The 57,671-nt window shown below is 46.3% G+C and carries 52 protein-coding genes and 3 riboswitches (3 of these 55 running past the window's edge); of the genes, 14 read left to right on the top strand and 38 right to left on the bottom strand.

Annotated features, from left to right (window positions below; all coding sequences use genetic code 11):
* From purL to F6X55_RS14195, 9 genes are all read right to left on the bottom strand, one after another.
* A protein-coding gene (gene purL, locus F6X55_RS14235) for a phosphoribosylformylglycinamidine synthase subunit PurL (RefSeq protein WP_153464326.1) crosses the window boundary here: on the bottom strand, nucleotides 1-885 show its 5' end (the start). Its footprint begins 1,341 nt before the window's first position; 885 of the gene's 2,226 nt are visible here — the first part of the coding sequence; the start codon lies at nucleotides 883-885; its stop codon lies beyond the left edge, outside the window.
* Entirely contained in the window at nucleotides 869-1,552 is a 684-nt protein-coding gene (gene purQ, locus F6X55_RS14230) for a phosphoribosylformylglycinamidine synthase subunit PurQ (RefSeq protein WP_026569218.1), read from the bottom strand. Before purQ ends, purL begins: the two co-directional genes overlap by 17 nt.
* On the bottom strand, nucleotides 1,549-1,800 hold the full coding sequence (gene purS / locus F6X55_RS14225) for a phosphoribosylformylglycinamidine synthase subunit PurS (RefSeq protein WP_026770828.1): 252 nt from the start codon (nucleotides 1,798-1,800) through the stop codon (nucleotides 1,549-1,551). Before purS ends, purQ begins: the two co-directional genes overlap by 4 nt.
* Nucleotides 1,797-2,510, bottom strand: coding sequence for a phosphoribosylaminoimidazolesuccinocarboxamide synthase (gene purC / locus F6X55_RS14220; RefSeq protein ID WP_026569216.1), 714 nt, complete (start codon nucleotides 2,508-2,510; stop codon nucleotides 1,797-1,799). The genes purS and purC overlap by 4 nt, the downstream gene beginning before the upstream one ends.
* Before the next feature lie 61 nt (nucleotides 2,511-2,571).
* Entirely contained in the window at nucleotides 2,572-3,864 is a 1,293-nt protein-coding gene (purB, locus tag F6X55_RS14215) for an adenylosuccinate lyase (protein ID WP_153464324.1), read from the bottom strand.
* Between the two features lie 62 nt (nucleotides 3,865-3,926).
* On the bottom strand, nucleotides 3,927-5,054 hold the full coding sequence (gene purK / locus F6X55_RS14210; RefSeq protein WP_153464322.1) for a 5-(carboxyamino)imidazole ribonucleotide synthase: 1,128 nt from the start codon (nucleotides 5,052-5,054) through the stop codon (nucleotides 3,927-3,929).
* Nucleotides 5,041-5,532, bottom strand: coding sequence for a 5-(carboxyamino)imidazole ribonucleotide mutase (gene purE / locus F6X55_RS14205; protein ID WP_026569213.1), 492 nt, complete (start codon nucleotides 5,530-5,532; stop codon nucleotides 5,041-5,043). The genes purK and purE overlap by 14 nt, the downstream gene beginning before the upstream one ends.
* A 163-nt stretch (nucleotides 5,533-5,695) precedes the next feature.
* Nucleotides 5,696-5,795, bottom strand: a riboswitch (purine riboswitch).
* A gap of 110 nt (nucleotides 5,796-5,905) precedes the next feature.
* A complete protein-coding gene (locus tag F6X55_RS14200; RefSeq protein WP_153464320.1) occupies nucleotides 5,906-6,154 on the bottom strand; it encodes an NETI motif-containing protein in 249 nt (82 codons plus the stop codon).
* Entirely contained in the window at nucleotides 6,099-6,692 is a 594-nt protein-coding gene (locus tag F6X55_RS14195) for a DUF2179 domain-containing protein (protein ID WP_026770831.1), read from the bottom strand. Before F6X55_RS14195 ends, F6X55_RS14200 begins: the two co-directional genes overlap by 56 nt.
* A 114-nt stretch (nucleotides 6,693-6,806) precedes the next feature.
* Between F6X55_RS14195 and F6X55_RS14190 the strand changes: the two genes are divergently transcribed.
* The gene (locus tag F6X55_RS14190; RefSeq protein ID WP_026569210.1) at nucleotides 6,807-7,238 is read left to right on the top strand and encodes an Hsp20/alpha crystallin family protein; all 432 of its coding nucleotides are present in this window, start codon (nucleotides 6,807-6,809) and stop codon (nucleotides 7,236-7,238) included.
* Between the two features lie 716 nt (nucleotides 7,239-7,954).
* On the opposite strand, the gene F6X55_RS14185 is transcribed toward F6X55_RS14190, so the two are convergent.
* The 5 genes from F6X55_RS14185 to F6X55_RS14165 all read right to left on the bottom strand — a co-directional run bounded on the left by F6X55_RS14185 (nucleotide 7,955) and on the right by F6X55_RS14165 (nucleotide 15,937).
* Nucleotides 7,955-9,289: an NCS2 family permease gene (locus F6X55_RS14185; RefSeq protein ID WP_026569209.1), complete on the bottom strand. Its 1,335-nt coding sequence runs from the start codon at nucleotides 9,287-9,289 to the stop codon at nucleotides 7,955-7,957.
* 139 nt (nucleotides 9,290-9,428) lie between these two features.
* Nucleotides 9,429-9,530, bottom strand: a riboswitch (purine riboswitch).
* 105 nt (nucleotides 9,531-9,635) lie between these two features.
* A complete protein-coding gene (guaA, locus tag F6X55_RS14180; protein WP_153464318.1) occupies nucleotides 9,636-11,180 on the bottom strand; it encodes a glutamine-hydrolyzing GMP synthase in 1,545 nt (514 codons plus the stop codon).
* A 157-nt stretch (nucleotides 11,181-11,337) separates the two neighbouring features.
* Nucleotides 11,338-11,439: riboswitch (purine riboswitch) on the bottom strand.
* A gap of 63 nt (nucleotides 11,440-11,502) precedes the next feature.
* On the bottom strand, nucleotides 11,503-13,710 hold the full coding sequence (locus F6X55_RS14175; protein ID WP_153464316.1) for a transglutaminase TgpA family protein: 2,208 nt from the start codon (nucleotides 13,708-13,710) through the stop codon (nucleotides 11,503-11,505).
* A complete protein-coding gene (locus F6X55_RS14170) occupies nucleotides 13,710-14,975 on the bottom strand; it encodes a DUF58 domain-containing protein (RefSeq protein WP_026569205.1) in 1,266 nt (421 codons plus the stop codon). Before F6X55_RS14170 ends, F6X55_RS14175 begins: the two co-directional genes overlap by 1 nt.
* Entirely contained in the window at nucleotides 14,975-15,937 is a 963-nt protein-coding gene (locus F6X55_RS14165; RefSeq protein WP_153464314.1) for an AAA family ATPase, read from the bottom strand. The genes F6X55_RS14170 and F6X55_RS14165 overlap by 1 nt, the downstream gene beginning before the upstream one ends.
* Before the next feature lie 263 nt (nucleotides 15,938-16,200).
* On the opposite strand from F6X55_RS14165, the gene F6X55_RS14160 reads away from it, so the two are divergent.
* Nucleotides 16,201-16,563, top strand: a complete 363-nt coding sequence (locus F6X55_RS14160) for a spore coat protein (protein WP_237648680.1) — start codon at nucleotides 16,201-16,203, stop codon at nucleotides 16,561-16,563.
* 129 nt (nucleotides 16,564-16,692) lie between these two features.
* On the opposite strand, the gene F6X55_RS14155 is transcribed toward F6X55_RS14160, so the two are convergent.
* The 9 genes from F6X55_RS14155 to F6X55_RS14115 form a co-directional block, all read right to left on the bottom strand.
* Complete coding sequence (locus F6X55_RS14155) at nucleotides 16,693-16,878, bottom strand: hypothetical protein (RefSeq protein WP_026569204.1); 186 nt, start codon at nucleotides 16,876-16,878, stop codon at nucleotides 16,693-16,695.
* A gap of 168 nt (nucleotides 16,879-17,046) precedes the next feature.
* Nucleotides 17,047-18,099: a galactitol-1-phosphate 5-dehydrogenase gene (locus F6X55_RS14150; RefSeq protein WP_153464312.1), complete on the bottom strand. Its 1,053-nt coding sequence runs from the start codon at nucleotides 18,097-18,099 to the stop codon at nucleotides 17,047-17,049.
* Nucleotides 18,056-18,280 carry a hypothetical protein gene (locus F6X55_RS20095; RefSeq protein WP_035426504.1) on the bottom strand — a complete coding sequence of 75 codons (225 nt, stop codon included), beginning with the start codon at nucleotides 18,278-18,280 and terminating at the stop codon, nucleotides 18,056-18,058. The genes F6X55_RS14150 and F6X55_RS20095 overlap by 44 nt, the downstream gene beginning before the upstream one ends.
* 44 nt (nucleotides 18,281-18,324) lie before the next feature.
* Nucleotides 18,325-19,356: a zinc-binding dehydrogenase gene (locus F6X55_RS14140; RefSeq protein ID WP_153464310.1), complete on the bottom strand. Its 1,032-nt coding sequence runs from the start codon at nucleotides 19,354-19,356 to the stop codon at nucleotides 18,325-18,327.
* A 24-nt stretch (nucleotides 19,357-19,380) separates the two neighbouring features.
* A complete protein-coding gene (locus F6X55_RS14135) occupies nucleotides 19,381-20,646 on the bottom strand; it encodes a galactitol-specific PTS transporter subunit IIC (protein WP_026569201.1) in 1,266 nt (421 codons plus the stop codon).
* Between the two features lie 90 nt (nucleotides 20,647-20,736).
* The gene (locus tag F6X55_RS14130; protein WP_026569200.1) at nucleotides 20,737-21,021 is read right to left on the bottom strand and encodes a PTS sugar transporter subunit IIB; all 285 of its coding nucleotides are present in this window, start codon (nucleotides 21,019-21,021) and stop codon (nucleotides 20,737-20,739) included.
* Entirely contained in the window at nucleotides 21,000-21,506 is a 507-nt protein-coding gene (locus F6X55_RS14125) for a PTS sugar transporter subunit IIA (RefSeq protein ID WP_026569199.1), read from the bottom strand. The genes F6X55_RS14130 and F6X55_RS14125 overlap by 22 nt, the downstream gene beginning before the upstream one ends.
* A complete protein-coding gene (locus F6X55_RS14120; protein WP_153464308.1) occupies nucleotides 21,503-23,581 on the bottom strand; it encodes a BglG family transcription antiterminator in 2,079 nt (692 codons plus the stop codon). Before F6X55_RS14120 ends, F6X55_RS14125 begins: the two co-directional genes overlap by 4 nt.
* Before the next feature lie 253 nt (nucleotides 23,582-23,834).
* Nucleotides 23,835-25,493: a peptide ABC transporter substrate-binding protein gene (locus tag F6X55_RS14115; RefSeq protein ID WP_202616145.1), complete on the bottom strand. Its 1,659-nt coding sequence runs from the start codon at nucleotides 25,491-25,493 to the stop codon at nucleotides 23,835-23,837.
* Nucleotides 25,494-25,662: 169 nt separating this feature from the next.
* Between F6X55_RS14115 and F6X55_RS14110 the strand changes: the two genes are divergently transcribed.
* On the top strand, nucleotides 25,663-25,806 hold the full coding sequence (locus tag F6X55_RS14110) for a hypothetical protein (protein ID WP_153464306.1): 144 nt from the start codon (nucleotides 25,663-25,665) through the stop codon (nucleotides 25,804-25,806).
* Between the two features lie 161 nt (nucleotides 25,807-25,967).
* Here F6X55_RS14110 and F6X55_RS14105 read toward each other — a convergent pair whose 3' ends face one another.
* From F6X55_RS14105 to F6X55_RS14095, 3 genes are all read right to left on the bottom strand, one after another.
* Nucleotides 25,968-26,825, bottom strand: a complete 858-nt coding sequence (locus F6X55_RS14105; protein WP_153464304.1) for a M15 family metallopeptidase — start codon at nucleotides 26,823-26,825, stop codon at nucleotides 25,968-25,970.
* Nucleotides 26,826-26,918: 93 nt separating this feature from the next.
* Nucleotides 26,919-28,031, bottom strand: a complete 1,113-nt coding sequence (locus tag F6X55_RS14100) for a sensor histidine kinase (protein ID WP_153464302.1) — start codon at nucleotides 28,029-28,031, stop codon at nucleotides 26,919-26,921.
* Nucleotides 28,024-28,719 (bottom strand): response regulator transcription factor, encoded by a 696-nt coding sequence (locus tag F6X55_RS14095; protein WP_026770842.1) that lies wholly within the window; start codon nucleotides 28,717-28,719, stop codon nucleotides 28,024-28,026. The genes F6X55_RS14100 and F6X55_RS14095 overlap by 8 nt, the downstream gene beginning before the upstream one ends.
* A 238-nt stretch (nucleotides 28,720-28,957) precedes the next feature.
* Between F6X55_RS14095 and F6X55_RS14090 the strand changes: the two genes are divergently transcribed.
* On the top strand, nucleotides 28,958-29,539 hold the full coding sequence (locus F6X55_RS14090) for a TetR/AcrR family transcriptional regulator (protein WP_026569194.1): 582 nt from the start codon (nucleotides 28,958-28,960) through the stop codon (nucleotides 29,537-29,539).
* Complete coding sequence (gene fabF, locus F6X55_RS14085) at nucleotides 29,536-30,771, top strand: beta-ketoacyl-ACP synthase II (RefSeq protein WP_153464300.1); 1,236 nt, start codon at nucleotides 29,536-29,538, stop codon at nucleotides 30,769-30,771. Before F6X55_RS14090 ends, fabF begins: the two co-directional genes overlap by 4 nt.
* Before the next feature lie 774 nt (nucleotides 30,772-31,545).
* Here fabF and F6X55_RS14080 read toward each other — a convergent pair.
* From F6X55_RS14080 to F6X55_RS14070, 3 genes are all read right to left on the bottom strand, one after another.
* Nucleotides 31,546-32,991, bottom strand: a complete 1,446-nt coding sequence (locus tag F6X55_RS14080; RefSeq protein WP_153464298.1) for a sulfatase family protein — start codon at nucleotides 32,989-32,991, stop codon at nucleotides 31,546-31,548.
* A gap of 91 nt (nucleotides 32,992-33,082) precedes the next feature.
* Complete coding sequence (locus F6X55_RS14075) at nucleotides 33,083-35,443, bottom strand: beta-galactosidase (protein ID WP_161993090.1); 2,361 nt, start codon at nucleotides 35,441-35,443, stop codon at nucleotides 33,083-33,085.
* Between the two features lie 78 nt (nucleotides 35,444-35,521).
* Nucleotides 35,522-36,745 carry a sugar ABC transporter substrate-binding protein gene (locus F6X55_RS14070; RefSeq protein ID WP_237648679.1) on the bottom strand — a complete coding sequence of 408 codons (1,224 nt, stop codon included), beginning with the start codon at nucleotides 36,743-36,745 and terminating at the stop codon, nucleotides 35,522-35,524.
* Nucleotides 36,746-37,307: 562 nt separating this feature from the next.
* Here F6X55_RS14070 and F6X55_RS14065 point away from each other — a divergent pair.
* The 7 genes from F6X55_RS14065 to F6X55_RS14035 all read left to right on the top strand — a co-directional run bounded on the left by F6X55_RS14065 (nucleotide 37,308) and on the right by F6X55_RS14035 (nucleotide 45,495).
* On the top strand, nucleotides 37,308-38,195 hold the full coding sequence (locus F6X55_RS14065) for an SDR family oxidoreductase (protein WP_153464292.1): 888 nt from the start codon (nucleotides 37,308-37,310) through the stop codon (nucleotides 38,193-38,195).
* Between the two features lie 555 nt (nucleotides 38,196-38,750).
* The gene (mmgD, locus tag F6X55_RS14060; RefSeq protein ID WP_026569189.1) at nucleotides 38,751-39,866 is read left to right on the top strand and encodes a citrate synthase; all 1,116 of its coding nucleotides are present in this window, start codon (nucleotides 38,751-38,753) and stop codon (nucleotides 39,864-39,866) included.
* Between the two features lie 70 nt (nucleotides 39,867-39,936).
* Nucleotides 39,937-41,379: a bifunctional 2-methylcitrate dehydratase/aconitate hydratase gene (locus F6X55_RS14055; protein ID WP_202616144.1), complete on the top strand. Its 1,443-nt coding sequence runs from the start codon at nucleotides 39,937-39,939 to the stop codon at nucleotides 41,377-41,379.
* A gap of 17 nt (nucleotides 41,380-41,396) precedes the next feature.
* On the top strand, nucleotides 41,397-42,317 hold the full coding sequence (prpB, locus tag F6X55_RS14050; RefSeq protein ID WP_026569187.1) for a methylisocitrate lyase: 921 nt from the start codon (nucleotides 41,397-41,399) through the stop codon (nucleotides 42,315-42,317).
* Nucleotides 42,318-42,488: 171 nt separating this feature from the next.
* Nucleotides 42,489-42,929 carry a cell wall hydrolase gene (locus tag F6X55_RS14045; RefSeq protein ID WP_153464290.1) on the top strand — a complete coding sequence of 147 codons (441 nt, stop codon included), beginning with the start codon at nucleotides 42,489-42,491 and terminating at the stop codon, nucleotides 42,927-42,929.
* Nucleotides 42,930-43,156: 227 nt separating this feature from the next.
* The gene (locus F6X55_RS14040; RefSeq protein WP_153464288.1) at nucleotides 43,157-44,614 is read left to right on the top strand and encodes an aldehyde dehydrogenase family protein; all 1,458 of its coding nucleotides are present in this window, start codon (nucleotides 43,157-43,159) and stop codon (nucleotides 44,612-44,614) included.
* A gap of 20 nt (nucleotides 44,615-44,634) precedes the next feature.
* The gene (locus F6X55_RS14035) at nucleotides 44,635-45,495 is read left to right on the top strand and encodes a methyl-accepting chemotaxis protein (RefSeq protein WP_026770851.1); all 861 of its coding nucleotides are present in this window, start codon (nucleotides 44,635-44,637) and stop codon (nucleotides 45,493-45,495) included.
* 503 nt (nucleotides 45,496-45,998) lie between these two features.
* On the opposite strand, the gene betA is transcribed toward F6X55_RS14035, so the two are convergent.
* Together betA and betB are read right to left on the bottom strand one after the other, a co-directional pair.
* On the bottom strand, nucleotides 45,999-47,684 hold the full coding sequence (gene betA, locus F6X55_RS14030) for a choline dehydrogenase (RefSeq protein ID WP_153464286.1): 1,686 nt from the start codon (nucleotides 47,682-47,684) through the stop codon (nucleotides 45,999-46,001).
* Between the two features lie 126 nt (nucleotides 47,685-47,810).
* The gene (gene betB / locus F6X55_RS14025) at nucleotides 47,811-49,283 is read right to left on the bottom strand and encodes a betaine-aldehyde dehydrogenase (RefSeq protein ID WP_153464586.1); all 1,473 of its coding nucleotides are present in this window, start codon (nucleotides 49,281-49,283) and stop codon (nucleotides 47,811-47,813) included.
* A gap of 292 nt (nucleotides 49,284-49,575) precedes the next feature.
* On the opposite strand from betB, the gene cudC reads away from it, so the two are divergent.
* Together cudC and F6X55_RS14015 are read left to right on the top strand one after the other, a co-directional pair.
* Nucleotides 49,576-50,127: a choline uptake/conversion transcriptional regulator CudC gene (gene cudC, locus F6X55_RS14020; protein ID WP_026569181.1), complete on the top strand. Its 552-nt coding sequence runs from the start codon at nucleotides 49,576-49,578 to the stop codon at nucleotides 50,125-50,127.
* Nucleotides 50,128-50,315: 188 nt separating this feature from the next.
* Nucleotides 50,316-51,206: a glycine betaine ABC transporter substrate-binding protein gene (locus F6X55_RS14015; RefSeq protein ID WP_026569180.1), complete on the top strand. Its 891-nt coding sequence runs from the start codon at nucleotides 50,316-50,318 to the stop codon at nucleotides 51,204-51,206.
* A gap of 95 nt (nucleotides 51,207-51,301) precedes the next feature.
* On the opposite strand, the gene F6X55_RS20340 is transcribed toward F6X55_RS14015, so the two are convergent.
* The gene (locus F6X55_RS20340) at nucleotides 51,302-51,430 is read right to left on the bottom strand and encodes a hypothetical protein (protein ID WP_272914950.1); all 129 of its coding nucleotides are present in this window, start codon (nucleotides 51,428-51,430) and stop codon (nucleotides 51,302-51,304) included.
* A 99-nt stretch (nucleotides 51,431-51,529) separates the two neighbouring features.
* Nucleotides 51,530-53,143: an ABC transporter permease gene (locus F6X55_RS14010; protein ID WP_153464284.1), complete on the bottom strand. Its 1,614-nt coding sequence runs from the start codon at nucleotides 53,141-53,143 to the stop codon at nucleotides 51,530-51,532.
* A 25-nt stretch (nucleotides 53,144-53,168) separates the two neighbouring features.
* Nucleotides 53,169-54,050, bottom strand: a complete 882-nt coding sequence (locus tag F6X55_RS14005; protein WP_026569178.1) for an ABC transporter ATP-binding protein — start codon at nucleotides 54,048-54,050, stop codon at nucleotides 53,169-53,171.
* A 31-nt stretch (nucleotides 54,051-54,081) separates the two neighbouring features.
* Nucleotides 54,082-54,654, bottom strand: a complete 573-nt coding sequence (locus tag F6X55_RS14000; RefSeq protein WP_272914951.1) for a TetR/AcrR family transcriptional regulator — start codon at nucleotides 54,652-54,654, stop codon at nucleotides 54,082-54,084.
* Nucleotides 54,655-55,272: 618 nt separating this feature from the next.
* Nucleotides 55,273-56,118, bottom strand: a complete 846-nt coding sequence (locus F6X55_RS13995) for an SPL family radical SAM protein (RefSeq protein WP_026569176.1) — start codon at nucleotides 56,116-56,118, stop codon at nucleotides 55,273-55,275.
* 120 nt (nucleotides 56,119-56,238) lie between these two features.
* On the bottom strand, nucleotides 56,239-57,671 hold the 3' portion of the coding sequence (locus F6X55_RS13990) for a HAMP domain-containing sensor histidine kinase (RefSeq protein WP_153464282.1). 7 nt of this gene lie beyond the right edge of the window; only the last 1,433 of its 1,440 coding nucleotides appear in the window; its start codon lies off the right edge, out of view; it ends in the stop codon at nucleotides 56,239-56,241.
* A protein-coding gene (locus F6X55_RS13985) for a response regulator transcription factor (protein WP_026569174.1) crosses the window boundary here: on the bottom strand, nucleotides 57,662-57,671 show its final stretch. The gene runs 671 nt beyond the window's last position; only the last 10 of its 681 coding nucleotides appear in the window; the start codon falls outside the window, past its right edge; it ends in the stop codon at nucleotides 57,662-57,664. Before F6X55_RS13985 ends, F6X55_RS13990 begins: the two co-directional genes overlap by 17 nt.

Below are 57,671 nucleotides of genomic sequence, written 5' to 3'. Positions count from 1 at the left end.
TTCCATCCCCATCCCGGCCTTGCTGGCCATTTCGCTTGCGGATGAAGTCAATCCGGCTGCCCCCATATCCTGCATGCCGACCAATGATTCACAATGAATCGCTTCCAGGCAGGCTTCGATCAACAGCTTTTCCATAAATGGATCACCGACCTGGACTGAAGGACGCTTACTTTCGGATTCTTCCGACAAATCTTCCGATGCAAAAGTGGCCCCGTGAATGCCGTCCCGCCCTGTTGGCGCTCCAGCATACAAAACGGTATTGCCGTTTCCGGCAGCAATTCCTTTTTGAATATCCTTCTGGTCGATCAATCCTACACACATTGCATTGACGAGCGGATTTCCTTCATAACAATTGTCGAACTGTACTTCACCGCCGACTGTCGGCACGCCGACACAGTTGCCATAACCGGCGATTCCATTGACGACCTCTTCAAACAAATACTTGACCCGTTCAGAGGCAAGACTGCCGAAACGCAGCGAGTTGAGCAAGGCGACCGGCCGTGCTCCCATCGAAAAAACGTCGCGGATGATGCCGCCGACACCGGTGGCAGCCCCCTGATAAGGTTCGACAGCTGATGGGTGGTTGTGGCTCTCGATTTTGAACACAGCCGCCTGGCCATCGCCGATATCGATGATTCCCGCTCCTTCCCCCGGTCCCTGCAATACATGAGGGGCCTTCGTCGGGAACTTTTTCAACAGAGGCTTCGAGGTTTTGTAGCTGCAGTGCTCCGACCACATGACCGAAAATATACCTGTCTCAGTGAAGTTGGGCCGCCTGTTCAACACCTTTTTGATGTGCTGGTATTCCGCATCGGTGAGCCCCATCTCTTTATAGATCAAATCTTTTTCAATCACTTTCGGGCTGATTTCAGACACCTGCAACATATGCTTCCCTCCAATGGTTTACGACCGATTCAAACAGCTTCAAGCCATCAGCACTTCCCAACACCGCTTCTGTTGCTCGTTCTGGGTGGGGCATCATGCCGAGTACATTTCCTTGTTTATTGATGATTCCGGCTATGTCCCCGACAGAACCGTTCGGATTGTCAGCGTAGCGGAAAACGATTTGCCGGTTCGCCTCCAAGTCGGCGAGTACTCCCTCGTCACAGTAATAATTGCCTTCCCCGTGGGCAATCGGAAGAATGATTGCTTCCTTTTCCCCATAGGAAGTGGTGAACTGGGTTTGATTGTTTTCGACCACCAATTCTTCCTGACGGCACATGAACTTCAACTTTTTGTTCCTGAGCATGGCGCCGGGTAAAAGGCCTGATTCCAGAAGAACTTGAAATCCGTTACACACCCCTAGAACCGGTGTACCCTCGGAAGCCTTTTGTTTGATTTGGTTGACGATAGTGGAGGTCGCTGCAATCGCGCCGGATCGCAGGTAATCTCCATATGAGAATCCGCCGGGAAGCAAAATGGCATCAAATCCGGACAAATCGGCATTCTCGTACCAAACAAGTTCCGCTTCTTCGCCAAGTGAATCCTTCACTGCATGATACATGTCTCTGTCACAGTTCGAGCCTGGGAAAACAATCACCGCGAATTTCACTGGACAGCTCCCTCCTCGATCGTGTACTGATAATCTTCAATAACTGGATTGGCAAGCAGTTTGGAGCACATCTCCTCGATTTGCCGATCGATGTCCCTCTGGGAATCGAGCTGCAGCTCCATGTATTTTCCAACCCTTGCACCTTTTACCTCCGGAAAGCCCAGCTTGTGCAACGACTCCTGAACTGCTTTCCCTTGAGGGTCCAAGACACCCTGCTTTAAAGTAATGAAGATTTTCACTGTTTTCATACTACCGCCTCCAGTCGTTGAAGAATCGAATCATATACGTGCAAAAGGTCGCCCAAATCTTCCCGGAATACATCCTTATCCATCTTAGCGCCGCTGTCTTTATCCCAAAGCCGGCATGTATCCGGCGATACCTCATCAGAGAGAAGGATGTCGCCGGCCATATTTCTGCCGAACTCCAGCTTGAAATCCGCCAGTGTCAGATTGATAGATTCAAAGAATGCCTGCAGATGTTGATTCACTTCCAAGGCCATTGCTTTGATTGCTTCCAGTTCTTCCGACTGGACATCCGCCAGCAGCAATGCGTGTTCATCATTGATAAGCGGATCGCCGAGTTCATCATTTTTATAAAACAACTCCACCAACGGAGGTGTAAACTTCGTCTTTTCTTCTATGCCTAGCCGGCGGGTGATGCTGCCGGCTGCAAGGTTCCGTACAACCACTTCGATTGGGATGATGTCTGTTTTTACCACGAGCTGTTCTGTATCGTTCAGGCTGCGTACAAAATGACTTGCCACACCTTTGTCACGCAAATAGGCAAAAACCTTTGCCGATATCAAATTATTGTACTTGCCTTTTCCTGAAAAAACCGCCTTTTTTTCGCCGTTAAAGGCGGTTGCATCATTTTTGTAAGATAGTACCAACTGATCGATATTGCCTTCTGCTTGAAATACTTGCTTCGCTTTGCCTTCATACAATAGCTCGCCCTTCAATTGCGTCACCCCATCCATTCCTTTTGGTTGTTTGGATTGCAGTTTCCTGTGCCTCTACAGCTTAAAGTCCGATACGTTCAAAAATACCATCCACATTTTTCAAATGATACGTATAGTCGAAACAATCGGCTATTTCTCCTTCAGTCAACAAGCTGGTGATTTTGGATTCCTGTTCCACCAGGCTGCGGAACGGAGTGCCTTTTTCCCAAGCCTTCATCGCATTTGGCTGGACCAGATCATACGCTTCCTCACGACTCATGCCTTTATCGATCAACGCCAGCAGCACTCTTTGGGAAAAAATAACGCCATAGGTTTTATCGATGTTGGCCTTCATGTTTTCCGGGAATACTGTCAGGTTTTTGACTATGTTCGCAAAACGGTTCAGCATGTAATCCAAGGCTATCGTGGCGTCCGGAAGGATAATCCGCTCAGCTGATGAGTGGGAAATATCCCGTTCATGCCAAAGTGCAACATTCTCGTATGCTGTCACCATATGCCCGCGCAGCACACGGGCCATACCGGTCATGTTTTCCGAACCGATCGGGTTACGTTTATGCGGCATCGCCGAGGAACCTTTTTGCCCTTTCGCGAAAAATTCCTCTACCTCGCGTGTTTCGGTTTTTTGCAGGTTGCGGATTTCCACGGCAAACTTTTCAATCGAAGTGGCCACCAACGATAGTGTCGATACATAATGCGCATGCCGATCACGCTGCAAAGTCTGGGTTGATACAGGTGCAGGAGTGAGTCCTAGTTTTTCACACACGTATTTTTCCACAAACGGATCAATGTTGGCATAAGTACCGACAGCACCGGAAAGCTTTCCGGTCTCGATTGTCTTCGCCGCAGCATCGAATCGCTCCAAGTTCCGTTTCATCTCTTCGTGCCAAAGCGCCATTTTCAATCCGAATGTTGTCGGTTCGGCATGGACACCATGTGTGCGCCCCATCATGACTGTATGTTTATGTTCCTGGGCTTTGACTGCCAAAATATCGATGAACCGCTGAATGTCACTGCGTAAAATGTCATTGGCCTGTTTCAACAAATACGATAAGGCGGTATCGACAACGTCGGTAGAAGTCAGCCCGTAATGGACCCATTTACGTTCTTCCCCCAGCGATTCAGATACGGCTCTTGTAAAGGCAACCACATCATGGCGTGTTTCCTGTTCGATTTCCAAAATCCGTTTGACATCGAAAGAAGCGTCGGCCCTCAGCTTTTCCACATCCTGTTTCGGAATGACACCAAGCTCGCTCCAAGCCTCGCAGGCGAGAATTTCCACTTCCAACCATGCCTTGTATTTATTTTCATCAGTCCAAATTGCTCCCATTTCTTCTCTTGTATATCGATTAATCATAAGCTACCTCCTGAATGTTTACGATGCCGTGACTGGCTAATATGTTTAGTATTCGTCAAATCCTACTGACGAATCACTGTTCCTTCTTCCAGCTTGTTCACTAATTCTTCCAAGTGCCTGCCGACAAACGTGACGTGCCCCATTTTCCGGTTCGGCTTGACACCTTTTTTTCCATAAATATGCAGGTGTCCATCAGCGAAGGAGTCCATGTTGTCAAGACAGGCTGTCATTTCATCGCCAAGCAGGTTCATCATGACCGCTGCTCCGTGAAAAAACACCGGTACAAGCGGTAAACCGCAAACCGCACGGACATGCTGTTCGAACTGCGACACGTTGCACGCTTCGATTGTATAATGACCCGAATTGTGCGGTCTCGGCGCCATTTCATTGATCAGCACCTGCTCTCCTGCAACGAACATTTCGATTGCAAATGTACCCACAACAGAAAGACTTTCAGCAGCAGTACGTGCAGCAACCAGCGCTTTGTCACGAACTGTCTCCGACACCGTCGCCGGGGCTATCGTTTTATGGAGAATATGGTTTTTGTGCTCGTTTTCCGCAACAGGAAAAAAGGTGATTTCCCCTGTTATCGAGCGTGTGAAAACGACCGAGATTTCTTTTTCGAAAGGAATCCATTCTTCCAGGATGCAACGGCCGCTATCCAAGATGAACTGCCCGGCCTCTGCCAGATCCTCTTCCGTCCTTGCTATCATCTGGCCTTTGCCGTCATAACCGCCGCGGCAGGTCTTCAATACGAAGGGCAATCCAACTTTTGCCACAGCTTCAGCCAATTTACGTTCATCCTCAAGGATTGCAAAAACAGGCACCTGCAGGCCGCTGTCCACCAAACGGCGTTTTTCCGTTTCCCGATCCTGAGTTACCTGCAGCAATTCGGCTCCCTGAGGCAGTACCCTTTCCTTTTCCAGATATCGCGCTGCATCTAAATCTACGTTTTCAAATTCGTACGTCACCACGTCACTGATTTCCGCCAATTGTTTGATGGCTTCCATGTCGTCATAGGCTGCGACGATATGATGATCGCTCACCTGAGCGGCCGGACAATCTGGCGTGGGATCCAGAATGGCAATCCTGTATCCCATGTGTTTGGCTGTCGTCGTCATCATCCTTCCCAGCTGACCGCCTCCCAAAATTCCGATCGTGCTGCCAGGTAAAACGTTATTTGTCTGCAAGCTGATCCCTCATTTCCGCAACTTGTTTTCGTTGTTCTGCTTGAAAAGCTTCCAGTCTGCCGGCAGTTTGTTCATCAAAAGTGCCGATAATTTGTGCGGCAAGCAGTCCGGCATTTTTAGCGCCCGCTTTGCCGATTGCCACAGTGGCGACTGGCACACCGCCAGGCATTTGCACGATAGACAACAGAGAGTCCATACCGTCTAACGCCTTCGTCTGTACCGGAACGCCGATGACCGGCAGGGTGGTTTTTGCCGCTACCATGCCAGGAAGATGAGCAGCACCGCCGGCACCGGCAATGATGACTCGCAAGCCTTTTTCCCTCGCGGATTCCGCATAGGCGAACATGTCATCCGGCGTCCGATGGGCCGAAATGACCTGTTTCTCATAGCTGATCTCCAGTTCTTCCAGCATGCTGCAAGTGTGCTCCATCGTCTCCCAGTCCGAAATACTACCCATGATAACCCCTACTTTTGCCATAGCAGACTCTCCCCATTTCTTATTTTTTATGTATCGCCGGCTCTTTAGCGAATGTAAAAATGAAAATGCCCATTCATCTCCTCCTCGCTTTCATGAGAGAAGATGAATGGGCACACGTCTACCGTATATATGCATCCATAGAACCACCACATACTGAGTACGCGGGGGTTACATCCTCCCTCATAGTCCGTCATTTACGGTGACGGGTAGAGACTATCGGGCCCTATTCCCAAAATTATATGAGGTATGGTAAATTCAGCTGATTATGCTTGATGCGGCTCCAAAGTCCGCCCTTGTTTGCGAATGCATATCTATGATAACAAGCTTTATAAAAATGGTCAACAAAAATCGAACAATTCTTAACCAGATAATTTTATTGTTCGTGTTTTACTGGGACAGCTTCAAATATAACCGTCCGATCTACCGGCTGGTAGCTGGTTTCTCCTTTCTCGTTGACCTCTTCGAATATCGGTTCCTCTGTCCTCTTGATCGGAGTAAACCCTTCTTTGGCAATCCGGTCCAGGCACTGATCGATGGTTTCACCCTCCAACAGTTCAAACCTTCGCTTACTGTTCGTTTTGCTGGATGGTTTCCTGCTGCTTTTGCTCTTCTTTTTTGCCACTTTTGATCCGTCCTCTCCTGACTTGTTTCACCCAGAATCCGCCATAGATTTGCTTCGGTTCGTATGCGATGATAAAAGCTTTGGAATCGATCAAACGAATCGTTTCGTAAAGCTGGAGTTCGTATTTACGGGGTGTAAGAATTTGCATGGCGAGCCGGTCGCCGTCCATGCCGTAGGCGTACCAGCTGGTGACACCGTAACCTTTGTCGCGCAGCTGCTTCGTAAATTCGATTTCCGGATCGGATGAGATAACATTGACAGTAATATAACCTAATGCGAGTTTCTCTTCAATCATCGAACCGACGACAACGCCGATTCCGAAACCAAGTGCATAGGCGATGATATTTTCGATTTGATCCAGGTTGTCGAGCACCAAACCCAGCCCTAACACATAAATGGTGATCTCAAACATGCTGACAATCGCCGCTATATATCTTCTGCCCTTCAAGGTCAGAATCATACGAATCGTGGAAAAAGAAACATAAACAATATTGATAATCAAAATGATGGATACCATGATGATTGCATTATCGAGCATTAAATTCCTCCTAAAACATTACTGAAAAACACGGGGCATTCACCCATCTTTGTTTCATGCATACAATATATCGCATTTTAATTGGCTAAAACAACTAAAAAAGGGGGAAATGCTGTGGATCCATTTAAAAACATGGGAGATTGGAAGCGGAATATGGATCACTTTTTCGGCGATAGCTTCTGGAACGAGTTTGAAGGTGTTTTGAAACCAACTCTGCCACAGGTGAATTTGTATCAAAAGGAAAAGGAAATTGTCTGTATCGCCAGCCTTCCGGGAGTAAGTGATTTGAAAAACATTGATATATTCGTCAACCATGCCACTTTGGAAATCCGGGGCAGTATCGATATGAAGGAAGCGGAAGGTCAAGTCGTCCGTGAAGAGATCCTGCACGGCCATTTCGAACGTAAAATCGACTTACCCTTTCCTGTACGCAGGGAAAAAGTGGACGCCTCCTACCAACGTGGCTTACTGGTGATCCGGCTGCATCGTTTGATGAAAAATGACAACAAGAAAACACGTTTAGAGATTGTCGACATGGAGGATTAGCAGGATGGATGAAAGAAAGGAGTGTTTTCGAGTAATACAACACCCTTGTGTTGTAACAGCCATTCCTCTCCCTTGCTTATTGAATATGAGCGCTAATACACCGGTATGAAAATAATGAAAAAAAGAGTTTGGACAAATATCACAGCGGCCAAAGCAAAAACCGAACGATGATTCGAATTTTACATATTCGAACTCGTTCGGTCTTTCTTTGCCGGTTTCATATAAACTGTGAATTAAATGTAAGGGGAAGTTCCATTGCCTATTCAAAAATAGTGTTAAGCCCCGCTTCGGTAGCATACTACGCTTTCCGCGGGCACGGCTTCAGCTAACTTGGTAAAGAAAACCGCTTTACCAAGTGGATCTTCAGCTCGCGCTGTTCCCGCTGGAGTCTGCGTATGCTACCTGCGCTAAGAAGTATGCTGATTATCGCAAAAAACCGCTAGTACACTTGTTCATAAACAGGAAACTGTCGCCAGCGTAGGAAATACCCGGAGACTCCAGCGGGAGGAAAGGCCTCGGTGAGATCCCGCAGAGCGTCAGCTCGAGGAAGCTCACCAGCCGCCCGCGGAAAGCGCAGGGTATTTCCGCAGCGTTGGACTACACTTTTCCAGAGACTGAAGAAAACAGCTTACTGCGCAGTTTCTATCCACTGCGCAATCAGTAAAATGTGGAATTATTTCTGTTAAGAATCTATATTATCCTCCAACCACTTTTCATTAGCTTAAGAAAATAAAGTACAGGATGAAAATTACAAACAACAGATACATAACCGGATTGATTTCTTTCGCTTTCCCTTTTACCAGCATCGTGATGGGGTAAAAGACAAAACCGATGGCGATTCCGGTAGCGATGCTGTAGGTCAGCGGCATCATGATGATCGTCAGGAACGCCGGCACGGCAATTTCAAAGCTGCCCCACTCAATGTCTCTCAATGTAGAACACATCAGGACACCGACGATGATCAAGGCTGGCGCAGTCACTGCAGAAGTCACAATACTCAAAAGCGGCGAGAAGAAAAGTGCAAGCAAGAAGAAAGCGGCTGTTACCACCGAAGTGAAGCCTGTTTTTCCTCCCGCACTGACGCCGGTTGTCGACTCGACATAAGAAGTCGTCGTCGATGTGCCAAGCGTCGCTCCGACGACTGTTGCAGCGGAGTCCGAGAACAATGCTTTTCCTGCACGCGGCAATTTGTTATCCTTCATAAGACCTGCTTTGGTCGCAACAGCCACCAGTGTTCCAGCCGTATCAAAAAAGTCGACGAACAAAAACGTCAGGATGACGACTAGCATTTGAATGGTAAAGATATCACCGAAATGGGCAAAAGCCTGTCCGAAAGTCGGAGCAAGACTCGGAGCCGGCCCGACAATATCACCTGTGCTTGATGGCGGATCGATCAATCCAACAACCATACCGGCAATAGCGGTGATAATCATGCCATAAAATACGCCGCCCTTCACATTCGATGCGAGCAGGATAACGGTCACGACCACCCCAAACACCGCCAAAAGTGTATTCGGATCGGTCAAATCACCAAGTGCTACCATTGTGTCCGGGTCACCGATCACGATACCCGAATTTTGAAAGCCGATAAAAGCGATGAATAAGCCAATTCCGGCTCCAACCGCCATTTTAAGATTGCCTGGAATCGCGTTGATGATTTTTTCCCGCAACCCTGTCAATGTCAAGACGATAAAAATCAAACCGGACGCCATTACGCCTGCCAACGCTGTTTCCCACGGAATTCCATAGCCAAGGATGACCGTGTATGCAAAGAAGGCATTCAAGCCCATTCCCGGCGCGAGTGCGATCGGGTACTTGGCAAACACTCCCATAATCAGAGTCCCGACAGCTGCGGCCAGCGCGGTGGCGGTAAATACGGCTCCCTGGTCGATTCGCGTAACGCCTTCCGGCAGTTCCTCAACGCCCACTAGCGCCAACGTTGCCGGATTGACAAACAAAATATAAGCCATCGCCAAAAAAGTGGTCAGCCCGGCGATGAACTCCGTCCGATAATTGGTACCAAGTTCCTCAAACCGAAAATATTTTTTCATTCTCTATTCCTCCCCATTCCATCGCAATAGACTCTTTTCAAATTTACTAAAACAAATAATTGCGGATCCAAACAAAAAAGCGCTCCTGGTCTAAACCAAGAGCGCTACCGGACACACACGTATGGGAATCGACAAAAAATCATCTGTCAATCACCAGCGTAGTCAGACCATTTACGGTAGTCCGGTAGAAACTCATGGGCCATATCCCCAAAATTATACGACGGTTGTTTCAATCAATATTCATTTTAAAATTACATTCCTATCATACTAACGTCCTATCCGTTAGTCAAGACATTTTACGAATGTTTTATTGTAAAATGAAATCATCGTTCGGGTTTTGCCAGTTTTATTCCCACTCAATCGTAGCAGGCGGCTTGCTGGTCACATCATACACTACGCGATTGATATGGTCGACTTCATTGACGATCCGGGTCGAGATTTTCTCGAGTACGTCCCATGGAATCCTCGCCCAGTCCGAAGTCATGCCATCGATCGAAGTGACCGCACGGATGCCGATCGTATAATCATAAGTCCTTGCATCACCCATGACCCCTACGCTCCGGATATCCGGAAGCACAGTGAAGTATTGCCAAATATCTCTTTCCAGTCCGGCCAGCTTCACTTCTTCTCGTAAAATTGCATCGGATTCCCGGACGATTTCCACCTTCTCTTCCGTAATCTCACCAAGTACCCGGATGCCAAGTCCCGGTCCCGGGAAAGGCTGACGCCAGACGATTTCTTCCGGTACACCAAGCTCGATGCCCAGTTCCCTTACTTCGTCTTTGAACAGGGTGTTAAGCGGCTCGAGCAGCTCGAACTGCATGTTTTCCGGCAGTCCGCCTACATTGTGGTGGGATTTAATCGTTTGGGCGGTTTCCGTTCCACTCTCCACTATGTCGGTGTACAGGGTCCCTTGCGCCAGGTAATCAATATCCTTCAATTTATCCGCCTCGTCATCAAAGACGTAAATAAATTCATTGCCGATGATTTTCCGTTTCTGCTCCGGATCTGCCACTCCGCGCAATTTGCTTAAAAACCGCTCCTGAGCGTCGACGCGGATGATGTTCATATGGAATCCGTCCCGGAATGTTTCCATGACCATGTCGCCTTCATTTTTACGCAGCAATCCGTGGTCTACGAAGATACAGGTTAGCTGGTCGCCGATTGCCTTATGAATCAATGCCGCCACTACAGAAGAATCCACACCGCCGCTAAGTGCACAGAGGACTTTTTTGTCTCCGACTTTGGCACGGATTTTTTCCACTTCCTGATCGATGAAGTTTTCCATTGTCCAATCACCGCTTGCCTGACAGACATCGAAAACAAACTGTTTCAACAAATTATTGCCATACTCCGTATTCCTTACTTCCGGATGGAATTGAACGCCGTACAGCTGCTTGTCCGTGTTGCTGATGGCTGCAACCGGTGTTGAATGACTGGTCGCGTCGATTGTGAAACCTTCTGCCGGCTCGATCACTTTATCGCCATGACTCATCCAAACCGTCTGCTTGGCCGGAGTGCCATTGAACAAAATCGGACTGCCGGACAAATCGATGTCCGCTTTTCCATACTCTCTTTCTTTCGCTCTTTCGACATGACCTCCAAAGTGCAGGGTCATCAGCTGCATGCCATAGCAGATTCCCAGAATCGGGATTCCCAGTTCAAAAATTTCTTTATCACAACGAAAGCTGTTCTCATCGTAGACACTGTGCGGTCCACCTGAGAGGATGATCCCTTTCGGATTCATCCGTTTGATTGTTTCAGCCGTCAAGCGATGCGAATGCAATTCACTATATACGCCGAATTCTCTTATTCTTCTGGTGATCAACTGATTGTACTGACTGCCAAAATCAAGGACCAATATCATTTCATTGTTTTCCAACCCATCCATCTCCTTAGCTCTGCAAATTGATTGCTGTCATTTTCCTGTAGCAGCTGCCGGTTTTATCGTTAGAAACCGATAATCCCTCTATACAAAACGCAAAAAAATAGATTTCCGCCTTCCCGTCTCGAGGAAGGCAGAAATCTATACGGCACAGCCTGAAACAGCTGGTGATTTCCACCTTCATAGTCAGAGCGTTTACGGTGCTCCGGTAGAGACTCTCGAACCTTATTATCGAGGATATATGAAGTGTTGATTCCTTTGTTTTCCAGTCCTGACTAGTCAGGCCCGTTTGAATTGTTACTATTCTATCAGCGCTGCAGACAGCTGGTCAAGACAATGCCCGTTTAATTAAGTTTTCCCACAATTCAGTAATATCCCCCCATTGGGCCGAATCTGTTTCATTCCGATAAAGCATCCGTTCGTACTGATGTGTGAGCCGTACCATATCCTGCGATTCAAAACGCTTATCGACCTGGAAGGCATACTCTCTCAAAGTCTGGCCTTCCTGACGGCCCATGCCTTTATGGGTCAGCAGCTTCAACAGGAACAGATAGGCTTCCTGGTAAACTTGCGGAGTTTGCTGGTGATGAAACTTCCTGCGTACCCAGGCCGACATCCAGTGGTACCGGGTAAGATAGATGATCACGGCTGCTCCAACCAGCACCGCTGCAACCACGGCAACTGTCCAATTCCACCCATCCGTGAACTGGACATTGGCGTCACCCTCTGCAGCTGACTCATCCTCATCCGCCCCCACTTCTTGTTGGTTGCCGGGACGTTCCTGCTCTTCCTGTTCAGCAGCTTCATCGGTATCCGGGCTGTCCTCCTCCTGGTTGACATCCCGGTAAAAATCAACCGGATTGCTGAAGCCTTGGGTGGGTTCGAATGGCACCCAGCCTACTTCCGGAAAGTACACTTCAACCCAGGAATGCGCATTCGAGTTGGTTACTTTATAGTTATTCAGGCCTTCGATGCTGTCGTCCGAAGCCGACGCCAATTCTCCGCCTGTAAAACCTTTCACCCAGCGTGCGGGAATGCCGAGTGTACGGAGCATTACCGTCATCGACGTCGAATAGTTATCACAGTAACCTGCCTTTGTTTCAAATAAAAACTGATCGACATAGTCTTGGTTGCGGCCCGGCACTGCCACATCCTCTGTCTGATAAACGAAGCCGTTGCGGTTGAAATACTGTTCGACCGCTTTTACCTGATCATATCTCGTCTCTTCTTCAGAAACGATTTGACCGGCAAGATTTCCGACTCTGTCTGGCAGGTCTTCCGGAAGCTGAAGGTAATCATCCTTAATTGCTTGCGGGTCCTCGTCCCCCGCCTCCGACAAGAGATCGATCGAATAGGATGGCTTGTCGTAGGAAATCTGGTATTGATCGACAATTCCCTGCTCTTCCGGTGCTTCTACGGCAATCGAACCGAACTGATCGTCGACGAGATAGTTGACACCTTCCTCCCCTTCCACCTGCTTGATTCCATATGGATAAACAAGCTTAGAGAAAAAGGCATTGGATTGAAAAGTGACGATTCCTTGAAGCGACTCTGTTTCCACGGTGCTTTCAATTGTATCGAAATCTATCGATCCATCGCTGGTCAGGTTATATTCCGGTTCCGTCGATCGCTCCCACCCCTTGCCGGTGTAGATATCCTTCGTTTCAATCCGCCAGTAATGTTTTTCTTCGACTTGTGCCTGAAAGACAAGCGAGTCGTCCTGGACAAAGGAACCTCCGAGACGGGAATCGTCCTCGCCATAACCTACCTTTTGCACCCCGCCGGTACCTTCTTCTCCGAAACCGGCATCCGGTGAAGTACTGGTCAAATATGGAACCGGGTCAGGCCACTGCGGGTCCAATTTAGGGGCCGCAAAGCCGACGAGACTTGAAAAGGCGATCACTGCAGCCAATGGCAGTACCCAGGCGGAGACCCGTTTTAGCCCAGTAAAGGTCACTGCCTCCCTGCCCAATTCTTTATAAAAATTCGAGACACCAAGTGCAATCAGCGACACGATAAAGGCACGGACAATGGGAGTGTTTGCCTCATAGGCAGTAAATGTATCGAGCACTGTCAAGTAGATAAAAGTGAGCAGTACAAACAAGAATATTCTTTTTGAAATAACAAACCAGTAATACATTAAATAGCTCATCAGCCATAATAAAATCAAAAACAGCAGGCTGCGGAACAACGGTGTGATTTCCGTCCAATTCTGTCTGGAAATCATCTCGAAATTATATTGCAGGTGCAAGTATAGTAAATAAAACCAGCCTTTTGAAAACATGGTTTCCGAGATAAACAACCCATCCAGCACAAACAATAACCCGCCCAATTTCAACGGCACCGACAGCCACCATTTCATATTCAGCACCGATATGATAAAACAAAATCCGGTGTATAGCACAAAAGCGGAAAGGCTCCCTGTATCCGTCAACGTTTCCAAGGGACGCAGCCATTCCCAAAGCAAGAAGAAACCGCACAGATAGATGCTCATACGGAAAACGAGCTGGCGTTTACTGCTCGAAAACAATGCCATCAGCTGCTCACCTCCAGCTTCTGCTGCACCAGCTGTTCTTCAGTCAGAACATTCACTGATGCGCCTCCAACAGATAATTGATGAATCATCCTTTTATCTTCCTCCGTAATTTTTGCAGAAGGTTTGATCAAAAAGACGATGATTTTTTTGCTTTTGCGCTTAAGGCGTTCCATTGCTTCAATAGTGGCTTGGTCGAGCTGATTGGTTACAACCATGGCGATCAGTCCTTGCGGGATATTGCGTATTTCCTGATCAAGCAGCCTGGAAAACGGCATATTGCCGCCAGGCTGTACCCTTGCGAGATAGTTCTGAATCAATACATTTTTTGCCGGATCTTCTTGCAAAGGGAAAAACACGCGCTCTTCCCCCAGCCCGATGAACGTCATTTGCGAAGCTTTCCGTTTCAACGTTTTCAACAGGGAAGCAGTCAATTCGACACTTCCTTCGAAGGCGATTTGGTCCTGAGCAGGAAAGGAAATGGCATCAAGAATCAGCATAATGTTCGAACTCTTTTCCTGCTCGAATTCCTTGGTCATGACCGTGTCTTTACGGGCAGTCGTTTTCCAATCAATCCAGGAAAAACGATCTCCCGGCATATATTCCCTTACGCCTGTGACAACGTTGGTGTTCTTGGCATTGACATTGTAGGAAGCAGACGCCCCTTCCTCGAAACTGTTCACTTTTTCGCGAAAAACAATATCGCGTTCCGATGGATATGCAAGCAGATAACTGGGAGTGGGATATACATATTCTTTTTTGATAAACCCGAAGAAATCACCGGTTTTGACACGGAAGGCACCGAGGTGATGCTCCCCGCGCGGCACGTTGTCCAAGGTATAACGATAGGTCCATTTCCGCTTGAACCATGGAAAGGACACGCGTTTCACGACCCTACGTTTCGCCAGTGCATCTGTCTTGCTCATACGCTGGAATTTCGACCGACTGGTATCTTCTTTTTGCAGGCTTGCGGGAAAGTATTCCTCGACAATGCAGTAATAAAGCGGAAAAGCGAAGCGCCGGCTCAGCTCCACTTCGACTGAAAGGTGATCGGAAGCCTGGATAATATGTTTGGACAAACGGCGCTTAACCGTCCAATTGGAAATTGGATAGATGAGCAACAAGAACATGTAGACAATGATCGGCAGAAAGCTGTAAAACAAAAACCAGCTGACGAAGCCCCCCTGGAACATGGCATAGGCAAAAAAGGTGCCGAATAACAGCAAGACGAAAAAAAACTTAAAGCCCATGGAAAACGAGCGTTTCATCAACTATATTCCTTTCGCACAGGGATCGAGGCATTGCTGAGCAGCTCCTCGATGATCATTTCTGCCGTTATGCCTTCAAACTTTGCCTCCGAAGTCAAAATGATCCGGTGGGCCAATACGAACGGCGCCAAATATTTCACATCATCCGGCAGCACGTAATCGCGGTCATGAATATAAGCATATGCCTTGGCCGCTTTCATCAGGGCAATAGACCCACGGGGACTGACCCCTAAATAAGCTCCCCGATGCTCTCTTGTTCCTGTAACGATATCGATGATATAGCGCTGGACGTTCTGGTCCATATATACTTCCTTGACTTCCCGTTGTATCGTGACCAATTCCTCTTTGTCGATCACGGCCTCGATGTCGTTAATGGGATGGGTTTTCGATGTTTTTTCCAACATTTGCAGTTCTTCCTGTGCAGTTGGATAGCCCATTTTCAGCTTGAGCAGGAACCGGTCAAGTTGTGCTTCCGGCAGCGGGTATGTCCCCTCATACTCAATCGGATTCTGGGTGGCCATGACAAAGAAAGGATGTTTCAGCTCGATTGTATTGCCATCGACCGTGACGCTGTTTTCTTCCATCCCTTCCAGCAAAGCAGATTGTGTTTTCGGAGAGGTCCGGTTGATTTCATCTGCCAGGACGATGTTGCCGAGAATCGGCCCGCCTCGAAATTCAAATTCCAACTCTTTCGGATTGTATATCGAAACTCCGGTCACATCGGATGGAAGCAAATCCGGAGTAAACTGTATTCTTTTAAAATCGCAATCTAGTGATTTGGCCAAAGTCCGGACTAACATGGTTTTTCCCACACCCGGAACGTCCTCCAGAAGGACATGTCCTTCGGCCAATAAAGCGACAAGGCTCAGTGTTGCGGGTTCATCTTTTCCTACGATTACTTGGTTGATATTTCTAAGTACCTTACTAATCTTGGAGTTGTACAAAAAAGCGTGCTGGGTCATAAAGATACATACTCCTTCCAAATTTTTTATGTGCAGGTTGTACACATATTCCCTATAATAACTATACTACATTCGGACTAGAGGCGTCCAAGCTGCAACAGCAGGAAAAGAAGGAAATAACCGGATTTTTCTGAAAAAACAACCGTTCTTGGCAAAAATGTTGGCCGTCACCTGGATAAACGCCTAATTCCTTTCAGGATAAGCTCATTCTGGGCACCGGCACAATAAGATAATGATGAATCCAGAAAAGAAGGTGATTGAGTTTGTTCCATGAAGAAGAAATGAGGCAGTTTTCACCATTCGGCTATGCAGGGGGAGGCAGCTTTCCCGGCTACAACCAAGGGTATTCCTATCCAGGCTTCGGAAGCGGCTATGGCGGGCATGGGTACCAGCCACATTACGGCGGCCAGCCATGGCAGCATTACCCTGGATCCCCTCACGGCGGTCCCAACTGGAATTATCCCGGACACGGGCATGGATATCCCGGCCAAGGCTTTCCTGGATACGGTTTTCCTGGCCAGGGCGGTTACCCAGGATATGGAGGAGGATTTCCCGGTCAAGGCTACAACCCATACGGACAGCAACCCTTCAACTATGATTACGAGGATTACAACGACTTCGACTAAAACAAGGGGAGAATCGAAGGGACTGACCCCCACCACTCTACCACTGCACCGCGCTGACACGGTGGGGGTCAGTCCCCGCAAAAAGAAGCACCCTGTACAGGGTGCTTCTTTCATATATCTATAGGGCTTCTAGAAAAGGTTCTGGGCTTGCGGTGAATGAGCATTGCCGCCCTGGCCTGTGATGCCGGACATCATTGGCATCGACTGCTGGATTGTTTTGCCCAGCCCCTGTCCTTTCGTCATGCTGTAGTAAGCTGCGGCACCGATTCCTACTGAGGCAATCAGCGGAATCCACATACCTCGTTGCTTGTCCATGAGCTGTTCACCCCCTAGATGGTCGTTCCTTGTTACTTTTCCTCTTCCCATCCTTTTTGATACAAGGAAGTATCAAGGCAAGCAGTCCATAATTTGGAGATTGTTATTCTGATAAATCCAGCAATGGCTGGTGACACTAGCTTTGAAATCATTTTTCCTGGAAGGCATCTATTCCTTATCCGGGTAAAAAAGCACCTTAGCGGCTTGCTCTTCACGGTTCACGAGTTTTTGAAACATACCCGGCCCTTCTTCCAGCTGCAAGCGATGTGAAATCATCGGTTCGGCCTGGATTGCACCGCTGCTCATATAGTGGATAGCCGACGTCCATTCCTTTCCCGGAAAAGGTGCAGACACGGCATTCCAGGAACCGAGTACCCGCAGTTCATTGCGGACGATTTTTTCAAAATAATCCCGCTCCAGTGTAACATCGGCGTAGGGAATCCCGAGGAAAACCACTTCTCCGCCTTTCCGAGGCAATGCCAGCACCTGGGCAGAAGTTGCGGGGGATCCGGCAGATTCCACCGCCAGATCGACACCTCGCCCGCCAGTTTGTTCCATGATTTGTTCGTCAGCTGGCTGGACCAATGGATTGACCGTCACATCGGCCCCCAACTCCCTGGCGATTTCCAGCTTTTGATCGTCGACATCGATAGCATATACTTTTCGGGCACCGAATATCCTTGCCCATTGGATCGCCAACAGGCCGATGTTGCCCGCTCCCATCACCGCTACTTCCGCCCCGGGCCGGACATCTGTACGGTAAAACCCGTGGGCTACGACTGAAGCCGGTTCAACAAGAGCCGCTGTGTCATAGTCCACATTGTCAGGAAGCCGCATGACATGCCCGGCAGGAAGCTTCACAAATTCTGCATAGGCTCCTGGATGGCGGGCACCGATGACAGACAGTTGAGCACAGCGGGCCGGTTCGCCACGGCGACAGCTTTCACATTCTCCACATGCGTACGCCGGACAGGCAGCAACTCTGTCGCCTGTTTTTATTTCGGTGACAGCTTCCCCGGTTTCCACGACCTCTCCCGAAAATTCATGGCCGAATGTCATCCCTTTTACATAGGGACCTAGCTTTTGATAGCGGGAGATATCTGATCCGCAAATACCCGCTGCTTTAACCTTTATGATGACCTCTTTTCCATCTTCTATGACAGGTTCCGGAGATTGTTCACAGCGGATGTCCTTCACCCCGTAAAGATTGAGTGCTTTCATCCTCCCCCTCCTTTCTATCCTTCCCCGCGCGTTTAGCTGCGAGCCGGGTTGTTCTTAGGAAAAACAGCCGATAAACCGCTGCTCCGACTATGAGTGCATTGAACAAAGTTTGGTGCTGAAAATAAAAGGTACTGATCATACGGAAATTGCCAAGCATCAAATCCAAAAATCCATCAACCATTTTCCCACCCCTTTTTAGTATGTCTGGTGCAACGACGCTTTGGTTCACCCAACCGGTTTGAGAAGCACTTTTATCGCTTCCCCGCTTTTTATCGCTTGATAAGCTTTATCCCATTCCGTAATCGGAAATTCATGGGTGACCAGTGCAGCCGCATCCACCTTTCCTTCTTCCATCAGAGCCAGACTGGGCTCCCAGTCCGAATGCTTTTGACTCCTCGTCCCCAATACACGGATTTCTTTTTGGATGATTTTCTCCAGGTCGAACGGGATCTCCGGCTTCGAAAACAATCCGACCTGGACATATTGCCCTTTCTTCCGCAGCAAATCCAACCCTTGTTTTGCTGCAGGGGCAGCCCCTGAGCATTCCATCACTATATCTGCTCCATAGCCATCCGTTAGGTGGTCCACCAACTGTTTCAAATCCTCGTGCTGAATATTCACCACATGATCGATTCCGATTTCCGCCGCTTTATCCAGACGGATCTGATCTTGATCAAGGCCGGTAATAATGACAACGGCACCGCGGCTTTTAGCAACCTGTGCAGTCAAAAGACCAATCGGTCCAGGCCCAAGGACGACGACAAGGTCACCTGGATGGATAACGGATTTTTCTATGGCATGATACGTGCAGGCCAAAGGTTCTGTCATGGCAGCAGCTTGAAAATCAACATTTTCCGGTAAAAGATGCACACTTTCTTTCCGGGCAATCAAATATTCGGCAAAACCGCCATCCTGCTGGGTACCTAGCCCTTTGCGATTGCTACAGAGATTATAATCTCCGGTCTGACAGTAGGCACACTCGCCGCAGATCTGGAAAGTCGTTTCAGAAGTGACTCGATCACCGACCTTGAACTCCGAAACATTTTCGCCGGTTTCCACCACCATACCGGAAAATTCATGCCCCAGTGTCACGGGAACTGCCACGCGATAGTTGCCTTCATACGTATGAATGTCGGACCCGCAGATACCGGCACATTTTACTTGAATCTTCACTTGGTCTTTCCCCGGCGTCGGCTCCGGACGTTCCTGAATCTCCAGGTGACCGAAACCGGGTGCTGTTTTGACTAATGACTTCATCTAGCGATTGCTCCTCCCTTTTCATCAGTTGAATATTTCGAAAACTCTCCAGATAACCCAATTGATTAAGTTGCCGCCTTGGTCGATACTGGAAATCCTTGTCGACTTTTCGGCTATATCCATTTCCAGATCAGCGTTGGCACCCATCTCGGTGAACACTGGTGCAATATCTGTCGCCATGTACAGCGACAGTGCGATCATCACTGTCCCTACGATGACGGAATGGATGATATTACCCCGGGCGGCCCCTACGATGAAAGCGACCACGAACGGAATGGTAGCCAGATCGCCGAAAGGCAGCAAGGCATTTCCCGGTAAAATGACTGCGAGGATGACGGTTATCGGCACCAGGATCAAAGCTGTTGCAATAACTGAAGGATGACCGAGCAATACTGCAGCATCGAGGCCAATGTTGATTTCGCGGTTGCCGAAATGTTTGTTGAGCCATTCACGTGCCGACTCCGACACTGGCATCAGGCCTTCCATTAAAATTTTGACCATCCTAGGCATCAAGACCATGACAGCCGCCATCGCCATGCCGATATCAATGATGTCACCGACTCCGTATCCTGCCAAAGCGCCGATGATCGCTCCTAAAGCCAACCCGATAAAAATCGACTCCCCGAAAATCCCAAAACGTTTTTGAATCGTATCCGGATCGGCGTTCAAGTCTTTGATGACTGGTATTTTCTGCAGTAATTTCACCAGCCAGATTCCCGGCGCATAGGAAACCGTACTTCCTGTTGCAATGGCCACCCCGGGCAAATCATAAAAGTCCCTTACCATCGGCGCTGTCCAATCGGCAATTTTGAGGGTGATAATTTGAAAAATGACCGCCGCGACAAGCCCTTGGACAATACTACCGGAGATGGAATATACGACTGCACCCATGAAGGTATAATGCCAGAAGTTCCAAATATCCACGTTCATGATTTTGGTCGTTTTCGTCAACAGCATGACGACATTGACAACCAAGCCTACAGGAATGATAAAGGCCGCAACCACAGATGCCCAGGCAATCGACGACGTTGCCGGCCATCCGACATCAATGACATTCAACTCCACACCAAGTCTTTCCACCATCCCCTGGGCAGCCGGTCCTAAGTTGTTGACGAGCAGATCGACGACCAGGAAAATACCGACAAACGCCACCCCGATGGTCAAGCCGGAGCGGAATGCTTTCCCCGGCTTTTGCCCGAAGACCAATCCCAATATAAAAATCGCTACCGGTAAAATGACCGTGGCTCCTAAATCCAGAAATCCTTGTATAAAATCGACAAATCCCTGCACTTTCATCCCCCCTGATTTTCATTTAATGTGAAATAATTCACAAATAGTATTCCATCCATACCCATACGCTCTTCCTACCTCCACTTTTTATTATTTCAGCAGTGCATCGAGTATTTGCTTTTTGGTATCTTCCACTCCGATACCAGTCAAAAAGGAACGAGCCGTAATGACGGGAAAGTCGTAGTCTTTTTGAATGGTCGCTGTTGTCACTAGAAGATCCGCTGTTTCCGCATAGCTGTTCACCTCTGCTATTTTGATTTGTTTGATATCCAAATCAAGCTGATGCTCTTTCGCCATTTCCTCGATTGCATTGTTTACGATCGTCGATGTCGCTATTCCTGCCCCGCACGCCACTAATACTTGTTTTTTTGCCATGTCACTTCTCCTCCTTCATTGATTTCTTCCAATTCTGACTTTACAAGCCTGACAATCTTTGCTTTGTCCTGCTCCTGGGCGATGGTGGTCAACATGGTGTTATGCTGGAAAATGCTCATCAACCGCTGCAACAGATAAAGCTGGGAATGTGTTTCATCCATCGCCAGCATGAACACCACCTTGACCGGCGTCGTTTCTTCGGGATCGCCCATCACGCCGAAAGCCACTTCATTTTTTAAAACGCCGATACTGATCGACTTCTGTTTCACATGCTCGATATCGGTATGGGGAATCGCTACAGAAACGCTGCTGGTCGGAAGCCCTGTTGAAAATTCTTCTTCCCTGGCGACAATCGCGTCGATGAAGCTCTTCCGTACCAGGCCAAGCTTCTGCAAATTTCTCCCCATCCGCACTAGTACGTCTTTATCGTTTTCTGCTTCCAGATTCAAAAGTACGTTCGCTTCTTCAAAATAGAAGTCATTCATGTCTCCACCTCGCTACCTAGTTGTAAATTATATGTGTCGGCATATTGCTGAATCACAGCATGAACAGCGGCAGAGGTATCGGCGTTCATCACCTGGCTGCGCGCTTCTTCCGACCTGGCCAGCTCCATGAGCTGGACCAAGGCTTTCAAATGCTTTTTCTTATCCACAGCTGCTATTACTACAATGATTTGGATCGAGTAATCATCTGTGAAGGGGACTCCCTCCTCCAGTCGGAGCATGCTCATGCCCACTTTCCGGACACCCTGATCAGGTGCGGCATGGGGAATCGCCATATTTGGCGCAAGCACAATATATGGGTCTTTTTCATTCTCCAGCATCGCCTCTACATACCCTTCCGTGACAGTCCCGTTTTCCAGCAAAGGACCGCTGGCAATTCGGACGGCTTCTTCCCAAGAGCTTGCTGCTTGTTTCAGTGTGATTTGTTCCGGAGTCAACAGATCGGCCAGTGCCAGACCATCTTGCCCCTTGCTGCTTCGTTTTATTGCAGCAGTGGGATCTCGGTGGATGTATTGATACAGGGCAGTGGCCAGCTGCTTTTCGTTCCGGATGTCGGCATGGTCGGAAATGACCTCGAGCAAATCATCTACCTCGATGGCCGAGGGGATGACCCCGCTAAGCTCGAGCATCACTTGCTTTTTGAGCCTTTCCTTTTCTTCCAGCTCCATAATCGGGCTGGCAATGAACAGCTTTTTCGTGGTGTTTATCGGAACAGAGGAAAAGACGATATCGTAGTCCAATTGATATTCCTGAAACTCCCTCATCGACAAGGTATCGAGAAAAATAAAGTCCGGAAACAAATTACGAAGCTCGCTGTACATCATCCTGGACACTGATACACCTTTTGGGCAGACAACGATCGCTTTCCATTTTTTGCGGATATCTTCCCCCTGTCTGGTCATCCATCCGCCGATCAGCAGCGTTAAATAACTTGTTTCGCTTTCGGGTATCGGCATTCCGATCAACTCTTCCAGCGGTCCGGTAGATTGTCTTATCAAATGATGCAGTTCTTGGAGCTGCTTGTTCTGTTCATGCAGGTGTTCCGTCATTTCCGTCAGGTGGTATTTAATACGATAATAAGCAGGTTTGACATGCAAAAGGAGTTTGTTGAGCAGCTGTTCCTTATCCTGCAAGGTAATGCATGCCCGTTTTTCAAATATCCGCAGCATTTTTCTGAGCGCACTGATCAGATTGGGAATCGTTTCTTCTGTCAAAAAACCCGACCAGTAAACATTGGTAGACAAGAGAAACAGCGTGATGAACAGTCGCTCTTCCATCGGAATCGGCCCGATATCGGCTAATATTTTTTCCGTGGCCTGATATTGCTTGGTATCCGACAGTTCTTCATATTTGATATAAAAAGAGTTGATCAAGCACCCTTTGTCGATTCTTTTGATGACCAGAGAAAGAATGTACGGCATCGTGGTCAGTTTCTCATCGGTGAATTTCAAGCCAAGCTCTTTTTCCACCCCACCGACTCTTTCTGCAAGTGCCTGGATGTCTTTTTCTCCAATGCCGGTAATACGAAGAAAATGTGTTTTGCCATTGACCATTTCCAGGGTTTTGTTCGTGATGTATGTCAATAAACGCCGGACTTGAAACTCATTTCCTTCCAAAAGATAACCCTGTTTCCGGGAATAGCGGACGGAAAGGGTGAATTTTCCGACAAGCTCCTCTACTAGTTTCAAATCCTGTAATATCGTGTTTTTGCTGACATAAAATTCACTCGTGAAATGGAAAAGAGATAGGTCTTCCCTGCTGACAAGCATCAAAGTTATCAACTGTACACGCTGTTTTTCCGATAAAGCCGGAGCCGACGTTTCGATTACTTCGGAATCCCGGTTGAAGTAAAAGTATACTTCCTGACCGATTAGAAACTGCCCTTGCCGAGTCCGTTCGATGGCAGGCAGTTTGTTCTCCTTGAGCCTGCTGTTGATTTTGCCGAGACTATAGCCAAGCTGCCGACGTGACAAGTTATATTTCTTTTCCAGCTGCTTGCTGGTTGTTCCAGGATAATTCAGTATCTCTTTTAAGATTCGATCACTGCGATCGTCCACACTGCATCACCCCCCTCTTGCTGGTTTCATTGTAGCACGGAAAAAAACAACGTTGTATACGCTTTCAGTTTAGATTGATGAGCAATCATTGTGCAGTATTGTGATTTACTTATCCAGATACCGCCTTGTTACAGTCGTGACAGGCGCTGGTTTAGAATGAGATTTATAACTCCCTCTCATCTAACAAAAAAAGACCATTCCGTCGATGGGTTTTCTCCACCTCGACAGAATGGCCTCTTCACAATTTCAATCGTTATTTTTCAATGTCGACCCACTTATAATTATCAGCACTCACCTGGTAGGTAACCAGGTCCTTCACGTAATCTTGCTGCAAATAAGCACTGCCTTTCTGATACAGCGGAACGAGCACCGCACTGTCTTCAATCAGCATTCTTTCCGCCTTCAACAAGGCATCCCAACGTTCCTGTGGCTTGTCGGCCAAATTGGATTTGGCACCGAGGACTAGCTTGTCGTATTCTTCGTTCGAATATCCTGTGTGATTCCCGGGACTATCCGTAATGAACAGGTTCAAGTATGTCAACGGATCTTGGTAGTCCCCATTCCATCCGGTCAAAATCAGTTCATACTCCTGGTTCACGTTCGCCGAAATGCTGGCCTTCGGCGGCACGCTTTTGACATTCAACGTCATGCCGGAAAGATTCGATTCTAGCTGGTATTTGAGGTTTTCGGCAAACTGCTTTGACGTACCGGAGTCAGAAGTAGTCAAGGTAAATTCCAGTTCCTCTTTACCAAGCTCTTTCAATCCTTTTTGCCATTCATTCTTCGCCTGCTCCACATCATATTCGACCAAAGCACCGTTTTCGGCACGGAAATCTTCTCCGGTTTCCGGATTTTCTGCCAGTCCCTTTGGCACATTGCCTTGGATGACGATCGACCCGTTATTAAGGATGGTATCGACGATTTCCTGTTTATTCACCGCCATGTTGATCGCTTTGCGGATATGCAAATTGGCTAAATCTGTCGTTTCGCCATCCTTGCCCTGATTCATCTTCAAGTAAGAAGTGGCACCGGTCAAAAAGGTGTGGTATTCTTCGCTATCTTTATACTCATTGACATAGTCGCCTGTCAAATCAATTCGATCCAGCTGGCCCTTTTTGTAAAGGTTCACAGCCGTCGACGTATCTTTGACTACATTCATTTCGATTTTATCAACGTTGACCGCTTGTTTATCCCAATATTGGTCATTTTTTTCGAAGGTCCACGAAGTGTCGGTGCCAGACCAGTCTTCGATGACAAATGGCCCGTTGAACAGAATATGTGCCGAATCCCTCGCATATGCTTCCCCTTGTTCCTCTACAAAGTCTTCCGGCTGCGGGAAGAAAATAGCCGTTGTCAGCAGTTCCTTGAAGAATGGAATCGGGTTTTCCAATGTCACTTTCAAGTTTTTTTCATCGAGGGCTTCGACTCCGAGGTCATCGACCGGCTTGTCGCCGACAAGGATTTCGGAAGCATTGGCGACGATTTCCTCAAACTGCGGACCGTAAGCCGCCGCCGTATCCGGATTGACTGCTTTTTTCCATGCGTATTCAAAATCACCGGCGGTAACAGGAGTTCCATCCGACCATTTTGCGTCTTCGCGAATGGAAAAAGTGTAGACCTTTCCATCCTCGCTTACTTCCGGCTCTTCTGCCGCAAGGGCCAGTTCCGGATTCCCTTCCTTATCGAGACGATATAAACCTTCAAATACTTGATTGATCATGTTAAAGCTGAAGTCGTTGTCTGCCATCGTCGGATCCAGTCCAGGAATTTCACCCGGTGCACTTAACTGGAGCACCTTCTCTTCCTCTCCACCTTCATCTCCATCGTTTGTTTCGCTGGATTCATTGTTACTGCAGGCCGCCAACAGCAGCACGAATGCCACCACCGGCAAAAATTTTCTTATGTATCCCAATTTTTCTCCCCCTATTCTTTGCTGCAATGCTTTTCATTATATAGAGGGTTAGACAAGAAATTCAACCGGGAAGGTTCCTTTTCAGAAGATTCACAGCTGATGTTTCTACAAAAGCTTCCTGGTACACTTAAACCTAATCAGAGGAAAGAGGAAAGGAGGCATTTTTCTTATGGAGCTCGGAATCATTTTATTCTCATTCGTTATAGTAGTCTGTTTGGCCATTATCCTGAAACAATTGAAAGACATTAAGGATAACCAGGAATACCTGATGGAGTTACAACATGAGAGAAAAACCACCCCAATAACGGATTAATCATATTGGCTTCAGACCGGACCGTACAGGCAATGGCAACATATGTTCATCGCACAGCGACATTCCCTTGGCAATGCCGTTCAACTTGCAGATAAACCTTACTCCGGTTTTCTGCAAGTTTTTGTTTTTCCAAACCTGTTAATCCGCCGGCTTCCGCTCTATTATTTCTCCGATGTCACAATGACACCGCCGATGTTGTCGCCGGATATAGTATAATCGCCATCCGCCGGCACCTCGATGGTCTCGGTTTCCGATACCGGATAGTAACAAACGACATATTTTTTTCCATCCACTTCTACGGTTATTTCTTTATGTTGTTTCAAATAATCGAGGTATTCTTCCAACGCCAGGTTCTTTTCATGTATAATCGCACTATGCGGCAAGCCAACATACCGAATATGCCACGGCTCATAGGAAATGCCCGTGATCTCCGTCTTATTCTTTGGATAACGCAGGATAAAACCATGCTTCCAAGCATTATCTTCTATCCATCTCCCTTCCTCTGCTATCCTCATTTCGCCCTCTGTCGATCCCACGTCAAGTGACAGCCCGAGATTATGCTCGCTTTTTCCTGCCGGCAAGGCGTAATCCCCACCCATATCTTGATATAATCGATTTTGTTCGTCAAAACCGCGATAGCCACTGCTGATCAAAAAATCGTGTACACCGTCTTGTTCAGCAGCTTGTACCATCGATAAAAAATCCTCTGCCAATGCCTCCGATAGTTTTATGTCATTGTTCAGCAGTCCATAGTTCTTCGTCAATTCCGGATGGTCAAACAATTCTACTATATCTTGCCTGACACTCTCTTCATGTACTGCATGCTGCTCATTCACCAACAATAACTCTCCCTCATATATTTGCTCTTTTCCTACTTCTATTTTCTCAACATCCCGGAAACCTTCCTGTTCCTTTTCTTCTACTTTCACCTTCTCCTGTAAAAACGGAGTGGCCTTACCTCCGTAAAAATAACCACCACCGATTAATAGTAACAACAATAATAAAACCCACTTCTTCATTTCTGTTTCCTCCTCATTCCGAACTGTTATTAGAATAAGAAAAACTTTTTAAAAAAGAAGTGGGGTAAAGTTTAAATATTTCTTAAATGATGCTTACTGCTGGTCGGTCTCTCCTCCATTCAGCGGTATCCGGACTTCGAACACCGTACGAATCAAATTGCTGTCCGCAGCAATCGTACCGCCATGCTGCTCCATGATGTTCTTAGCGATGAACAAACCGAGACCAGTACTGTTTTCCTGGTGCGCCCTGGATTTATCCCCCTTATAAAACATATCGAAAAGGTAGGGCAATTCCTCTTTCGAAATACTGTCTCCATAGTTGATGACTTGGACTACCACGTCATCTCCGTCTATAAATCCCTTCACGTCTACGAATTGACCATCCTGCCCATAGCGGATCGCATTGGTCAGAAGGTTTTCAAATACCCGGGCCAAGAGTTCGCCGTCTCCCGAAACGGGCAAATCCGGAACAATATCCAATCTGGCAGCCAATTGATTTTGTTCGAAAACCGGGTATAGCTCTTCTGTTAATTGATTCAGTAAATTGCTTAAGTTAATCTGTTTTTTTTCGACGGTCAACATGCCATAATTCATTCTTGTCAGCTCGAACAATTCATCAATCAGTCTCTCCAAGCGCTGGGATTTCGTATGAGAGATGGTGATATAATGTTTTTTTTGCTCCTCCGTCAAGCCATCGTCCTTCAATATCAAATCCAAATATCCCAAAACAGAGGTGAGCGGTGTCCGCAAATCGTGCGCCAGATTCACTACCAGCTGGTCTTTGCTGCTCTCTGAAAAATCCCCTCTTTCAATCGCTTCTTTCAGTTTCTCTCCTGCCAGATTGATGTCTTTTGCTATATCTCCGAATTCATCATTTGTCTGGATGGCAATCGTGTGTTGAAAATCTCCTCGGGCAAGATTGTGTATTCCCTTCGATATTTCATCGAAATAAGTTAAATATGGCTTCGTGAGTACGAAGAAAAACAAAATGGCAACCGGTATAAAAATGATTAAAAAGAAATTAAAATCACCCACTTGGAGAATAAAGGCACGCAACCGTGTGAGTGGATCCTGGTAATCAACCATTGTATGGTAATAATATTGCAAAACCTTATAGATCAGATACGTGACAAGCCCGGAAAGCAGCATACTCAAACCGAATAACATGACCATTTTTGCCCGAAAACTATGTAACAGGTTACCCATTGAATGCATACCCCACGCCCCAAACTGTTTTGATGAATTTATTTTTCCGCTTGTCTTCCTTCAGCTTTTTCCGGAGGGTGCGGATATGGACCATCACGGTATTGGCCCCTTCATAATACGCTTCGTCCCAGACGCGCTGAAAGATATTTTCCACGCTGAAAACTTTATTCGGATGACTGGCCAGTAAAAACAAAATATCAAACTCTTTCGGCGTCAATTCAACCGTATCTCCGTAAAGCAATACACGTCGCTGGTCAGGAGAAATATGCAAACCACCGAACTCCAGGTCGGAAGTCTGTGTTGTCTGCTTGTGATTCCATTTCTTGAACCGGCGCAGCTGTGCATTGACCCGGGCGATCAACTCAATCGGGTTGAAGGGCTTTGTCATATAATCATCCGCACCGATCACCAACCCTTGCACCTTGTCAAAATCCGAAGTCTTTGCACTCAAAAAAATAATCGGCATGCTGTAACGCTCCCGGATCTGACGGGTCACTTCATAACCATCCATTTTCGGCATCATGATATCCAACACAAGCAGATCGACAGACCGGCTCTGCACAATGTCCAACGCCTCTCGGCCATCCGCTGCCACAAAAACGCGATACCCTTCTTTTTCAAGATGAATGGAAATCAAATCGGCAATTTCCTTTTCATCTTCCGCTATTAAAATAGAAATATCCTGCATATTGGTCACTCCCCAAAAACTGTCGAGTAGTATCTTGACTTATTGGATCACCTTAATCAAACGGCTTCAGGAAAACATAGGGTGACAAGTTTTCCTGTCCTGCTATTCATTCTCTATTATATCCTGGGGATTATCAAGGTTATCCCTGTCCTGAACGCGGGGTCGGGGTACCGACATTTCCATTTTCCCGGATCTTGATCATTTGACAACTTACTTACTAGTAAGTTAGTGTATTGCCATGACCACTAAAAAAGAGCAAATCATTTTATTAACGATGAAATTTATAAAAGAAAAAGGCTTTTCAGCTTTCAGCTATGATGACTTGGCCAAAGAACTCGGTGTCACAAAGGCTGGCATTCATTATCATTTTGAAAAGAAAGAGGAATTGGGCGTCGCCGTTTGTACACATCTGGAGGAAACACTTGAACGAACATACTCCGCCATCAAACAGGATAAAATGAAAAACATCGACAAACCGCTTGCTTTCCTCTCCAAAAGAGCAGTTCAAGTTGATTCACATGCCGTTTGTCCGATTTCGGCGTTACAGGCTGATTATAATGACTTGCCCGGAACTATGCAGGTTAAAGTCCGACAGATCAGCCAAAGGGAAATCGGGATAATGACAGAGCTGCTTGAAGACGCCAAGCAGGATGGCGGCTTGAAAGCGATGGAGGATTCGGAAGGATTGGCAGCCCTCCTCATCGCCAGTGCGAAAGGCGGCTTGCAGTATCAGCGCGTACTGGGAGAGGAAGTTTTTTCAAAGATATGGACAACATTCACTAGACTTTTAAAATGTGATCAAGGAGATTCAGGGATATGACAAGAAGAGTAGTAGTAACAGGATATGGAGTTGTCTCGCCGCTCGGGAACACTGTCGAGGCTCTCTGGGACAAGGTGAAACAAGGAAAATCCGGCATTAAACGAATCGAAGCGGATGGTTATGAAAACATAAACACACAAATCGCCGGTTATGTTACCGATTTTGATGCCACACAATATCTCGAAAAAAAAGAAACAAGTAAGTATGACCTATTCATTCAGTATGCCGTTGCCGCAGCTCAACAAGCATTGACACAGTCCGGCTTGGATTTGGAAAAAGCAAACAAGGAAAGACTCGGCGTTTATGTCGGATCCGGCATCGGAGGAATCCATACAACGCTGGAACAGCACAAATCATTTCTCGACAAAGGGCCGAAGCGGGTTTCGCCGTTTATGGTGCCGATGATGATCAGCAATATGGCTTCAGGCATCCTTTCCATCAAAAATGGCTTCAAGGGTCCAAGCTTTTCCCCTGTCTCGGCTTGCGCCACAGGGAATCAGGCAATCGGGGAGGCGTATCTGAATATCAAACACGGTTATTCCGACGGTATCCTTGCCGGCGGGGCGGAGGCCTCTATCACACCGGTTGCTTTTGCAGGGTTTTCTAAAATGAGGGCCATGTCCACTTTCAATGATGCTCCTGAACAAGCCAGCCGTCCTTTTGACAGCGGCCGGGATGGATTCGTCATGTCAGAAGGGTCGGGCATTTTATTCCTGGAGGAATATGAGCATGCCAAAGCAAGAGGGGCAGCCATATTGGGAGAAATCGTCGGCTATGGTTCGACTACGGATGCCCATCACATCACCGCTCCTGATTTCGAGGGCGCTGCCAGCGCCATGAAGCTTGCTTTGAATATGGCGAATATCGAACCGACGGCTGTGGATTATATCAATGCCCACGGAACAAGCACGCCCGACGGAGACAAATCGGAAACAAACGCGATTAAACGTGTATTCGGCTCGCACGCTTATGACCTGAAGGTGAGCTCGACGAAATCGATGACCGGGCATCTGTTCGGAGCAGCAGGCGGGCTTGAAGCAGTCATCACACTGAAAAGCATCCTGGAAGACACCGCTCCGCCGACCATTAATTATGAAACACCCGATGGGGAATGCGATTTGGATTACGTACCAAATCGAGCTGTCAAAACAGAGATAAACCATGCCATTTCCAATGGTTTTGGTTTCGGCGGACACAATGCCGTGCTGGCATTTAAAAAGTTTACTGAGTAAAGGAAAAAACGAGCGAATTCGAAGTATCAATCGAATTTGTTCGTTTTTTACTTGTATGTTCATAAACTTCTTTTTTCCTGTTGTTTGATCCGCGCTTCGCATCGCTACGGCAAGACAATACGCGTTCCACGGGCACGGCTTCCACTTCCTCCGAAGGCACCAACCGCTTTCTTGCGGGATTTGCAGCCCGTGCTGTTCCGTTGGACCTCCGTATCTTGCCTCCGCTACGTTTTCGTGGTCTGATTTCTACCTATCAAGACAAAATAAACAGAACTCTATTCTTCTATTGACGTTAAGTTTCTAAATAGTGACAAAGACGAAAAATCAGCAGGGGAAGATTCGTTATTCTTCAGAAATTGGAGGACGCAGATCAACAGCATAAGAAGGAAAATACTCCTCGCTTCCATGCGGTTTAGCTTTCTATCCATAACAGCAATAGACAAGACGGAAATCACGCCAGAAAAGAACCATCTTCATTCAACGGGGACAAGGTGCGTAGACTCCTGCGGGACAAACGCGAGCTGAAGATCCACTTGGCAAAGAGGTTTTCTTTGCCAAGTTAGCTGAAGCCGTGCCCGCGGAAAGCGAAGTATCTTGCCGGATTAGTGGGACGCCTATTCATAAGAAAAGGTTAAACGCCAGATTATGATAAAACAAAAAACCGAATGAATCGTTCGGTTTTTTGTTATGGTCACTATGCTTTTGTCCCAAGCTCTTTTTATGTTCTTTGCTGGACAGCGCTCTTCCAGCTTACCATTTGGTTTATGATTTTTCTTATCGATAACGCTGTTCCAATCTCACGGCTGGCTCATTTCTGCCTTCTTTGTACAACTTTTGTAAATATCGGTCCAAATCCAGGTCATCTCTCGTATGAAAAGGGCCGCCTTCATGAATCACACTCCACATCGGATCGACGGGTGAATCAGATGTCTTCATCTGTTCTGTCACCCACTCATCCAGGATGCGCAGGCCTTTCGCCACCACCTCAGGGTGTTCGTCTATCAGATTATTGGTTTCGTGCGGATCCTTTTCAATATCAAACAACATGAAATCGGGAAGTTCTTTTAATCCGTCGTGATACGTTCGGATAAGCATCCAATGATCGAAACGCACGCCTCGCTGACAGCTCCAAGCACACTGACTGACAACCAAATGTGGCCTCCCCGACGATTTTCCATCAATAATGGCAGGCAAAAAACTTTGCCCGTCCCACTTTTCACGCTGCTTCCCGCCAGCAAGTTCTGCAAGTGTCGGCCCCACATCGATTTGGTAATGCAAATCTTCATCCACAAGGCCGCTTGCGATATCCGGTCCGGAAATGATAAAAGGAATACGACAAGTGATGTGATCGGCTAACTGGTGGTCACCATAGACATTCAATTCCCCTTGGTTTTCCCCGTGGTCAGCGGAAATGATGATGATTGTTTCTTCCAGGATTTCTTGCTTCTCCAACTGATCGATGATTTTCCCAATATGCTCATCGACGTAACGGATGGCGGTGTCATACCCATCTATCCATGCCTTGAAGTCATCCCGGTCACGGATTTCTTCCGGTATTCCCGGCCATTGTCTTACCGGTGGTAGATCCCGGGCACTGTAGGGGCCGAAACTGTCCCGATGCTCGGCAATCATTTCTTCGGTAAGCCACTCAGGGGCGGGCTCCTTTTCAAATGGATTCCCATACGATGCAGGAGTCCGATAAGGTGTATGGGGGTCCCAAACATTGAGGTATAAGAACCAATCCTCTTTTTCCCTGCCGCGGGACTCCAGCCAATCCAGCGCCTCTTTTGTCACATCGTCCGCTGTTTCTCCCGCATGCTTCCCTGTATCATATGTTTCCAGGAATCCGCGTAATATGTGCCAAGCTTCATGCCTGCCGGGAAATGGGCTGATAATCGCCGTATGCATGTTTTTGCTTCGCAGCGTGTCCACCCAAGTCTGGTACTGCGAATCATGAAAGTTGAATGGTCTGTCTTTTCCGATAGGACGCATATCCGCTTGCAACCCTCCGTGGTTGACGACTCCATTATGGATTCCGAACTGTGAACTGAACAAAGCAGAGCGTGACGGGGCGCACGGTACGTCGGAGGCATAATGATTAGTGAAACGGACGCCCTGTTCCGCAATACGGTCGATGTTCGGCGAGGTATTACGGTGATAACCATAGCAGCCTAAATGATCAGGGCGCAAGGCATCGATATCGAGATAGAGTATTTTCATAGACTTGTCCTCCCTTTCAACAAAATCCAAGAAAGATCATTTCCAAATGCGACAGGTGTGTTGCTCCCGACAATACAACAAAGTATCCCCTTTACTTTCGGAGGAGCTCTATTGTTGCATACTCCGTCAGAACATTAACTTTCACACCATACGTTCCTCTTCCTTTCTCAACGACCTGAATATTTCCATTCGGTTCGGGGCGCCAGTGTGGTGACTGAAATACGATTTCTTCTTGGCTTTGTCTTCTCCTGATCACCATCGACAGTTTTTGATAGGACTCTGTCAGCTCGACGATTTCCGCCGTGGCATACAGAATCGTTAAATCCTCGCGCAGCCGCACATTTATCGGTAGCAGGAGGCCGCCTTTCCCAGGAACGATTATGGCTTTCCCGTCGAACAACTGGCTGTCTCGATAATCGACCGTTGTTTCCTTTTCGTATTCATCAAAGTTGTTCAAGAATAAAAACTTTCCATTCCGGCCATCTCTCACTGAAACATCCACTTCCTCCTCAACACGGAACTTGCTACTCACACCGATTTTCGCGGCTAGATTTCTGTATATTTCTTTTTTATATTGATAGTCAAATTCCATGCTGACACCGAACATCACTAATTTGCCTTTTCCTAAGCGCTTCTCAAATGCGACCACGGACTTTTCCCTGTTTTCAGCCCATCCGAAGGCACCTTCCCGGATGTCATACATTTCCATGCGGTCGATTTTCACATTGTCCACATCATCTACCTGAACAAACCCGCCAGCTTCACTCCCTTTTACCTCCACCTGAATGTAATCTTTTAAAACGGTGCATGGCTCCCCGTTCATATCTTTAGTCGGGATAACCGGAAACAAGACGAGTTCGCCGCCCGTTTCGATATAATCCATCAGCTTACTTTGGACTTTTCCATCCATCCGGTCGTGGGCAAATACCCACAGCGACGGTACTTCTGCCGGGTTTATATCGCCGTCCTTCAATAAGTTGCAGCCATCATAGACGATATTGTTCACGCGCAAGCCTTTCGCCAGCCCGTTAAAGAGATTGGCTTCTCTTTCCTTTTGGAGCGATTCATCCAGTTCAGCCGTGAACTGATTGCTGAATTCGGTCATGAAGTAATCCGGGTAGAAAGCAAAGTGAGTATCGATTTCCGGCTTCGAACTTGTCAATGGCTGCTGATAAACCTGCAGCATATTCCCCAGATGCTGGATCACTTGGAAGTGTGCCCGTTTTTCCCCCATCATTGTTAAAGGGGCCTGCCATTCATGACGCCTGCCCAGTATCCCGATCCCCCCAAAGTTTTCGCCGCCGACAAACATATAATAGTTTGCCGCATTCATCCCGTTGGCAATGCAAAGACGAGTCGTTAAGTCGAACGTGCTTGGCTGCAGCCTCGGCCGATCGGGAATGCTGCCCCCTTGGAATTCAGCCGAGAACAGAGGCTGCTCTTTCCATTGAATGGATTTGGTGAAAGCATTCGCCAGGACAATGTCCACGAAATTATCATAGTCGATATTACCGATATAATAATCGCCAGCAGCCATCACTCCATCTATTTTGGCAACCTCTACTAACTGCGATAATCCAATCGGGTATTTTGTTCCCCGTTTCAAGTGGTCCACGGTGTCAAACCCATGGATGTTTATCACATAAGGCACCTGAATGCCCTCGCTATCTGCCAGCTGTTTCAAATGTTCGATGTACTGCCGGTAATGTTGTCGCATAAATAAACTGAACTCGTTTTTCAAAGGCATGCCGTAGGCCGCTTGCGGTTGGCACAGCTTTGTTTCCACGAAACGGGCAATACTATTTTCCTCTACACCGAATGTGTCATTAAACTCGTTTAAGGAATACTTGTTTTCTAAATAGTTCGTGAAGAAATCCCATGTGACAGAGTTAAAATCTCCCTGGTTTGTGACCCAATGAAACATCCCGACTTCATTGTCTAATTGAAACATGATAATCGGTCCGCCACGACGCCACTGAAATCTTTCGATGATCGGACAAACATGCCTGTACCAATTTTCCACTTTCTCTAAATAAGTCGGGTGCATGTAGCTTACCACTCTGGTCGGATGGACATTTCCTTCCTCCGTTTTTGCCATGGCGTCTGGGTAATGGTCGATAAACCAAGTCGGAATTCCATGATCGATCACCTCGGCCATTACATACGGACCCGGACGGACCAAACAATACATCCCTTCCTCCTTGATGATTTCCAGAAAGGAAAGGAGATCGAGTTCCTCTCTCGAAGTACCCGATAAGTCGATTTTGCCTTCTTCATATTCATGAATTCCCCAGGGAATATACGTACTGATCATGTTCAGCCCTGCTTCCTTTGCTTGCCTGATGCGGTTTCTCCATTCCCCCTTCGGCACTCGAAAATAATGCAGTTCTCCTCCAAAGAGCAGTACCTCTTTCCCGTCAATAATCATTTTTTCGTCCTTGACTTCTATCATTTCCATTCTCCTCTTATTCGGTTATCGAAGTGTTATAAGAAAAGGAGAGAGGTGCACATTACCCTCTCTACTAAAAACCTAATCGGCCAAAATATCGTCTACTTCTTTCCGATAGTTTGCGAGTGCTTCGTCAGTATCCGCATCTCCTCGATAAATCTGTTCCAGTGTGTCTAACAGCTCGTTGCCCATTCTTTCGTATTCTGGAATCAATGGCAGTGGTTCCGTTGACTGCAATTGTTCTCCAAAGGTACTCACCATCGGGTCATCGGCTAAAATCGGATCTTCCCATGCCGCTTGATTGGCCGGCAGCTCGCTCATTGTTTCATACCAGGCCAATTGCGTATCTGTATCAGCCATCCAGTTAATGAAATCAAGCGCTTCGTCCACCTTCTCCGAATTATGGAATATCGACAAATGCGCTCCACCCATCATCGATTTATTTGTCTCTCCTTCTGGCATTAGCGCGACATTCCATTTCCCTTCAATATCTTCGCCGTTATCCTTTAATGTCTTGATATCCCACGGACCGCTGAAGAACATCGGTTTGGATCCATCGCTGAATGCCTGAACAATCTCCTTGCCTTCTTCTAACTGGGAATAGCCTTCCTCATAGAATTTGGTATAAATATCAACCGCATCTTTAAAAGCAGGGTCATCGAAATTTGCTGATCCTTCGCCTACTTCATATGTCCAACCTTGCTGCCATCCCAACATAAACGGAAACTGCGGGTCAGTCCGTGGTAAATCGATCGCATATTGACCGTCCCCTCTGTCCGCAAGTTTTTCAGAAACATCGATCATCTCGTCCCATGTTTTCGGCCCATCTGGATAACCCGCTTCTTCTAAAATATCCGTTCTATAAAAAAGAGCACGCGTATCCACATACCATGGAATCCCGATTACTTGACCTTCATACTCCGCTGTCCCTCTCGCCCCATCAAAAAAATTATTCAAATCTAAATTTTCATAGTCGCCAATATCATCCGACATATCATAAAATGCTCCTGCTTCCGCAAATTCCGCAACCCACGTGTTGCCGATCTGCAGCACATCGGGACCTTTTCCGGAAGCGACTGCCGTCAATAATTTGTCATGCGCGTTTTCCCAAGGTATTGTTTGCACTTCTATTTCGACATCATGTTCTGCTTCATAATCTTCTACAAACCCTTCCAACTCATCAGACATCGTCCATACTTGAAGCGCATCGTTAGAACCAGAGGATGCATCGGAACATGCCCCCAACACAAAAGCAGTGCCAACCAGGACTATTGCAAACAGAAAGACTTTGATTCCCTTTTTCAACTTTCCACGCTCCTTTGATATTTATAAAACCACGCCATTCATTGAAACGTTTCAATCAAAACCATCATGAAACCATCCGTACAATAGCTGTCAATGCACTTCTTGACGTTGTACAGTCTTCCAGTAATATATCTTTTGCCGGATTGCTTCCTGCTGAACCTCTTCTTTCGTTTCCCACTCAGACATTCCTGTTTCATCAAGTTAACAGCCAGAAAATTAGTCTCATCTGGCGCGATCTTCTACCATTTCCAATTTTTACCTATCATCTTTCCTTCATTTGCTTTGGTTTGCCACTTATGCATCCTCTAAGTTGAAAAAAACACCATTCCCTCCCTCCATTCCAACTTTCCTCTTCATCTCTTTTCACAATAATTGAAACGTTTCGATAATTACACACTACCAAAAAATGAATGCGCTTTCAACTTTTTTTATTCCATTCTTTTATCCCTCCCCATCCTCCCTGTATGTTCCTTTTGCTTGATCGAGTTAGGTTTATTCTTGCTTCTTACGAGGTACACAAATACATGTCCTTACAAGATTTAAAGAAAGGATGGTTTTATTCATGCCTAAGAATCCATTAGAAAAGTATTATCATAAAGATTTCCCGAAACAATATCAAAATCCGCCAGGTATTCAAAAAGAAATGGACCCTGTTCCCGACTGTGGGGAAAATAGTTACCAAGGCTCCGGCCAGTTGAAAGGAAGAAAAGCATTGATTACAGGTGGGGACTCCGGCATCGGCCGTGCTGCTGCAATCGCCTATGCTCGGGAAGGCGCAGACATTGCAATCAATTATCTTCCCGTCGAGGAACCAGATGCGCAGGAAGTGAAAGCATTAATCGAGCAAGAAGGACAAAAAGCAGTCCTACTGCCGGGAGACTTGCGTAGTGAGGAATTTAGCCGGTCTCTCGTACAGGATGCTGTTAAAGAATTGGACGGCCTTGATACATTGGTCCTTGTAGCCGGTAAACAACAGGCAGTGAAAGATATCGCCGACCTTACAACCGAACAACTTGTTTCCACGTTCGAAACCAATGTATTTTCCATGTACTGGATGGTCCAAGAAGCGCTGCCTCATATGCCTGAAGGAAGTTCGATCATTACCACTTCCTCCGTAGAGGCTTATTATCCATCCCCGCTTTTACCGGACTATGCAGCAACGAAAAGTGCGATTGTAGGCTTCACCAAGTCCATGGCGAAACAACTATCCTCCAAGGGCATACGCGTGAATTCCGTAGCACCAGGACCGTTCTGGTCTGCCCTGCAAATTTCCGGCGGCCAGCCGCAGGAAAACATTCCGACCTTCGGAAAAGAAACACCGGAAACGCCATTGCAAAGAGCAGGTCAGCCGGTCGAGCTGAGCGGGATTTATGTATTCCTGGCATCGGAACAAGCTAGTTATGTAACCGGTCATGTTTATAGCGCAACCGGAGGATTGAACGCAAACTAAGTTTCGGTCCGTAAGAAAACATGTCTCACTTAGAAGTTCTTGTCCGGGACAAAAGCATGGCCACCAAAGCCAAAACCGAGCGAGTTTGAACGATCAATCAAATTCGTTCGGTTTTTACTATTTAGATAGACTTCTTATTATCCTGTTAGTTGATGCCGGAGTGGAGCGTTCCTCTTTATAAAAGGGAAATTTAGAACGGTTTACTTTTTGCAACCAAAAAACCGTTTTGTCCCGGACTTGTTTTTTCCAAGATACGTTAGCACGCTCACGTATTGCGGGCTCCCAACTTGACGTTTATATGGAGTCCACCCAATATCGTGGACAGCTTCACCCCCCATGGATAAAAAAAGAATGCTGACTTCTCCTTTTTCCATAGTGAAAATAACCCGTCCCCCTCTCTTAGAAAAATTGTTTACATTCTAAAAATTTGTTATATTGAAGAAGTGAAAATGCGCATAGAGTGGAATTTCACAAAGCTTGGAAGATTGTCACCAGCCGTGTTTGTTTTATCGCTTTTTTTGAAAGCGTTTACTAAAAACTGCTAGGAGGGGTCTTATGCAAGAAAAAACGAGTTATAAACCCGGTTTGGACGGGGTGATTGCATCCGAAACGAAGCTTTCTTACTTGGATGTGGAAGCGGAAGAAATTGTCCTTAGAGGATATGATTTGATCGAGCTCGCCCAAAACAGGGAATATTTAGATCTCGTTCAGCTGTTACTTCAGGGAGAATTGCCTGATCAACAAGAACGCTCCACTCTTGAACAACAATTAAAAAAAGAATATGACCTCCCAGATGATTTCTTCTCTCTTTTCCACAAACTGCCTAAGCAAACACACCCGATGGATGCATTACGGACAGGGATTTCCGCACTCGCTGGATATGAACAGGATCTGAACGGACGGAGCGAAGAACAAATCAGACAAATTGCGCTCAGTTTATTGGCAAAGATCCCCAACATTGTGGCGAACAGCTATCACCTTCTTCATGACGAGAAAGTGATACCGCCGCGTCAGGAACTGTCGTACAGTGAGAATTTCTTGCATATGATTACAGGTAAAAAGCCTACAGCAACAGAAGCTGCATATTTCGATCAGTCTTTGATGGTTTACAGTGAACACGAAATGCCGAATTCAACTTTTACTGCACGCGTCATAGCGTCGACGAACTCAGATATATACGGGGCGTTGACCGGAGCAGTCGCTTCGTTGAAAGGAAACCTGCACGGGGGAGCGAATGAAGCAGTTATGTATATGTTGTTGGAAGGAAAAACAACCGATGGTTTCCGCCATCTCCTCTATGAAAAACTTAAAATGAAAGAAAAAGTGATGGGCTTCGGACATCGTGTTTATATGAAAAAGATGGATCCGAGAGCTTTGCTGATGAAAGAAGCATTACGCGAACTGGCAGCGGTGAATAACCGGAATGACCTCATGGAAATGTGTGAAGCCGGGGAACAATTGATGAAAGAAGAAAAAGGACTTTATCCGAATCTGGACTACTATGCAGCGCCTGTTTATTACTTATTGGGTATCCCGATCGACTTGTATACCCCTATTTTCTTTGCTGCCAGGACGCTGGGATTATGTGCCCATGTATCTGAGCAGTATGCCAACAATAAGTTGTTCAGACCAAGAGTTCTCTATACTGGACCACGCGGGCTCCACCCTTAAAACTCAATCTGCCGGGGTACCCCGGCTGGCTTTTTTAAAACTACTACATAATAAAAAGGTGGCGTTGACAATGACAGAAATGAATGTAAAAACGGCACAAACTGCCGACCAAGTATTAGAACGTATTGCAGATTATGCCGTTTATGGAAAAATCGATAGCGAAGAAGCGTTGAAAACAGCACAATATGTATTGATGGATACGCTTGGCTGTGGATTCTTGGCTTTACGCTATCCAGAGTGCGCCAAGCATTTAGGGCCTATCGTACCTGGCACCGTCGTCCCGAACGGCTCCCGTGTTCCTGGTACATCTTATGAACTGGACCCTGTCCACGCAGCCTTCAATATCGGATGCATGATTCGCTGGCTCGACTACAATGACACCTGGCTTGCTGCAGAATGGGGGCATCCTTCTGACAACTTAGGAGGAATCCTGGCAATTTCTGATTATATCAGCCGTAAAAGATGCTCGGAAGGAAACCAGCCGCTGCAGATGAGCACTGTCTTGGAAAATATTGTTAAAGCCCATGAAATTCAAGGGATATTGGCACTGGAAAACAGCCTCAATCGCGAGGGGCTTGATCATGTGCTTTACGTCAAGGTGGCCACAACAGCCGTAGTGACCGCCATGCTTGGAGGTAGCAAAGAAGATGTCATCAATGCGGTTTCACAAGCATGGGTCGATAATTCCAGCCTTCGAACCTATCGTCATGCACCCAACACAGGATCAAGGAAATCGTGGGCGGCCGGAGATGCGACAAGCCGTGGGGTAAGACTGGCCTTAATGACGATGAATGGAGAAATGGGCTATAAGACTGCCCTTTCGGCGCCAGGTTGGGGATTCCAGGACGTACTCTTTAGCGGAAAAGAACTGACGTTGGCACGTCCTTTTGGCTCCTATGTAATAGAAAACATTTTGTTTAAGATATCTTTTCCTGCTGAATTTCATGCTCAAACTGCAGCGGAAGCAGCAATCAAACTGCATGAACAAATCGACGGAAGAATCGAAGAGATCGAGCGAATAACCATTACAACGCATGAATCAGCCATCCGCATTATCGATAAAAAGGGACCGCTTTACAATCCGGCAGACCGAGATCATTGTATCCAGTACATTACAGCCATCGGCCTTCTATATGGTTCATTGAATGCGGACCACTATGAAGACGAGGTAGCCGCCAACCCGGAAATCGACCGCTTGAGAAACAAAATGGTTATAACCGAAAACGAGCAATACAGCAAAGACTATCTAGATCCGGATAAGCGCTCGATCGCCAATGCTGTCCAAGTGTTCTTCCATGATGGGACACATACCGAACAAATAGCTGTAGAATATCCGATAGGACACAGACGCCGCCGCAACGAAGGGATTCCGTTACTTTTGGAAAAGTTCCAGCACAATGTGAAGACCCGGTTCCCGCTTCGCCAGGCCAACCGGATACTTGAATTGTGCGAGAACTATGAAGAATTGACAGATACACCTGTCAATCAGTTCATGGAGCTATTCCGCATATAATGAAGGAGGAAGCATAGATGTCATGGATTGTCGAACCAAAATCAACACAGTCAGAAAGAGCAGAGACTTTTAGAAAATTGATCAACCGACCGGAATTGCTGAAAATCCCCGGCGCTCACGACGGGATTTCCGCCAAAATCGCCCGGGATGTCGGATTCCAGGCCATTTATCTGTCCGGTGCCGCCTATACGGCCAGTCGGGCGCTTCCTGATCTTGGTCTCATTTATTCAAATGAAATGGCCGAAAAAGCCCGGGAACTTATACGGGCTTCCGATCTTCCCCTGCTCGTCGACATCGATACAGGCTACGGAGGAGTCATCAACGTAGCCCGGGCCGCAAGGGAAATGGTCGAAGCCGGAGTTGCAGCCGTGCAAATAGAGGATCAGCTGCTGCCGAAAAAATGCGGGCATTTGAATGGCAAAAAATTGATCGAACCAGAAGAAATGATGCAAAAAATCCGGACCATCAGAGAAGTCGCGCCCACACTTGTCATCGTAGCCCGGACAGATGCAAAGTCGGTGGAAGGAATGGAAAAAGCCATCGAGCGTGCCAATATGTATGTCGACGCTGGAGCCGATGCCATCTTTCCTGAAGCATTGACAAGTGAAGAAGACTTTCGGCTGGCATCGTCAGCAATCAAAACACCACTGCTCGCCAACATGACTGAATTCGGAAAAACCCCTTATTTTACAGGGGAGGATTTCCTTTCATTCGGAATGAGTATGGTCATTTATCCCGTTACGTCCTTACGCGTGGCAGCCAAAGCTTACGAGCGGGTGTTCATGGAAATCATGGAACACGACACGCAAAAGGAAAAACTCGGAGACATGCAGTCCCGCCAAGAGCTATATGAAACCATCAAGTATTACGATTATGAAGCATTGGATGAAAAAGTGGCAAAGACCGTACTCCCGGAGATAGGGAAGGAAAATAAGTAATAGAGGAAAATGGTCACTAAGACCAAAGCACTCCAAGCAATTATCCGACCATCGCGTGTTTGTATATAAGCAGCCCAGTTAGCCATACTTATCTTCTTGCACCACATTGTTCAAGTAAAAAAGCAACTTTGTGGGCATTTTACATAGAATACTCTTAGAGGTGATACAAAAATGGCAAGAGTAAAATATACGGAGAACGATGTTAACCTTGTCGCAAGGATGATGAGGGCGGAAGCTGAAGGGGAAGGAAAACAAGGAATGCTGATGGTCGGAAATGTCATTGTAAACCGGCTGAAAGCAAACTGTCTGGATTTTGAAGATTTGCGATCGATACGGGATGTCATCTTTCAAGTGCAGGGCGGAAATTACTCTTTCGAAGCCGTGCAAAAGGGGAATGTTTTTTATAACAGAGCCAGAGGTGTAGAAAAAAGGCTGGCCAGGCAAGTGTTGGACTTTTGGAGACAGCATCCCTCCAAATTTGCCCTTTGGTATTTCAACCCTTATGGCGAATGTCCACCTGACTGGTACGGCCAGCCATTCACAGGGCAATTTAAACAGCATTGTTATTATGAACCACAGGCCAATACGTGCGAAGGCGTATATGGCTGGTAGGCCCCTCTCCCCACACAAAAATGTGGGGATTTTTTTCGTCCTTTTTTCATCTCCGCAGCTTTTTATCGCTTTCAAGAATGCCCATTCAATCAAGTTCCGTCGATCCGCCAACGTATGCTATCTCCTAAAGGCATGAAGCTACCTCGCAAACACCCCTTTACTTATAGGCTATATTTACCGATATTAGAAAAGAAAGTATTTACATTTTACATACCAGGGGGAATAGCATGTTAGACATCAACTCGCTCAACAAACAATACATTGCCGGCACATGGATTGATGGAAAAAGCAGCCGCACATTGAAAGATATAAATCCATATAACGGTGATGTACTAACAGAATTCAAAATGGCTTCAACAGAGGATATAGATACTGCCTATTCAGCAGCACAAGCAGCCATGGATGAATGGAATCAAATCAACCCTTACCAACAACGTGACATTCTTGAGCGTGCGGTAACCTATATTGACGCCCATGAAGAAGAGATCACGAACCTCATTATCGATGAACTCGGTGGAACACGATTAAAAGCCGCGTTCGAAATAGGCCTTGTCAAAAATATGATCAAGGAAGCAGCAACTTTTCCACTTAAGAAGGAAGGCAAAATCCTGCCATCCGTTGAAAACGGGAAGGAGAACCGACTATATCGCATGCCTGCTGGTGTAGTAGGAGTCATCAGCCCATTCAACTTTCCATTTTTCTTGTCCATCAAATCGATTGCCCCAGCAATCGGCGCTGGAAATGGTGTGGTTCTAAAAGCGCACGAGGAAACACCTATCGTCGGAGGTACATTGATTGCAAAGATTTTTGAAGAAGCCGGCATTCCAAAAGGTCTCTTCAACGTAGTAGTCACAGACATTAACGAAATCGGCGATTCGTTTGTAGAGCACCCTATCCCAAGGATTATCTCCTTTACAGGATCCACCGGCGTAGGTAGACATATCGCACAACTGGCAGCAAAGCATTTCAAAAAAGCCCTGCTCGAATTAGGCGGGAATAGCGCATTTATCATTTTGGACGACGCGGATATCGACTATGCGGTGAACGCAGCTGCATTCAGCCGTTTTACCCATCAGGGCCAAATCTGTATGTCCGCAAACCGTATCATTGTCCACCAGTCTGTTTATGACGAGTTCATCAGCAAATATAGAGAAAAAATTGCTTCCCTTAAAACAGGCGATCCGCGAGACCCTGATACCGTTATTGGACCTGTCGTAAACGAAAGAGCGGCCCAGACCTTAAAAGCAATCATCGAGAAAGGCATAGAACAAGGGGCTGAACCACTGCTACGAGGCAATATTTCAGGTAATATGGTGGAACCGACCATATTGACAGGTGTGACACCGGACATGGACATTGCTCGGGAGGAGATGTTCGGCCCTGTAGTCAGTGTTATGACATTTAATACGGATGAAGAAGCAATACAGATTGCGAATGATACCGACTTTGGTCTAAGTGGTGCTGTGCACACAAGAGATGGAGAACGCGGTGTCCAGTTGGCAAAGCAGGTACAGACCGGCATGATTCACGTGAACGACATTACGATCAATGACGAACCAATTGTTGCATTCGGAGGAGAAAAACAATCCGGTCTAGGTCGACTTAATGGGGAATGGAGTCTTGAGGAATTTACGACGTTGAAATGGATTTCGATCAATTATGGACAGCGCCAGTTTCCATACTAAACAAAACGAGGAGGAATAAAATGACCGAAGTTAAAATTCAAACCGGGACCGATTCAGAGCTGTTAGATTCTTTTGTCAAGGTGGCACCCGTCTTAAATCAATTAATAAACGATGACATCACGGTCGGCATCTATGATACGGAGAAACTGATCATCAATATTCCAGGTGAAACATTCTCCCTTAACGTCAACCCCGGCGATCCGCTTACAGAGGGGGACATCATCACAAAGGCCATTAGGGAAAACTGTCCGAAGTCGGAAATAGTTCCGAAAGAATTATTCGGCTTCCCACTAATCGCCCGTGCTATTCCATTGCGCGACGAAAATGGAACCGTTATCGGGGGAGTCGGAATCGGAACCAGTCTGGAAAAAGCCAATAAATTGCACGAAGTGGCTGAAAGCCTTCTAGCAATTGTTGAACAGTCTGCAGCTTCTGTTCAGGAAATCACAGGCTCCATAAATGATCTGGCGGAACACGTAACAGATGTTTCTTCACAAGTGAAAAAAGTAAGTGAAAGTACAGAAGAAATCGGCGAAATATCAACAGTGGTCAAGGGCATTTCCGAACAAAGCAATCTGCTGGGTCTGAATGCATCGATTGAAGCCGCACGTGCGGGTGAAGCGGGGAAAGGATTCGGTGTTGTCGCAGAGGAAATTCGGAAACTTGCCAATAACTCAAAAGATAACGTTAAAAAAATCAACGATGCCACCAAAAATATCCAAACGCTCATTGCCAAACTGGATGATGCATTTTCCGGTATCCATCAAATGACGGATACACAGGCAACTGCAATCACAGACATTTCTGCCACAGTCCAAGAAATCAGCACAAACGCCCAGGACCTGGCAAAATTAGCTGAAACTCAACTGGAAACTAAATAAAGAACCAAAAGTGGCCGGGACAAAAGCTAGGCCACCAAAACAAAAACCGAGCGAATTTGAGCTATCAACCAAATTCGTTCGGTTTTTACTATTTGTGTTCCTTAGATAGACTTCTTTTCATCCTGTTGTTTGATGCGTCCTTCGTATCGCTACGGCAAGATACGCAGTCTCCTGCGGGATGAGCGCAAGCTGAAGATCCACTTGGCAAAGTGCTTCTCTTTACCAGGTAGCTGAAGCCGTGCCTACGAAAAGCGAAGTACCTTGCCGGAGTGGAGCGTTGCTCTTTAGGTTAGTGAATGTTAGAACGGTTTACTTTTTACAACTCATAAACCGAGCGAATTGGAATCGTTCGTTTTTTGTCCCAGCTTCTTAACGGAATGTCCCCCGAGATACAGCATCCATATCGGGATTCTTTTCTTTCTCCTAAAAAAAGAAGGCCTCTTTCATAGGTTGAATGCTTTTCGAGCATACACATCATAAAAGAGGCCTTCTCATAAAACATATTATTTAGCAGTTACGGTGCCTGCATCGGCCGGATGTACTCCATGACGGTAGTAATCCGCATGAATAGGTTCGAGCGGTTTACGCCCCTGGATTAAGTCCGCTGCTTTTTCCGCCAGCATCAAGACCGGCGCATGGATATTGCCGTTCGTGACGTAAGGCATCGCCGAAGCATCTGCCACGCGTACATTGTCGAGACCATGAACCTTCATGGTTTGCGGGTCTAGAACAGCCATAGGATCGGAAGCGGGTCCCATCTTTGCCGTGCAAGACGGATGAAGTGCCGTCTCCGCATCGTTCCGCACCCATTCCAGAATCTCCTCATCTGTCCGGACGGAAGGACCAGGCGAAATTTCCCCTGCGTTGTAAGGCTTCATAGCTGGTTGTGACATGATGTCACGAGTGACTCTGATTGCTTCCACCCACTCGCGTTTGTCTTGTTCTGTCGATAGATAGTTGTAAACCATGCTCGGATGCTCTTTCGGATCTTTTGAACGAATCTTTAATGATCCGCGGGCATCGGAGTACATCGGTCCGATGTGCACTTGGAATCCGTGAGCGGTGTCCGCTTTTTGTCCATCGTAACGGACCGCTACCGGAAGGAAATGGAACATCAAGTTCGGGTAATCGACGTCCTCGTTCGAACGGACGAAACCTCCGCCTTCGAAATGATTGGTCGCCGCAGCTCCCGTACGTCCGAGCATCCATTGCAGCCCGATCCAAGGCATCCGCAATTTATTCAAGTTCGGCTGTTCGGAAACCGGTTCTGAACAAGCATGTTGCACATAGACTTCAAGGTGGTCCTGGAGGTTTTCTCCCACACCCGGAAGGTCGACCACTGGTTTAATGCCCAGAGAACGCAGATGTTCCGCATCGCCTACACCGGACAGCTGAAGCAGCTGCGGTGTATTGATTGCACCGCCTGCGAGAATGACCTCCCCTGCGTTCACTTGGTGCGTCTTCCCGTTGCGCCGATAGGTCAATCCTTTAGCACGCGTACCATCGAAATCGATGCTCATCACAAAAGCGCGCGTCTTGACCGTCAGATTCTCCCGCTTCATCGCCGGGCGCAGATAAGCGCGTGAAGCTGACAATCGCTGGCCTTTGTAAACATGTTTATCAAACGGACCGAATCCTTCCTGGCGAAAACCGTTCACATCAGGGGTCCGTGAGTAACCGGCTTCTACCCCTGCATTGAAGAAGGCTTGGAACAAAGGATTTTTGGCCGGCCCGCGCTCCAATTTGATCGGCCCGTCGTGGCCTCGAAGATCATCGTCCGGTGATCCCAAAGCATTTTCCAAGCGTTTGAAATATGGAAGACAATGAGCAAAATCCCACGTTTCCATCCCTTCGTCGGCTCCCCAGCGTTCATAATCCATCGGGTTTCCGCGTTGATAAATCATCCCGTTGATGGAGCTCGATCCTCCGAGTACCTTTCCACGCGCATGCTTGATACGTCGTCCATTCATATGCGGCTCGGGGTCCGATTCATATTTCCAGTCGTAAAGGCTTTTACCTGCCGGGAATGGCAAAGCCGCCGGCATTTGAATCAATAGATCCCATGGATAATCACTGCGTCCCGCCTCCAAAACAAGGACACTTTTTTTCCCGTCTTCGCTCAGGCGGTCACCAAGCACGGAACCCGCACTCCCCCCGCCAACAATCACAATATCGTATGTTTCACTCATCTTCTGTTCCTCCTCGGTGTAGGTTGTTTTTATTTTCATCTGTCATTTACTGTAAGATCAGGGCGTTAAGTTGGGAGGGATGAAAAGTATCCCTCCCAACTATGGACATCCTAATAGATTGATAGCTTAGAACCAGTTCATCGATTCAGGTTTCAGGTTTTGAAAGATATGCTTTGTTTCGGTATATTCTTCCATCCCCAGTTTCCCTAGTTCGCGTCCGATGCCAGACTGCTTGAATCCACCCCATGGTGCGTGCGGGAAGTAAAGGTTGAAGTCATTGATCCAAACCGTCCCCATACGCATCTTCGCCACACAGCGCTCCGCTTTTGCAATATCATTGGTCCAAACGCCGCCGGCAAGACCATAGATAGAGTCATTTGCAAGCTTTACCGCTTCCTCTTCTGTCCGGAATTTTTCCACCGTGATAATTGGGCCGAAAGCTTCATCTTGAACGATACGCATATCGGTTGTGCAGTTTGTGAAAATGGTAGGCAGATAGAAAAATCCATCCTGTAGTTCCGGATCATCCGGACGACTGCCGCCAATTGCTACTGTTGCACCTTCTTTAATACCTGTCTCTACATATTTTTCTACTTTTGCAAGGTGCTCTGCCGAAATAAGCGGACCCATTTGCGTATCTTCATCAAATCCGTTTCCGAGCTTGAACTTTTTCACTCTCTCAACAAGTGCGTTTACGAATTCATCATGAATCCTTTCTTCGACAATCAGTCTGGTGCCGGCGGAACAAATTTGTCCTGCGTGGAAAAAGACCCCGTTTAACGCCTGGTCGACTGCTACCTCGAAATCGGCATCCGCAAAGACGACGTTCGGGTTTTTTCCGCCAAGTTCAAGCGCCAGCTTTTTCACATTCACGCTTGCTGCTTGCATGATTTTCTTTCCGGTTACAATACCGCCTGTAAAAGAAATAAGGTCTACATCCGTGTTATCAGACAGCTCAGCACCAACGGTATTGCCAGCACCAAGCACCAAATTGGCAACACCAGCAGGCACCCCTGCCTCTTCGATTAGTTCGAAGACTTTTATCGTCGTCAGTGGTGTGATTTCACTTGGTTTCATGATTAACGTATTGCCGGTCGCAAGCGCCGGAGCCAATTTCCAGGACGCTTGCAGCAATGGATAATTCCAAGGGGTAATCTGGCCGCAAACACCAACCGGCTCGCGGACCACTTTACTGATGGAATTAGGGATTGGAGAATCGATCAGCTCGCCTCCATCTTTGTCGGCAAGCTCGGCAAAATAACGGAAAACACCGGCGATATCCTCCATGTCCCCGCGGCTTTCTTCTACTGTTTTACCAGTATCCAACGACTCCAGACGAGCAAGCTCTTCTTTATCTCTTTCAATCAGTTCAGCAATTCTTCTTACGATCGCATCCCGCTCCGTTGCCGGGGTAGTCGGCCATTCGCCTTTATCAAATGCTTCCCTTGCTGCAGCAATTGCTGCTTTTGTATCGGATGCATCTCCTTCCGCAACCGTGGCAATCACTTCCTGGTTAAATGGGTTAATGATATCTCGCGTATTTCCGACATTGGCGTCGACCCAATTTCCATTGATGTATTGTTGTTGTTTTAGATTCAAATCCAAATCTATCAACTCCATTTTTCATTTTAGATTAAGTTTATTAAAAATATATTTAACGTTTTAAAATCGTAACACGTCTTTTTAAGGCTGTCAAAAAAATTCATCCTCCAATATTTTAATAATTTGAATGAAGCGCTAATAGTTGCGAACTCTACGGTAAGAGGCAATTGCATACGAGAAAATGCAGCAATTTGATTTGACATTTCATCTGAACACGTTAACATGAAGTTTGTAAAAAAGATTTAATTCTTATTTAACCCGCTTTACTTTATCGCGAAGGAGCGACTTTATGAGTGATTCGACAGAAAGATCCAGAATGAAAATAGAAGAGGCCAAAGACAAAGTCATTGGCGCCATTGCCGAGACAATGGACTTATATGGGGTAACTCCCTCTGCAGCAAATCTATATGCGACCATGTATTTTAAAGACCAGATGACCTTGGATGAAATGCGTACGGAGCTGGACATGAGCAAACCGAGCATGAGCACCAGTGTCCGCAAACTCCAGGAAATAGCCATGGTGAAAAAGACTTTCACACGCGGTTCCCGGAAGCATACCTATGCTGCGGAGAAAAATTTCTTCCGTTCCTTCATGGTGTTTTATTGTCAGATGTGGGAACGCGAAGTGAAAATGAATATGGAAGCAATCGAGGAAGCACAAGAAGATTTAATCGATGTCATAAAAGAAACCAGCAGTACAACGGAAATCGTTGCCGATGCCAAAAAGTACTATGATCAATTGGAGGAATCGAAAACCTACTACCACTGGTTGAATGATTTAGTTGCAAGCATTAGAAGCGGGAAGATATTTGAATTTTTACCAAAAGATAAGCAAGAATAAATGACAGGTGGTTATCAGGTAGTCTATAGAAAGATGACGATAGACTACCCGACCATCTGAATGTTACCGTCTCTTTGTGGAGAAGAGATGGATTCTTTCGGCGATTTCGTTAAATTATTTCTAAATACATTTAATGTTTTGAATGTATTTAAATAAATATACAAAAACAAAGGGGAGTTTTTTTCAACATGAATACTTGGAAAAAAGAGCTTAGTCTTATTTTGGCGATTCTCATGCTCGCAGTACTGACAGCATGCGGAAACACAAGCGGAGAATCTAACAGCGAAGCAGGAACAGAAGAAAGTGAAGAACCATTAACGATCGGCCAAATTAACTGGGCTGAAAATATTGCTGTTACAAATATGTGGAAAGCTATTTTAGAAGAGAAAGGCTATGATGTGAAGTTAAATGTACTGGACATGGGTACAACGATGAAGGCTTTGGAAGATGGCGAGTTGGACGCCAGCCTGGAAATATGGCTGCCCGTCCAGGATGCCAATTACCTGGAGAAATACCAGGATACGGTCAATTTCTCTGATGCAACGTGGTTCGACAATGCAAAAGTAGGACTTGTCGTGCCAAGTTATTTGGAAGAAGTCGACAGTGTAGAGGACTTAAACGACCACAAAGAACTATTCGATGGCGAAATTGTCGGTTTTGATCCTGGCGCTGGTACGATGGAAGTAACCGAACAATTAATTAAAGACTATGATCTCGAGTATGAGCTGCTGCCAAGCTCTGAACCTGCCATGTTGGCTGAAATCGGTGAAGCGGTAAAAGCTGAGGAACCCATCGTTGCACCGCTTTGGAGCCCGCACTGGATATTCTCCAAATATGATCTGAAATTCCTGGAGGACCCACAAGAAACATTCGGCGGTGTAGAAAAAATCCATCATGCCACAAGACAAGGGTTTGCGGAAGATTACCCTGAAGTAAGCGAATGGTTTAAAAATTGGAAGATGAATGATAAGCAAATCGGCGAACTGATCGATTACACAGAAAATGCCGAAGAACCGCTAGACGGGGCGAAAAAATGGGTCGAAGAGAATCAGGATTTGATTGATGAATGGGTGAAATAAAGCGCCTTTTAGGAGAAGGATGCAAGGAAGCCAGTCCCTCTATTTTGGAGGGACTGGCTTCCTGTTTGAATGACGCCTTTCATGGTTTCGACCCCCTAACAACACATCCAGCCCGATTCCCGCATGATTTCGCTTTTCAAGTTCCGAAAATGTTTCCCACTTTTCTCCATCGTTTTACCGGCAGCTACATTTCTCACTCCCTGTTTATCCGTTTTTTGATACACTTGATAGCCTCCTTTTTTTACCAAAAAGGGCGAAAATAGAAAAACACCTCCTTTCAGCCGTTACGTTTTTTCGACCAAGGAGGTGTTTCTATCATCCTATTAAGCCCCTTCCATCAAATCCCGTCTATGATAGCCCAGATAACCAATTATCATCAAAGCGATGCTAATGACAATGATTGTAAGGAAGCTTGGAGCATTAAAATCTTCTAATGGCATTCGAGATTGCCAGCTTTGAATGGCCGTTTTGGAAAACCACTCCGGCAAGTCTAAAATGTTGCCAAAATAGTTTATCGCAAAGGAGTAGCCAAGATAAACATAAACCACTTTACCTAATCGAGGTGCCCAACCGAGAGCTAAAGCCGCTAGACCAATAAAAAAGAATACAGACGGCAAGAAGTTGAAACCAGCAGCAAAAAAATCAACCACATCCATCGTTACGTTATCCTCCATGGCTGCGCTAGCTGTCCCTCCGAGACTGCCTGCTGCTAAGAAAATACCTGCCAGGCCTGCCAAAACGGCTAAACCAATACTGGTCCAATAAAATTGGTTGCGGGTCACTTTAGTCGCATAAAGCTGGCTTAAGCGCGATCGCCTTTCTTCCGAAAAAAGTTTGTTTACAATGACAATGGGTAAAATGGAAACCAAACTTATCATGACCATCATGATCGTTCCTGTGAAGGATTCTTCAATCGAAACGCCTGATTGGGCAAACATTTGCTCCATCATTTCATTACTTCCAAGGAAGGTTTGCATGTCTCCATAAATGGAACCATACGCAGCTCCCATAATGACAAACGCAATCAACCAACTAATCATGACGCCTTTGTTCATTTTAATGAACAAACCATGGACGGACAGCAAGGATTTCTTGGCTCTATCTCGTCCTTCTCTTTCAGGGAGATAGCCAGCCCCCAAATCCCGGTTCCCTTCAAGCGTAAAAGCAAGGACCACCATAATGATACTGAAAATCAAAGCAAAGATGAGCGGGAGCCAGTTATCATCCGTAAAAGGATAGGTTAAATAAGTCCATCCTAAAGGATTGACCATGGAAAAGTCAGCATTGGAGACATCTGTCCCCGCACGAATGATATAAAGCAAACCTATAATGCCAAGGGATGATCCCGTCGCCCCGGATGAAGCAGGCATGATTTGTGCCATAACCAAAGCAATCACGGCGCCGAGAATACCAGCCATTCCGATGGATGCTCCGAATAAAAAGGAGCCTTCGACAGTAATCGTATCAGCACCAAAGCTTATCATCACCCCACCAATAAAGAGGGCTAGTAAGACATTGATGAAAAGGATTTCCATCATCGCGGCAAGCGAGTTTGCCTGGCGACCGATTTGAAATGAGCGCACAAGTTCCAGCAGACCATGATCCTCTTCTTTACGAGTATGACTTACCACATGTAAAGCAGCGATGACCATCGCAAATAAACTGCAGAAGAGCAACATTTCGTGTGCATACATGGCACCTAAAGTGTAATCAGCAGCTGTCTCGACAGGCGTAGGGCCAACCATACTTATCATAGCCGGATTCTGTAATGTTTCGAACATTCCCTTTAGTCCCTGCCCTTTGGTTATTTCTTCAAAAGCTGGAACATAAGCAGCTGAAAATAAACCTAGTCCTGCCACCCAAACAACTATTTTTTTCCAATCACGTTTTAGAAAAAGCAGAAACAGTGTAGGCCAACTTGCAAGTTTTTCCTTCATCGATTGTCAACCTCCTTCCAGGCGATTATCCTTCATAGTGACGCATGAACAAATCTTCAAGGGTTGGCGGGACGGATTCGAATTTCTTAACCCCTAATTTGCTCGCTTTTACTAAAATGTCATCAAGGTGTTGGTTATCAACGGAGAATGTCGCTTCGTCATCTTTTTGGTTGAAATCAAATACACCCTTTAAACCAGCCATTTCTGCTACATCCCCCTTTGTTGCCAACGTGACAGTAGAACGAGTCAGATGACGGAGTTCATCGAGGGTGCCGGTTTCCACGACCTCACCTTGGCGAATGATCACAACCTTGTCTGCCAAGCGTTCTACTTCACTCAAAATATGAGAGGATAAAAGGATGGATTTACCGGATTTTTTGATTTTTTCTACTTCCTCTTGAAATATGGCCTCCATCAAAGGGTCAAGACCGGATGTCGGTTCATCGAAAATGTATAGATCCGAATCGGCAGCCAACGCGGCAATCAACCCTACCTTTTGGCGATTTCCTTTTGAATACCCCTTCGCTTTTTTCTTTGGATCTAATTCAAATCGTTTGATTAACTCGTCGCGTTTTTGCTTATCTCCCCCGCCGTGCAATTTAAGAAATAAATCAATCATTTCACCGCCTGTCAGGTTTCCCCACAACGTGACGTCTCCTGGAACATATGAAATGCGTTTATGAATTTCAAGGCTGTCTTTCCAAACATCCTTTCCGAATATCTCCGCATTACCGGCATCCCGCTTGATAATTCCCAGTAATATCCGGATCGTTGTAGATTTACCAGCTCCATTGGGGCCGATAAAACCGACAACCTCTCCAGCATTCACCGTAAAATTCACGTCATTCAACGCCTGGAACTTACCGAACCTTTTTTGCAAACCTTGAATGCTTACAATGTTTGTCATCACCATGCCACTCCTTAATTAGAATTAACGCTCACTTATAGAAGCTATGCTTCAGAATTTGGGCATAGCTCTCCCATTCTTTGAGATAGTAATCTCCGAATTTCCCGATATCTTCAAATGTATTGATTTGATGGATGGATTTCTCCCCAAAACCAAACATGGTCCAATTCAGAATTTCGATTGCTTTTTCGATATCGATATCTTCACGGAACTTGGTGTAATCAATATCTTTATAGATTAGCTTTTTCCCATCTTCTTGGACTGGATTGACTTTGTCCTTAATAATATCGGTTACTTCAACCGATTCCTCTTGCACACAGGAAGCCAGAAAATCAAATACGTGAGGATACTCTTTTTGAATGTGCATTTTCTGTAAGCCGATTTTTTCGATTCTTTTAAATAAATCCGTTTCATTTAAATCAATTTGTTCATAAAGACGCTCAATCACTTGAATGCCATATTCAATTAAATAGACGTAAAGATCCTTCTTGCTATTAAAGTAATTAAACAAGGAACCTTTAGATATTTTTGCCTCTTTTACCATTTCATTTGTGGATGCCCGATCAAATCCATTTTGGATAAATTCCTTTATTGCGGCATTAATAATAAGTGTTTTTTTCTCCGGGTGTAATTTATGAAAATGAATGTTAATAATCGCGATCTCCTTCCCTCGATTATTTGACCAGATCGGTCATTTTTATCTTAACAGTATTGACCACACTGGTCAATACGTAAAATCGTCTTTCTTTTTGCGTTGGTCTTTGATTATCACTGTAGATTGATATCCAGCTCTGATGCGACTAGAAAGAGTCACCTTTAGTCAATAAACTTTACAAAGTCATCGCCTTAACACTCCTTATAGGCAAGAAGTTTTAATTAAGTTGTGAAGCTGAAGCGAAAGGAAAGAATCTTTAGAATGGAGGTGTTTTTTGTGGAGATTATGCTATAAAAAACCATGAGTGAAAAAGAGAGAATCGACTTGCAAAGACGCGAAGAGGAGAACAGGTGCTGATGTGCCGAAGTATCGCCATCTGAAACACCAAATTCTCCTCGTTTTTATAATCTTACCATCTCTCGGGCTTTCACATTACCTAACTCCAGGCTTTTGTTCTTTTTCAAATCTTTAATTGATTTCTTTTTATAAGATAAGCAAGGATACATGTCAGAGATGTCTAGTTTCAGCGCCTGTTCCCTCGAGGCTGTGCTTAAGCTTGTCTTTAAACTACTTATTCCATAATGCCGGAAATGCTTCTTCTCTTGAAACTCTGACCATATGTTCGGGAAAGTATTTTTTAAAATAATTTTTCACTCTTACGTGGATATCTTTCTGATACCATTTTTCCAGTCCATTTTCCTTAAATAACCTGGGCATACCCAATCTGGCGGAACGCTTTCCCGACATACCATCTCCGATATTCAATGTATCGATCCAAATGCTGTCCACGATGTTTTCCAGTGCCTTTGGAAAGTCAGGAGTAAATGGCAAAACCGGTGAAATCGAAGCCTGGGTGAAGATACCGGCTTCGTGGACTTCTCTCAACGTTTTTAATCGCAATTTGATCCCCGGAGCATAAGGGGCGAACAGCTTCTTTATATCTTCTCTGTCCGTTTCAATTGTCATGGATACAAGCACTTTACATTTCTCTTGTAGTTGAACTAGCAAATCGATATCTCGCGTGATAAGAGGGCCACGGGTTTGGATCTGTAAAAAATCGGGCGGATTTTCAACCATTTCTTCTAGCAGGCCCCTTGTTATCTGTGCCTTGCGTTCTATCGGCTGATACGGGTCTGTCGCAGAAGACATGAAAAGATTCACGGAAGACTGTTTCTTCCGAAGTCTTTTTATTTCATGCCGATATTTATCGGCTGCATTTAGTTTTACATCCACCCATTCGCCCCATGCACTGTCTCTGAACGTTTGAATAGGCATTTCTCTGACGTAACAGTACAAACAAGAGAATCCACAACCACTGTATGGATTCAAGGAATGGGTGAAGCCAACATTCAGATATCCTTTGGCTTCCGTTAAAATTTTCTTTGTATGCGTTTCTTTCAACTGTGTATTCATACTCTTTTCCTGTTCACCAACTTTCCAGTCCGACTAAGAATCCTGTGTACTCACACAATCTTCCAATCTTAACTTGTAAAACTTCCGCCGTATAACTCCTTCTATTGTGTAAGACCCCCACTATTCCACAACACGGTCTTGTTCGGAAAGAGGTAATTCAACGCGGAAAGTTGTTCCGGTATGGCTGCTTTCAACAAGCATGAGCTCACCGTTCAACACATTCGCAATCATTTTGCTGAAAGGCAGTCCCAGTCCTAATCCGCCAACTTTGTACTTTTTGTTCTCTCCCCTGTAAAACCGCTCAAATATATACGATTGTTCCTGCACCGGAATTCCCTCGCCGGTATCCTTCACATCGATTATTACCTTATCCTGACTAGTATGGAGTTTTACCGTGATCCTTCCTTTGTCCCCTATTGCCTGAGAGGCATTGTTCAAGAGATTGGTCATGATTTGCTGGATGCGCAAAGGATCCACTTCAACCGTCCGATCATCTTTCAACAACGAAACATCCATTTGTATGCCTTCTTGCATGTTGGTTTTTTTCCAAACGTCCAGGGTATCCATCATCAATTCATTGATCAAATAGGTATCCATTGAAACCGGTACTGCGTTTGCTGCAAATTTATTAAACGCCAGCAGATCTTCCACCATTTTTTTCATTTTTTCGGATTCTCTGATGGAAAGCTGCAGAAACTCTTTTGCTTCTTTTTTGTCGACGACACCTTCATCAATCGCTTGCAACAGCCCGCTTATCGAGGTGACCGGTGTTTTCAGTTCATGAGAAACCCCTGCCAACAGCTCCGTCCGAAGGGCTTCCAGATGTTCTAATTTTTGCGTCATTTGCTGGAAGGAGGTTATCAGCTCATGGACTTCCTCTTCCTTTGCATCCATGGAAAAACGGACATCATAGTTGCCTTCTTCTATTTGTTTGGCAGCTGCAGCAACTTCCTTGATCGGCTTGGATAATCGGCCCGTTATAAAATAAATGGCAATCCAGCCCAATATTAGCAGACTGCCTATTACAATCATTAACTGTCCATATTCCTGGCGAACTTTCGTCAGTTCCGCCTTTGATTCCACATAGAGCACCCAGCCAAGGGTCGCATCTTCCGTCTCAATCGGCTTTTTCACAACATAAAGTTTGACTTGTTCCTCGTTATCAGAAGTGATGGTTTGAATGGTATCTTCTTTTTCCAATATAGAAGTATGGATTTCCTGGCCATTGGATTGCGGGGGCAAATTACTACTGATGATCGTGCCCTCTGAGTCGGTTGCATAAATGACCGGATTGCTTTCCATATTCATAAATCTGCCTCTATCTGTCAAAAGGCGATGTATCTCAAATTCGGGTGGCAGCGTATCATCTGTCATATTTTCAATTCGGTTGGCTGTTTCTTCTGCCATGAATTCCATCATGTTCAGACGGTTTTCCAGGGTGGTATGGCGAATCCACATCGCTGAAAGAACCGTGATAACCGCAAGTCCAACCACAAGTGTAATCAGGTATCGGGTTGTCCAATATCGTTGTAATGATACTTTTTTATTTTTCT

This window comes from Sediminibacillus terrae, from assembly GCF_009602435.1.
Taxonomy (GTDB): domain Bacteria; phylum Bacillota; class Bacilli; order Bacillales; family Amphibacillaceae; genus Sediminibacillus; species Sediminibacillus terrae.
The sequence above is the reverse complement of the archived record's forward strand: the minus strand, read 5'-3'. Positions and strand labels throughout refer to the sequence as shown.

Bases quoted from the DNA above. Each gene is read 5' to 3' on its own strand.
- prpB (WP_026569187.1), top strand. From the start codon at position 41,397: ATGTCATGGATTGTCGAACCAAAATCAACACAGTCAGAAAGAGCAGAG.
- F6X55_RS14080 (WP_153464298.1), bottom strand. From the start codon at position 32,991: ATGAAAATACTCTATCTCGATATCGATGCCTTGCGCCCTGATCATTTA.
- mmgD (WP_026569189.1), top strand. From the start codon at position 38,751: ATGCAAGAAAAAACGAGTTATAAACCCGGTTTGGACGGGGTGATTGCA.
- F6X55_RS14100 (WP_153464302.1), bottom strand. From the start codon at position 28,031: ATGGGTAACCTGTTACATAGTTTTCGGGCAAAAATGGTCATGTTATTC.
- F6X55_RS14195 (WP_026770831.1), bottom strand. From the start codon at position 6,692: ATGCTCGATAATGCAATCATCATGGTATCCATCATTTTGATTATCAAT.
- F6X55_RS14035 (WP_026770851.1), top strand. From the start codon at position 44,635: ATGACCGAAGTTAAAATTCAAACCGGGACCGATTCAGAGCTGTTAGAT.
- F6X55_RS14010 (WP_153464284.1), bottom strand. From the start codon at position 53,143: ATGAAGGAAAAACTTGCAAGTTGGCCTACACTGTTTCTGCTTTTTCTA.
- F6X55_RS14075 (WP_161993090.1), bottom strand. From the start codon at position 35,443: ATGATAGAAGTCAAGGACGAAAAAATGATTATTGACGGGAAAGAGGTA.
- fabF (WP_153464300.1), top strand. From the start codon at position 29,536: ATGACAAGAAGAGTAGTAGTAACAGGATATGGAGTTGTCTCGCCGCTC.
- F6X55_RS14110 (WP_153464306.1), top strand. From the start codon at position 25,663: ATGGAGCTCGGAATCATTTTATTCTCATTCGTTATAGTAGTCTGTTTG.
- purS (WP_026770828.1), bottom strand. From the start codon at position 1,800: ATGAAAACAGTGAAAATCTTCATTACTTTAAAGCAGGGTGTCTTGGAC.
- purE (WP_026569213.1), bottom strand. From the start codon at position 5,532: ATGGCAAAAGTAGGGGTTATCATGGGTAGTATTTCGGACTGGGAGACG.
- F6X55_RS14090 (WP_026569194.1), top strand. From the start codon at position 28,958: ATGACCACTAAAAAAGAGCAAATCATTTTATTAACGATGAAATTTATA.
- guaA (WP_153464318.1), bottom strand. From the start codon at position 11,180: ATGGATGGGTTGGAAAACAATGAAATGATATTGGTCCTTGATTTTGGC.
- F6X55_RS14170 (WP_026569205.1), bottom strand. From the start codon at position 14,975: ATGAAACGCTCGTTTTCCATGGGCTTTAAGTTTTTTTTCGTCTTGCTG.
- F6X55_RS14040 (WP_153464288.1), top strand. From the start codon at position 43,157: ATGTTAGACATCAACTCGCTCAACAAACAATACATTGCCGGCACATGG.
- F6X55_RS20095 (WP_035426504.1), bottom strand. From the start codon at position 18,280: ATGGTTGATGGATTTTTGGATTTGATGCTTGGCAATTTCCGTATGATC.
- F6X55_RS14005 (WP_026569178.1), bottom strand. From the start codon at position 54,050: ATGACAAACATTGTAAGCATTCAAGGTTTGCAAAAAAGGTTCGGTAAG.
- purB (WP_153464324.1), bottom strand. From the start codon at position 3,864: ATGATTAATCGATATACAAGAGAAGAAATGGGAGCAATTTGGACTGAT.
- F6X55_RS14130 (WP_026569200.1), bottom strand. From the start codon at position 21,021: ATGGCAAAAAAACAAGTATTAGTGGCGTGCGGGGCAGGAATAGCGACA.
- betA (WP_153464286.1), bottom strand. From the start codon at position 47,684: ATGAGTGAAACATACGATATTGTGATTGTTGGCGGGGGGAGTGCGGGT.
- F6X55_RS14140 (WP_153464310.1), bottom strand. From the start codon at position 19,356: ATGAAGTCATTAGTCAAAACAGCACCCGGTTTCGGTCACCTGGAGATT.
- F6X55_RS14175 (WP_153464316.1), bottom strand. From the start codon at position 13,710: ATGGCATTGTTTTCGAGCAGTAAACGCCAGCTCGTTTTCCGTATGAGC.
- cudC (WP_026569181.1), top strand. From the start codon at position 49,576: ATGAGTGATTCGACAGAAAGATCCAGAATGAAAATAGAAGAGGCCAAA.
- F6X55_RS14055 (WP_202616144.1), top strand. From the start codon at position 39,937: ATGACAGAAATGAATGTAAAAACGGCACAAACTGCCGACCAAGTATTA.
- F6X55_RS14150 (WP_153464312.1), bottom strand. From the start codon at position 18,099: ATGAAAGCACTCAATCTTTACGGGGTGAAGGACATCCGCTGTGAACAA.
- F6X55_RS14185 (WP_026569209.1), bottom strand. From the start codon at position 9,289: ATGAAAAAATATTTTCGGTTTGAGGAACTTGGTACCAATTATCGGACG.
- F6X55_RS14105 (WP_153464304.1), bottom strand. From the start codon at position 26,825: ATGAAGAAGTGGGTTTTATTATTGTTGTTACTATTAATCGGTGGTGGT.
- F6X55_RS14095 (WP_026770842.1), bottom strand. From the start codon at position 28,719: ATGCAGGATATTTCTATTTTAATAGCGGAAGATGAAAAGGAAATTGCC.
- F6X55_RS13995 (WP_026569176.1), bottom strand. From the start codon at position 56,118: ATGAATACACAGTTGAAAGAAACGCATACAAAGAAAATTTTAACGGAA.
- F6X55_RS14165 (WP_153464314.1), bottom strand. From the start codon at position 15,937: ATGACCCAGCACGCTTTTTTGTACAACTCCAAGATTAGTAAGGTACTT.
- F6X55_RS14065 (WP_153464292.1), top strand. From the start codon at position 37,308: ATGCCTAAGAATCCATTAGAAAAGTATTATCATAAAGATTTCCCGAAA.
- F6X55_RS14015 (WP_026569180.1), top strand. From the start codon at position 50,316: ATGAATACTTGGAAAAAAGAGCTTAGTCTTATTTTGGCGATTCTCATG.
- F6X55_RS14155 (WP_026569204.1), bottom strand. From the start codon at position 16,878: ATGGACAAGCAACGAGGTATGTGGATTCCGCTGATTGCCTCAGTAGGA.
- F6X55_RS14045 (WP_153464290.1), top strand. From the start codon at position 42,489: ATGGCAAGAGTAAAATATACGGAGAACGATGTTAACCTTGTCGCAAGG.
- F6X55_RS14125 (WP_026569199.1), bottom strand. From the start codon at position 21,506: ATGAATGACTTCTATTTTGAAGAAGCGAACGTACTTTTGAATCTGGAA.